Source organism: Pseudomonas sp. PS01300 (assembly GCF_029960155.1).
GTDB classification, from domain to species: domain Bacteria; phylum Pseudomonadota; class Gammaproteobacteria; order Pseudomonadales; family Pseudomonadaceae; genus Aquipseudomonas; species Aquipseudomonas palmensis.
The window spans coordinates 57,672-110,976 of record NZ_JASCPN010000010.1; the positions used below are offsets into that span (position 1 = coordinate 57,672).

A 53,305-nucleotide genomic window follows, 5' to 3' on the forward strand; every position below is an offset into this window, starting at 1 on the left:
CGATGCGCCAGTTCGCTCGACTGACACTCAGCGCCCCGATCCCCGAAGACACGACGATCATGAACTTCCGGCACCTGCTGGAGAAGCCCCAGTTGGCGGCAGGTATTCTGGAAACCATCAACGCGTACCTGCGAGACAAAGGCTTGTCGCTGCGCCAGGGCACGATCGTCGATGCCACAATCATCCACGCACCCAGTTCGACCAAGAACAAGGAAGGCAAACGCGATCCGGAAATGCACCAGACGAAGAAAGGCAACCAGTATTTCTTCGGCATGAAAGCGCATATCGGGGCCGACGCTGAATCGGGTCTGGTACATCATGTCCATGGCACCGCCGCCAACGTGGCTGACGTGACGGAAGTTGCCCATCTGTTGCACGGTGACGAGAATGTTGTCTGTGCTGACGCGGGTTACACCGGCGTAGAGAAACGGCCTGAGCACGACGGCCGGCAAGTGATCTGGCAGATCGCTGCGCGACGCGGCACCTACAAGCATTTGAGCAAACGCAGTGCGCTGTACAAGGCCAGGCGCAAGATCGAGAAGGCCAAAGCCCAGATACGTGCGAAGGTCGAGCATCCGTTTCGGGTGATCAAGCGTCAGTTCGGTTATGTGAAGACTCGCTTCCGTGGCCTGGCCAAGAATACGGCGCAATGGACCACCCTGTTCGCGCTGTCGAATCTGTGGATGGTGCGCCGGCAATTACTTACCACTGCAGGAGAGGTGCGTCTGTAGCGAGGGGAAAACCGAGCTGAAGCCCGGTTTCGACGCCATTGACAGCTGAAAACCTGACTCAGGTGAGTCAGCGCCTCGTTTATCGCGGATGGCTGAGCAACTTGTTCGGAGTTTCCTTAGCGTTAGGGACCCAATAGCGTTTGAACCGCGGTGCGTTGGGCCTGCGTCAAAGATACTCCGCATTGTTCCATTCTGGCTAACCATTGAATCCCAGACAACTGCTCGCCGCGCTTGATCAGCGCGCCCTGTCGCATAAGCAAGTCCCTCAAGATTTCAACCATCTCTGGGTAGTGTGGCCCGCCCTCGAATCTCATCAAAAGCCATCCCCAGCGCGAGCGTCGTATACAGTAATATTCGCGCTCTATAGGAGAGGAGATTGTGCCTCTCTCAATGTCGTGATACCTATACGCTGCCGTTTGCTTATTCATTGCCAGCCTCTCAAAGAAATCAAACTTGTGGCTATCTTCTCACACCTTCGAATTTGCAACAGCCCGCCCCAAAAAAATATATCATTTAGCCCTCTCGTAGCCTGCTCATGCTGCACCCGGTACGGCTTTTGCCCGTGACATATCATTGATGGACGCGTGTCCCGTCCAGGACGCCTCTGGACTCGCAGCACAGAAGCTAAGCGCGCCGTAGACTGGCATCCATTTAGTAGCTATGGCTGTCTTCCATGCCTGATGCCCTACCACTAATCCACTCGATCCCTGTTTGGCCCCGCTCACCTAAGGTGCTTCGGTACGGAGCACGTCGAAACATGTCGTCATTCGGATACAGGAGAGAACTAAAACAAGCAAACGCTGGTCTCCACAATTGGATCCTAAGATCTGGCTCGCTGGTAAAAGGCGTTGAGGGCCTTGCAGCGGTTGAAGGAATCGGTCAGCAGGAGGCTACCCATGGTCTCGTACAAAAGTTTTTACCATCCCATCGACGCGGCAATCCTTTGGAGCGGCCTCGCCGATCATGAAGCCGAGATTCTACAAGTCGACTATACCCAACCCGGCTGTCTCCTCAAGCATTTTCCACAATGGCCAACTCTCCATTTGTACGCAGAGCGCATCTACGACGCGATCATCAGTGGCGAGCTCGCTGCTACTTTTCTGGGAGGGCCGATCACATTGGGTAATCAGGTCGAGCGGGCCTATTGGTCCATTCGACATGATGACCTACGCTCGTGGTTCGCTCGCAATTACCCCCAAGAGCGCCCGACCTTTCTATTTGGCAAAGGGTATGATCATTCCGAATGCGTCTCCGTCACCGCGTATTTGGCGGTCGAAATAGAAAGAGATCGTGCTCTCCAAGAACTTGCCCGTATACGCGGAACGACGTCCTTCGCCTCCGCGCAGGCAGATGCCGCTGCGCATGACCTTGGCGAAGGGTCCACGCCGCGACGCAACAAAGACGCCCTCACAGAAGCGTCTATGGCATTGCAGAGAATGATCCTCGGTTCAGTTCTCACCGTAACGGTGGGTAAAACATCTAACGGTCAAATCCAGTCAATTTATGAAACACAGTCAGCGCTCGTCGATACAATCCTGACGCAATTCCCTACCATCCCAGGACTGAGCAAAACCACCCTTGATCGGAAGTTTGCCGAAGCTCGCCGGGTTTTCGCCCAGTCACTGCGGAGTTAAAAGGCAATTGTCAGGCAATTAGGGAAATTGCCTGACAATGACTTTCAGCGATTTCAGTTGTTCACTGAATGTCACATCCCACCACGCGCCACCCGGTGCTTAGGAGTGACATCATGCAACCGACAGCCCCTAACTCCGCCTCCGCTGACCGTCACATCATGCGGCGAGATGAGGTTGAACAGAAAACCGGCTTCAAACGCTCCCACATCTACAACCTGATGAAAGCCGGCCTGTTTCCGCAGTGCCGGCGTATTGGCACGCGCGCTGTCGGGTGGGATTCGCTCGAGATCGAGCAGTGGGTGCAAGACCGCCTCTCCACCAGGGAGTGAGATCATGAAAGTCTTCTCGTTGATCTCGACCAAAGGCGGGGCTGGCAAGACCACGGTCGCCGCCAATCTCAGTGGCCTTTTAGCCGACGCGGGACTTCGGGTGCTGATGTTGGACCTGGACAGTCAGCCAACCCTGTCCAGCTACTACGCCCTGAGTGCACCGTGTGAGGTCGGGTGCTACGAGCTGATCGCCGAAGGGCTCACTGGTGCAGAGCAGGTCATCACGGCTACGGTCATTCCGCGACTGTCGCTGATCGTGTCCAACGACCGGGCGGGCCATTTGAGCACGCTGTTGCTACACGCCGCCGATGGCCGGCTGCGCCTGCGCAATCTGCTGCCGGCGTTCGCCGATCAGTTCGATGTGATGATCGTGGACACCCAAGGTGCCCGCAGTGTGGTGGTGGAGATGACCGTGCTGGCCTCCGATTGCGCCCTGTGCCCCCTCCCCCCGGAAATGCTCGCCGCGCGCGAGCTTCGTCGCGGCACGCTGGGATTGTTTCAAGAGCTGGAGCCGTACCGGTATTTAGGTGTGGCACTACCGTCGGTGAAGCTGCTGCTCAACCAGGTCAATGCCAACCGCCGCGACACCCGTTTGATCATGCAAAGCCTGCAGGCCACCTTTGAGGGTGATCCGCACGTGAGCGTGTGCGAAACGGTCATTCCGGACCGCGTCGCATATCTCAACGCAGCGTCGCTGGGCTTGCCTGTGCACCGTGTAGAAGCCACGCCGCCAGCCGGTAGCCGAAGCCGTTGCGCAGCGGCCGTCATGACCAGCTTGGCGGTCGAGCTGTTTCCCGAGTGGGCGGACAAGCTCTGCCTGGCGACCATGAGCGGCCGCCGGCTAGCACATGCCAACAGCAGTCGACTGACTGGGCATCGTTGATCGGAGGATGCGAGATGAAACCGCCAACCCCCGAAGACGTCACCCGGCAACTGCAGCAGGCGCACTTCCCGCAAAAGAGCCGAGAACAGCCCGCCAACCCGGTCGGTGAAACGGCAATGGTCGTGACGCTGGAGCAATTGCGGCCCTACGAACTGAATCCTCGTGTCGTGCGCAACCCGCTGTACGACGAGCTCAAAGCCTCCATCCGTGAACGTGGCCTTGACCATCCGCCATCCATCACCCGTCGGCCCAACGAACAGCACTTCATCATTCGCAATGGTGGCAACACTCGCCTGAGCATCCTCGGCGAGCTGTGGCAGGAAACCCGTGAGGAGCGTTTCTTTCGTCTCAACTGCCTGTTTCGCCCCTGGCAGTCCGAATCGCATGCCTTGCTCGGGCACTTGGCCGAAAGTGATCTGCATGGACAACTGACATTCATCGAGCGGGCCCTGGCGGTCGCAAAGCTGTTGGACATGCTCCAGGAGCCCGGCGAGGCGCTCAGTCAGCGTGAGCTAGCAACCCGCTTGAGCAAGGGCGGATACCCCATTTCCCAGTCGCACATCAGCCGCATGTTCGATGCGCTCGAGTTTCTCCTACCCTCCATTCCCCAAGTGCTCTATGCAGGCCTCGGCAAACCCAACATCGAACGCGCTATTACCCTGCGCCGTCGAGCGGAGTCGACCTGGAATCAGTATCTCGGTGATCCCCAACAGTTCGCGCTGCTCTGGATGGAGGTGCTGTCCGCCTTCGATGACGAGAAACCCGAGCTGGATGCCAGCGAGCTGCAGGATGAGCTGATCGCCAAGATGGCTGTTTACCTGAACCAATCGCCGCGCGTCCTGGCGCTGGACATCCACCAGGACAGCCGTGCGCTGCCGAACCCGACACCGCCAATGCCGAGCCGATCGCAACTCGATGTAAACCCCAGCCCAGCACCATCAGCGAACCAGGTTATCGAGTCAGCGCAGATTTCTAAGTTGCCGCACGATGATCCAGGCGTGGCCTGTGTTGAAGACATTCCCAACCCGGAACCCCGGCTGCCGCATATCTTGCAAGCGCTTGGTAACGAATCGTCCGGGACCGAGCAATCTGGGATTGCTGATTCAGACCGAACTACCCCGATTCCTGCGAACACTCAATCTGGAGCCCCAGATGACATCAGCGAGCTGCGTGAACGCTGTGCCGAGCTGGCGCAAGCCCTCGCGGTTTACGCCGATGCCGACGACTTGGTGCTGCTGCAATCAGAGGGCCTCGGTTTCATCCTCACTCTGGACCAAGACGCCCAGCTCACCCCTCGACACACGGGCATCCAGCTGCTGCTCTCGGCGCTGTTGCGCCTGCAGGATGACGTGGCCTGGGCGCAACGCCAACAACTCCCTGCCGCCCTGTTTGGGCAATTGCTGATTGGCGCCTATGACCTGCCGTTTGCCGAGCGCCCTGCCCTGACCATCGGCCTTGAGCGCTTACCAGACGAGCAACTGGAGCAACTGTTTGCCCTGATTCGCCATGCACGACAGCTAATCGATACCACGCTGTCGACCCTCCGCTAACGTGAGGAGCCACCTCATGACCACGACTTTCAACCTGTTGAACCATGCCATGTTGAACCAGGTGCTGCATGAGCTGCGCCACGGGCGTTTGCAGCGCTGCAAAGCGCTCGGGCTGGCGGATGAGGACATTGAGGTGCTGCAGTCGCTGCCGCCGACCACCTTGTCGCAACTGGCCCATTCGACAATCAGCTGGGTAGAGATCAAGGTCGACACCACCGTGTTGCGACGGCTCATCGCCCAGGCCGAGCGCGACGAACTGAACGAACGCCTGATCAACCGGGCACTGAAGCTCGGCGCCAGCTCCAGCATCATGTACCGCTGCTTCGGCCTGGACCATTCGGAAACCGCCCTGCGCCGCCGGGTACTGAAGATCGAAACCTACCGCGGCCGGCCGGTACAGCTTACCGAAGCGCAGGAGCATGCGGTGTGGAACCGCTGGAGCCAGTTGCGCGAGGAAGACCCGGACAATGATCCGCTCGACGCGATGATGATGCTCGCTGAAGAGCAGCACATCAGCCTGACGCTGATCTGGCAACAGATCGAACTGTACGGAGGTGCCCCATGCTGAGCTTTTACGAGGTCGACTGGCAGGACGTCGTGCGCCAGTGCTACGACGCACTCCGGCGGCGCTTGGAATGGCAGGCCGAGCAGGCAAAATTGGCAGAAGCCGCTGCTGCGGAGGCTCCGGTACGTACCATCTACTATGGCGACAATGATCCACTGCCACTGAAGCTGTTGCTCGACCGCCGCCTTACGCCGCTGGAGCGCAACACCTGGCAGGTCCTGCGCTGGCTGATCACCGAGCGCAAGGTGCAGACACCCCGCTATCAAGACCTTCAGCCCTACCTGGCCACCAGCCCCTGCGGTACCCAGGCCTCTCGTGAAACGATCGCCCGGGCGCTCAATGTCCTGCGCACCACCCGCTGGCTCAGTCTGGTCGAGCGCTCGCGGGATGCCCAGGGCTGTCTGCGCGGCTGCGTCTATGTGCTGCACGGAGATCCGTTGACGGCGGCCGAGCAGCTGGAGCTCGACAGCGGCTACCGATCACTGCTGCTGCAGAATCTGACACATGCCACCAAGGGCGTCAGGGATGTCGCCGAGCATGTGATCGCGGATATCCAGGCCGACTCCAAGGTCGCGACCGCTGACAAAGCCTTCCTTGCTACGCCCCCGGCCGCGGTGGAGCAGCACTCGCTGCCGCTGACAAACCACGAGGCGGCAGATTCCGAACGCGGCGAAAGCCACCGGGTTCGGAATCTCACGACCCCGCGGCCGGATTCCGAATCATGCGGGAAAACCCCAGTTTCCGCTGCCGTTCGGAATGCCAACGACGGCCGTACAGTACAGAAAGACAAAAGCAAAAAAAGTACAGTACTGGGGCAAGTGGAGTTCGGACGAGCGAGCTGGCCAGAGGATCTAAAACTGAGTCCTGCCGAGCGGCGCATGGCCTCCCAGGCGATGCGCCCGCTCGAGCCGGAACAGCAACAAGCGGTAATCAACGAGGCGGCGGTGCGGTGCGCCCGCGGTGAGATCCGAAAGCCGGTCGCCTATCTGATGGGGTTGATCAAGCGCGCGTGCCAAGGCGAGTTCAACCTCTGGGCCGCACGCACCGATACGACTGCCCCTGAGCACACACCTCGGCGCCCGCCGACTGCGGTGCCGGAACCTGAACCACCTCGCGAGCGTCGGCAGCCCGGCGAGCAGCGCACCGCCTCGCCACTTGCCCTCGCCTGCCTGGAAGAACTCAAACTGCGTTGCCGCGTCCCCGCTGCATCGACCTAGCGCCGGAACACAGTGGATTTGATGCCTAGTGTGATCAAATCCACGGACGTCCACTGTTTGAAAATGCGAGCCCAGCACCTTCGCTTTGATCCACGCCGAGGGCGATGACACAGCTCATCGTCTGCCTCACTTCAACGGCGAGGATCCGGCGATGGTCGACCACTACCAGCTCAACCTGGGCTCATTGCGCAGCAGCATCACGCTCACCCTGCACACCCACCATGCCGCGCGACTGTGGCAGGGACGAGCTGCCCGCGAGGGCGTTCATGGCATCCTCGGTATGGCCGGCTACATCAGCGTGACCAACCTGCTCAAGCAGGCCAGCAGCCAGGACGATCCCTTCGCCGACTGGTTCATGCTGCAACTCGAAGACAAGCTGCTGCAGGCGAAGGCTGATCTGCAGACGTTGACCGAACAAGTCAGTCTGGTGGAACGCGACCTCCCCACTCAGGTCGATGTCGGCGACAACCTCAATATCCATCCGGTGACCCTGCCGCTGTTCATAGGCAGCCAACTGGGCTTTCTCGCCGTGTACCTGCTGACCGATTACGACACATTGGTGCGGCGGGTACTGCTGGCGCACCACACCGCGTTGATCGGCCGTGGCGACATGGAGATCTGGATCGACCGCGGCGCGCACTTGCTGCGCAGCGTGTTCGGCCTGGCCCAGCGCTACCGCCTGGCCGGCGTCAGCCGCGACGACGTGGCGGCCAACAACGCCCGGGCGCGTGAGGCCGTGGACAGGTTCGGTTTACCCCCGCAAGACGTGCTCGAGGGCACGCGCCGCTCCCGTTTTGCTCCACCTATTCTGCGCCAAGCGATGGACCCCAGTCTGGCCACAGCGCCGGCTGAGATCGCCGACGAGCCCCTGATCCCGCCGCCCGCGCCGGAAGGCGGTGACGCATGACCCTGGCCGAAGCCATCGCACGGCGCCTTTCAACGGATGCTTATCGTCAGCTCGAACAAGGTGCCTCCCTAAAAGGCCTTTTAAAACCTTTTAAGGGTAAGGGGGAGCTGCAGCAATTCGCCGAATCGATCCTGCGCCTGCGTACCCAGGTCGCGGGGCTGATGGCTGGCATGCTGGCGATCGTGGCGCAGCCGCCCTTCTCGCTGCTGGACCTGCGGTTGGTGGTGCAGCACAGCACAGCCGGGACGGATTTTCTGCGCTGGCGCAGCCGGGACTTCAGCCGCATGGGCGCCGCGGTGTGGAAGCAGGCGATGGAGCAGCCGCACCTGGCACCTGCCGTGCGCGAGGCGCTGCACCAACTGGAGGTCAACCGCGTGGTGCTGAACCTGCAAATGAGCAGCCTGCACTCACTGCACCGCCAGGCGAGCGCGTCCGCCCGCCAGCTACTCGACGCCGAGGCCGCCCTCGGAAGCACCGTTTACCCACACCCGGAGTAAATCCCATGAGCACGTTATTTGTTGGCGAAGGCAACATCGGCAGCGTCCCCGAGTTTCAGGAATTCAACACCAATCCCGAAGAGCCGCGTCGCCTGCTGCGGCTCAATGTGTATTTCGACAACCCGGTACCGCGTGACGGCAACTACGAGGACCGCGGCGGCTACTGGGCCCCGGTCGAACTCTGGCACCGCGATGCCGAGCACTGGAGCACCCTGTTCCAGAAGGGCATGCGCATCCTGGTCGAGGGCCGTACGGTCAAGGAGGAGTGGGAGGACAGCGAGGACAACGCGCGTGTGACGTTCAAGGTGGAGGCCCGGCGCATTGGTATCCTGCCCCACCGTCTGGCTTCGGTGACTATGCGCGAGAAGAACCAGGACGGCGGCAAAGGCGATGGCGCCAGCACTAACCGAAAACCCACGAGCAAGAAGAGCCCGCGCAAATAGGGTGATGTTCTGGTACTCGGTGGACTGGTCGAGCCAGCGTGCAGCTGGTTCAGCACGGCCACCCACCGAGCGCGGTAAATGCCTCAGGGTGTCGCTCAATGGCGCGATGACGACGCCAGTCTGCTATGGGCCAGCAGTAACGAGGCCTGCTCCAGGTGTCCATCCAAAGCGCGGAACGCGCGCCAGTGTTCGGGGCTTTCGCGCAGCCACACCTCAAGCCGGCTGCGAGCGTCAGGGTTGTCCGGTTCCAGGTGCGTAGCCAGCAACAACTCGTATGCCTTCAACTGCAGAGCCTCGGCCCCACCGTCCTTGCTTTCGTTCATGTCCCTACCCTCCACGAGAGTTGGCAACTGCACTTTACTGGTGTGATACGCCTCAAAAGGTTGATAGTCAACCCTCTAAGGCGTTCATATGCGCGGGTTGATGGTCAACCATATGGGTCGAATTGGAGAGCGCCCCATTGCCCGCGAAGAAGCCTAGCCTACGCCATCATATTGGCCGCCAATTGGCCAAGGTCCGCACTGCCTGCAATCTGACGCAGGAAGAAGTGGGCGTGCGGCTGCACGTAACCAGCGAGGCCATTTCTCGCATGGAGCGGGGGCAGGTCGACCTGTCAGTGAGCAAGCTGCTACGGTTGGCGGACATCTACCAATGCACGGCAGACGAACTGTTGCTGACCGCGAGCAGCCGGCCTCTCGATCAAGGGCTGGTGATCGCTGAGCTGCTGCAAGACTTGAATGAAGCCGATCGGCTGTATGCCGTGGAGAATTTGCGCCAACTGGCCACCCACCTCGCCCGCCGCTGATCCGCGCCCCCCTCCCTTTCCCCTCGGGCCGATCGCTGAAATGACTGGTGCCCATTCGGCTTTCCGCTGGCCTCGCCTTCCCACCCCGGCACGCTGTTGTGAACCGACTGGGAGTGCCTGCTCATGCGTCTGTTCATCTGTGAAAAGCCTTCGCAAGCGCGCGATATCGCCCGTGTCCTCCAAGCCACGCGGCGCAGCGACGGCTGCCTGGCGGGATCGGGAGTGACGGTGACCTGGTGCGTGGGCCATCTGTTGGAGACCGCACCACCGGAGGCCTATGGTGATCGCTACAAGCGCTGGACCCTGGAGGATCTACCCATCATCCCCGGGCAGTGGCAAGTCATCGTCAAACCGACGGTGGCCAAGCAGCTAAAGGTTATCCAGGGCCTGCTGCAGTCATGCTCCGAGGTGGTAATCGCCACCGACGCCGATCGCGAAGGCGAGATGATCGCTCGCGAAATCATTGAGCGTTGCGGGTACCGCGGGCCGATCCTGCGTTTGTGGCTGTCCGCCCTGGATGAGTCATCAATCCGCCGGGCTTTGGCCGCCCTGCGTCCGGGTGAGCAGACCCTGCCGCTGTATCACTGCGCCCTGGCGCGCTCGCGCGCCGACTGGCTGATCGGCATCAACCTCAGCCGTCTGTTCACCCTGCTTGGCCGGCGGGCCGGTTTTGACGGGACACTGCCGGTGGGACGGGTGCAGACGCCGACGTTGCGCTTGGTGGTCGAGCGCGATCGCGCCATCGCCAGCTTTGTCGCCAAACCGTTCTGGACCGTTGAAACAACGTTGGAGGCCGACGGCACGCGCTTTCGCGCACGTTGGCAGCCCCCAGCGAACGTGTGCGATGACAGCGGTCGTTGCCTCACTGAGACCGTGGCGCAGGAGGCTGCGGCACGACTGGAGCACCGAGCCTCGGCGCAGGTCAGCAGCGTCGAGGTCGAGGCCGTTCGCGAAGGTCCGCCCCTTCCCTTCGACTTGGGCACCCTGCAGGAAGTCTGTTCCGCAAAGCTGGGCCTGGGTGTTCAAAAAACGCTGGCCGCTGCGCAGTCGTTGTACGAGCACCATAAGGCCACGACCTACCCACGAACTGACTGCGGCTTCCTGCCCGAGAGCATGCTGGATGACGTGCCCAAGGTACTCCGGGCCCTCGCCGCCGCGTCGCCGGCCTTGGCGCAGTGGTTGAAATCGGCCGACCCCACGCGACGGTCGCGCGCCTGGAACACGACCAAGATCACTGCCCACCACGGCATCATCCCCACCGCCGTGGTCATCGACCTGGCGCAGTTGTCCGAGCAGGAGCTCGGCGTATACTCGCTGATCCGCGCCCGCTACCTGGCCCAATTCCTCCCCGACCATGAATACCTGAAGAGCCAGGTGCTGCTGCAGGCGGGTCAGGACCGCCTGCTCGCCCGTGGCAAACAGATCCAGGTGCGCGGTTGGAAAGCGGTGATCGACGAGCTCGGTGACAGTGAACGGCCAGAACCCAGCCAACCGCTGCCCACGTTGCGCGAAAGCGCAGACATCACGCTGGTGGAGACCACGGTTTCGGCTCAGCGGACCCAACCGCCGAAAGCCTTTACCGAAGGTACCCTGGTCAAAGCGATGAAGACCATTGCCAACCAAGTGGACGATCCGCGTCTCAAGCAGAAGCTCAAGGACAGTATCGGCATCGGTACGGAGGCCACCCGCGCGGCGATCATCCAGGGCTTGATTGATCACGGCTATTTGCAGAAGAAAAGGCGCAGCCTGGCAGCATCGGCCGCCGCGCACACGCTGATTGAGGCCGTACCGCGGGAGGTCGCCGATCCTGTGCTGACCGCCCTCTGGGAGCAGGCGCTGGACCGAATCGAGTCGGGCCAGTTCAGTGTCGATACCTTCCTGGTCAAGCAGGCGGCGTGGCTGACTCAACTGGTGCAAAACCATCGCTCGCTTACGCTACCGCTACCAGCGGCCAAAGGCCCAAGTTGCCCGGTGTGTCGCAGTGCCATGCGCCAGCGCAAGGGCCGCACCGGAGACTTCTGGTCGTGCATGCGCTACCCGGAATGCAAGGGCACCAAACCCATTAAGACGAGCAAGCGCCCAGTCAAACCCAGATAGGTGATTGCCTGGATGCTTGACGTCGGCCGACAGCACTGCTGTAGTGGGACTGCCCATCGCCCCAGGCGATTCCAGACCGATTCGCTCCGGGCAGCTCGGTCAGACTCAAAGAGTTCGGAGCCCTCTTCTCCAGAGTTCCCTGCGCCCACTTCACGTAATCAGCGTCTGACTGAAGCGGATGACCCGCGCGGCTTGCTCCCAGGCCGCAGGGGTCATCCGCTTCGGCGGCCATGCTCAGCCCCGGTGCCCGCCGGCGAAAGACTGGGCACCTTTTGTGCGCGGATGCGTGCCAGTTGGTTCCGACCCAGGCCACGACAAGGGTCGGTTGATTGCGCGAAACGGCAGCTCTAGATTTGCGATGACTCGGCTGTCCGGTAACGAATCAAAGGTGGTCCTTCTGATCCTAGCCCGATGACCGTCGGGCTATTTTTTCCCCGCTAACAATCCACCGAGCGCCACCCACTGCCGGACTTCCGCAGCGCCATGGATCACCGGTTGACGAAGCGGTTGACGCGTCCTATAGATGGGGTGCGTACCGCTGTCGTTGACAGCGCCCAGGTAGCCGGAACCTTGAAGGCTACGCCCATCCGGGTGGTTCCTCCCCAGTGCGATCAGCGCTCGGCAGCTCGCACGGTCATCGAAGCTTCTTTCGATGATGAGCGCCCTTCCACTGATCGTTAGCTCGACCTTCCCTTTGCGGACTCACCCCCCGCCAGGGCTGGTGAATTCCCGCGTTTGTGACAGAACAGGAGATTCATCATGACTACTTCGAGCGGTAACGCCCCCACCACCTACTTCAACCTGCATACCCAAGGCATTGGTTACCTGAACCGCGTGCGCGAAGTGCCGGTACGGCGTGGGCAGGCATTCATGGCCTGTGACATCGCCGCCTTGCACGGCGCCTCCGACGACGTTGAATACACCCGCTTCGACTGCAAGGTCGCCAGCGGTGAAGCCGACCGGCTGATCCGTGAGCACCTGGACGACGTCCGCGCAGAACGCAAAGTACTGATCGCGTTTCGCATCGGCGACATCTGGGTCGATCCTTTCCTCTACGAGAAAGGCGAACGCAAGGGGCAACCTGGCGCCAGCCTCAAAGGCCGACTGATCTTCATCGAGTGGATCAAAGTCGATGGACAGTTCAGCTACCGCGCGCCAGCCCGTGCCGAGTCCTCTGCAGCCGCTGACACGCCGGCAGAAGAGCACGAAGCTGACGCTGTTGCCGGCAGCGATGACGAGCAACTTCACCCAGCGCCTGCCGCTGCATCGAGTAAAACCAGCGCAGCACGTCAGCCGGCCTAAACCGTGTCGACCACCCACACCAGGTGCTCCCTCGAGCACCTGGTGTGCTCTCACCGGAGGTCGTCATGGAGAGTTTCTGGCTGTGCGAGGACTGCCTACAGGCGGTTGCCTACGAAGACTTCAGCGCCTTGTCGTTGTACTACAGCGAAGCGGAGGTCGAGCAGCGTCATGCATTCATGCGCACTGCCTTGCAAAACCTGCTGCCGTTGAGCGCCGATTTCGATCCCAACACGGGCCTCGGCATTGAAGCATTTTCCACCCAACCCTGCGAAGGCTGCAACAGCCCGCTGCACGGCCGCCGTCATCGTTTCACGCAGCTTTGAACAATCCATTCACCCACCTGGGGCCGCCCCCCCGGGGGCGCTCCATCGTCTACGAGGGATTCGCCATGAACACTGCCTTGAATCTGGTCAGCGCCCCTGATCCTGTACTGGCTCACCGCGCTCAAGAGGACGCGCTGATCAGCCAAGCGTTGGATCTGCTCGATCAGCGCTACTTCCAGCGCGGCGAAGTGCTGATCACACCCGCTGACGCGGGGGCCTATCTGAAGCTGCGGCTCGCCCCCTACCAGCACGAAGTTTTCGCCCTGCTCTGCCTGGACTCGCAGCATCGGGTGCTGAGCTTTGACGAGCTGTTCTGCGGCAGCATCGACGGCGCCTCCGTGTATCCCCGCGAGGTGGTCGTCAAGGCGCTGGAGCACAACGCCGCGGCCGTGATCTTCAGTCATAACCACCCTTCTGGCTGCTCGGAACCGAGCCAGGCCGACCGTGTGCTGACCACCCGCCTGACCGAGGTCCTGGCCCTGGTTGAGGTGCGTGTCCTGGACCACATCATCGTGGGCGCTGGCACACCGCTCTCGCTGGCCGAATACGGCTGGATCTGAGCATCCCCTGCTTGGAGGGTCACCGCCTGTACGGAGTGGCCTTCTCATTTTTTCGGAGCGCCATCATGAACCCTTCTGCTTGCAATCCCTTCCTCCGCGGTTTTCAGGACCTGAGCTACGAACGCGTGGTACAAATCAGCTACGCCGACGATTGCCCGCCTTGCTACCGCTCGCTTCACCCCGCACTTTACGACTTGCCCGATGACGGCATCAACTTTCAGCCGTGCGTGTTCGACGACGACTTCGCAGTGATCACCGATGGCGAGAGCGTGCCGGAGTTCGTGCGTATGGTGTGTCCTGCCGATGGCACTGTCAGCCAGGTGCTCTACCAGGTCACCGGGCTGCATCATGGCCGTCGGCAGCACGTCAGCGACCTCCCTTCTAAGGACGCCGCACGCCGCTTGATTGAACAGCTTTCCTTTGCCACCGGGCAGTACAGCCGCAGTTGGGAAATTAGCACCGGCCATCTCCCTGCAGAGGAGTTCGAGTTTCTGCAGGTGTTCGCCTGGTGTCGCTCACCGTCGGGCTTCTTTGAGTGCTTTTCGATGAGCAGCAACAATGCCGTGGGCTGCAAGCTGTATTCGACGCCCTGGATCAGGGATATCGCCTCGGGTGGCAGCTACTGCACAGCCGAAGAGGTCTGTGCACGGCTACGCGCGGATCACGTGCCGCCGGTACTGCTGCGTTTGCTGTTGCTGGCGGGTGAAGCTGACACCCGCATCCTGATCTTTGACCCCGATGCAGCGCCATTACCCGAGCTGCCCCTGTTCCCCGAAGAATGACCCAAGGCGCCCTACCGGGCGCCTTTTTTTGGGCAGCTCAGCTAATTCTGGAAGGCCATGTTCGGTTTTTCGGTAGGGCCGGCTCTGCCGTTTCGCCAAGGTGTCGGCAAGATTTTGTCGAGACCCCGCCATGCACATTCCCTCACTCTTCACGTTTGGGCTGATCGCCGCGCTGCTGGGCTGCAGCACGCCGCCTAATGCGCCGCCACCTGCTGCTCCAGCACCAGCACCGGTCGCACAGCCGAAGCCTAAGCCTCAGGTACACGCCTGGGTGCGTCAGGACCGCTACACCTTGGCCAGCACCCGGCCAACGTTGGAGCAGCGCCAGCCGCTGTATCAATTGATCAACGTGCACATCGCCCCCGCCCTGCACGCCAACGTCGGCGAGGCGCTGCGTCACGTGCTGCAGCACTCAGGCTACTCACTGTGCCCGGACAGTGCTGCCTTGGCGCGGTTGTTCCACCGCCCCTTGCCAGTCGTGCACCACGACCTCGGCCCGATATCACTACTGGATGCATTGACGATCATTGGTGGCCCAGCCTGGCAGCTCGACATTGATCCGGTCGACCGGACGGTGTGCTACGTCCTGCGCTTGCCCGCGCCCGAACCACCCTTCTCGACTCTGGAGATCGCACCATGAAGGTCCATCACTTCCAGGCTTTGGTGCTAGGGGCTCTCTGCCTGGGCGCCGCCGTGCTGGCCGCCGAAACCTACAACCATCACCAGCAGCTGGCCGGGATTGAGGCCGCCGCAAGAGAGGCCCCGGCCGACCCAGCTCCCGCCCTGCGCCGCGATATCGATGCATTGAACGCCAAGGTCGTTACGCTGCAGCCGCAGATCGCGGCACTGGGCGCCGCGCAAAACCAACATGCCACCGCCCAAACAGCGCTTGATCAGCAGCTCGATGAGCTGGCTGCCTCAGTCAGCGTGCTGCAAGCGGCACCGCCAGGTCCAAGTAGTGCTCAGTTGAACAGCCTCGAGCAGCGGGTTGGCACGGCTGAGGCGACTCTCACCAAACTAACAACCCGCCCCGACGGGCCGGCGCCCGCTACTGCGCCCACGCCAACCACCGATGGCAAGACCAAGGCCAAAGCGCCGGAGCCGCCTTTCACCCTCCAGGGTGTGGAGACACGCGGCGCAGTTCGGTTTGTGGCCGCCCTGCCCGCCGGCGCACATGCGCTGACGACCGTGCACCTGCTGCAACCCGGCGACAGCTTGAACGGGTGGCAACTGCGGGCGATTGGCGATGACCGGGCCGTGTTCCACGTCCCCGGCCATGGCAAGCGCACACTGTCCTTGCCGTGAGGAGGTCGATATGGCTCGCCACGCCGCGATCACACTTATTCTTCTGCCGGTATGCCTGCTCTCCGGACTGGCATCGAGCGCCCCAAACCAAGTGGACGCTAACGCCCAGTACAGCGAGCAGACGCCGCTGGAACGGCAGAAAACCGCAACGAACCAGGCCAAAGCCTGGGGGCTGACGGATGACGAGTGGGCCACGTTCGAACGCTTGCAAGCGGGTCCGCGTCACTACTGGTCACCGCAGCTTGACCCATTGACCACCTTGGGCGTCGAGGCGGACTCGGATCAACAACGCCAGCACTACGCCGAGCTGCAAGTCCGCCTGGAGGCCAGGCGTGCCCAGCGAGAATTGGCCTACCAGAAAGCCTACACCGCTGCCTGGGCGCGACTGTTTCCGGGCCTGCAGCCCGTACAGGGCATGAGCGACGATGCGAGCCCCTCGAGTAACAGCCGCACGGCGCTTTTCGTGGAAGAACACTGCGCGGCCTGCGTGACCGGCCTCCAGCAGTGGCTACAGGGTGGTGCGCGCCTGGATGTGTACCTGGTCGGCAGCCAAGGCAACGATGCACGCCTGCGCCAATGGGCCAAGGACGCAGGCATCACCGCCGCCCAGGTCTCCGGCGGACAGGTCACGTTGAACCATGACCGCGGCCGCTGGTTTGCCCTGGGTGCCAGCCGGCCCCTACCAGCCCGCTATCAGCAGGTGGATGGAAAATGGCAGCGCATCGACTGATTCTCGTTCTGGCGATGGTCGGCGTCACCGTCGCTCACGCGGGTGTTTTGCCGCCGCCGGCGTATCAATTGGCGGCCGCGCGCGCCGGTATCCCCGTCTCGGTATTGTTCGCCATTGCCCTACAGGAAAGTGGCACGCCGCTGCGTGGGCAGCTCATGCCCTGGCCCTGGACCCTGAATGTCGCCGGGTCACCACTGCGCTTTGCTCGACGCGACGAGGCGTGTGTGGCGCTGAGAGATGCACTCAGCCATCACGACCCCAAGCGCATTGATGTCGGCCTCGGACAAACGAACCTGGGCTATCACTCGGACCGCTATGCCAGCGCCTGCGATGCCCTCGATCCCCGCGCCAACCTCGCAGTCACCGCCGAGCTGCTGCGCGCGCACTTCGCTGACACGGGTGACTGGGTTGAGGCCGCTGGCCGCTATCACCGGCCTGCTGGTGGCCCCCCAGCGACGCGTTATCGCCGGCAATTCAGCCGTCACTGGCAACGCGTCCAACCCGTCGCCACGCCACCAGGGCGTTCACTGCCATGAACCGTTTGCGCTTGGTAGCCCTGACCCTCTGCCCGTGGCTGTCGCTTGCAGCGATCGCTGACCCCAGCAGCTTACCCGACCCCACCACGCTGAACTGGGTGTTGCCGGTCCGCAGCGCACGGCTCTCGCCAGGCGCCGTGCCACTCAGAGCGTTGAGCCTGCCCGGCATGACACCGCTGTTCCTGGTTGGGCAGGACGCCGCCTCTCTGCAATGGCTGTCGCGTCACACCAAGGCGCTGCAAGACCTAGGGGCCAACGGGTTGGCGGTCGAGGTCGACGACGCGCGGGCACTGCGCCGCATCCGGATGACAGCACCCAAGCTCAATATCTGGCCGGTCAGTGGTGACGACATCGCCGAGCGGTTGGCGCTGGAGCACTACCCGGTGCTGATCACGCCCACCGGCCTGGAACAGTGAGGGTATTCCATGGGCGAACATGCGATGGAGTCCCTGCTGCGCCCAGCGGTAGAACTGTACACCGTGGGCATCTGCGCCGGCGCCGGCGCTCTGTGCCTGCACTCGCCCTGGGCCGTGGCCCTGTCGCCTGAGGTAGGAACGGGCATGGCCCTGGCCTACACCGCGTTCGGCCTGAAGCGGCTCAATGAGGCGCGGATCGTTCTGCGCTATCGGCGCAATATCCGCCGACTGCCGCGCTACTCGCTGACCAGCCGGCAGATTCCGGTCAGCAGCAAGCGCCTGTTCATGGGGCGGGGCTTTCGTTGGACCCGCCTGCACACCCAGCGCTTGCTTGAAGCTCAGGACCCCGCGCTGGCCCACTATGTCAACCAGTCGCCCGCCCATCAGTGGGCACGGCGGATGGAGCACCTGCTGGAGAAGGCCCCGCCGGGGCTGTCGCTGTTGCCCCGACTGACCGCTTGGGATAGCCCGTTCAATCCCCTGCGTCCATTGCCGCCGGTGGGCGGCTCGCCGTTGCTGCATGGAGTCGAGCCGAAGGAACAGGAAGCCAGCCTGCCGCTCGGAGAACGTGTGGGACATACCTTGGTGCTGGGCACCACGCGGGTCGGCAAGACTCGCCTGGCCGAGGTCTATATCACCCAGGACATACATCGACCGAGCCGGGAAGTGGTCATCGTCTTCGACCCCAAAGGCGATGCCGATCTGCTCAAGCGCATGTATGTGGAGGCGCGGCGCGCCGGCCGTGAGCACGAGTTCTACATGTTCCACCTAGGCTGGCCGGAAATCTCCGCCCGCTACAACGCCATCGGCCGCTTCGGCCGCATCTCGGAAGTCGCCACCCGGATCGCCGGCCAGTTGAGCGGCGAAGGAAATTCCGCCGCTTTTCGCGAGTTCGCCTGGCGCTTTGTCAACATCATCGCCCGGGCGCTGATTGAGCTCGGCCGGCGCCCAGACTACCTGCAGATCCAGCGCCACGTGGTAAACATTGATGCGCTGTTCATCGAATATGCCCAGCACTTCTTCGCTAGGCATGATCCACAGGCCTGGGAAGCGATCGTGCAGATCGAAGGCCGCTTGAACGAGAAGAACATTCCGCGGCACATGGTTGGCCGGGAAAAGCGCGTCGTTGCCATCGAACAGTACCTGACCGCCAAGCGCATTTTCGACCCCGTCATGGACGGCCTACGTTCGGCCGTGCGCTACGACCGCACCTACTTCGACAAGATCGTGGCCTCGTTGCTGCCACTGCTGGAAAAGCTCACCAGCGGCAAGACGGCGCAGCTGCTGGCTCCGAACTATTCCGACCTCGACGACCCACGGCCGATCTTCGACTGGCTGCAGGTCATCCGCAAACGCGGCATTGTGTACGTCGGCCTGGATGCGTTGTCGGATGCCGAAGTGGCGGCCGCCGTCGGTAACTCGATGTTCGCCGACCTGGTCTCCGTCGCCGGCCACATCTACAAACACGGCATCGATCACGGCATGCCAGGCTCCTCTAGCTCGGCGGACAAGGTGCCGATCAACCTGCACGCCGACGAGTTCAACGAGCTGATGGGCGATGAGTTCATCCCGCTGATCAACAAGGGCGGCGGTGCCGGCATCCAGGTCACGGCCTACACCCAGACCTTGAGCGATATCGAGGCGCGCATCGGCAACCGGGCCAAGGCCGGGCAGGTCATCGGCAACTTCAACACTTTGCAGATGCTCCGCGTTCGGGAAACCGCTACGGCAGAGCTGCTGACCAACCAGTTGCCTAAGGTCAATGTACAGACCCGCACCCTCGTCTCGGGCGCGACAGATACCGCCGATCCTGATGCCCATACTGACTTCACCTCCTCCTCGCAGGACCGTGTCACCACCACCGCCGTGCCGCTCATCGAACCGGCGCACATCATCGCCCTCCCCAAGGGCCAGATGTTCTCGTTCCAGGAGGGCGGGCAACTGTGGAAGATCCGCATGCCACTGCCCAAACCGGCAAGCGATGATGCGATGCCAGCAGATCTGCAGACCTTAGCCGCCCGCATGCGTGAGTCCTACAACGCCAACGCGGGGAGTTGGTGGAGTAGCGCGGGAGGTGCACCCACGGCCGATTTCGATCCCGAGATGTCTCCACCAGGGCGCAGGCACGCGCCGTAAGCGAGCGAGTACCGCGGAGCCCCCTATGCCGACCACTCCAGTGAGCCAACCTACTGCGCAGAAACGTCCGGGGCTGATCTTCGGCACGCTTGAGCTTTGTCTGCGGCTGCTCGGTTTACTGTTCGCTTCGCTGATCTTCTCCATCGTCTTGGAGTTCGTAGGCATGCTGTGGTTCTGGCCCGAACAGGGCTGGCATCATAGCCATGCTATGTGGCTGAGCGAAATGGGTTGGCTCAGTGGCCATTTCAAGAACTCGCTGCTAGTGCAGGAACCAGCACAGGCGACGGCGAAGGTACTCGAACACCTGAATGACTGGGTCGTGGTGCGCTCAGGATGGGCGCAATCCGACACCCAGCTGAAATTGCTCAGTCGAGAACCCTCATTGCAAGGGCAGTTTGCCCAGGTCTACGTTGTGATGAAGGCCTACCTACTGGCAGCGCTGTTTACGGTCTTTACTTTCGGGGTGCGACTGGCCGTACTCATTTTGGCCACCCCACTATTCCTGCTCTCAGTGCTCACCGGCGCGGTCGATGGCTTGATGCGGCGCGACCTGCGCAAGTTCGGGGCGGACCGGGAGAGCAGTTTTGTATACCATCGAGCGAAGCGGACGTTGCTCCCACTGATGATAAGCCCCTGGGTTATCTATCTTTCTCTGCCTTGGACATTCAATCCCGCCTTTGTCTTGATACCTTGTGCTCTCCTCTTAGGTTGCATGGTATCGCTCACCGCTGCCACATTCAAAAAGTATCTTTGAGGTCAGGTCAGCCATGCGCTCTAGCCAACGCCCCAATCGGCGCCTAATCAAAAAACAACCAAGTACGGCACCTCAACCAAAAATATTCTTTCAGAAATAATTGTCTCGAGCCCGAGCCTGACGAATATATTTCTCGCGATCCTCCTTCACTTCCGCCAAACTCTTAACCGTACAGCTCCGCTTTTCGTAAATATAACCTTATTTAGCTGGCTGGGCGACAACCACCTCTTTAGCACTGATCACAGCCAGTTGAGTTCCTCGCGGTAGATCATTCATTGCGCAGTCCTCTGGCTGCAAAGGAAAAGCAGCATAAATCAATAATTCATGCTGCACCTCGCGCAGCCTGGGACCCGCACTTTCCAACAACAACGATGTTACGGAAATAGCCGTATAAATTAAGCCAACCAACAGCGTCATACCCACCCAGCTTTCTTCAAGGTATCGCTTATTAGGGCGAAACCGTACTGAGACATCTATGGCTTCAGGATGCCGATAAGGATTGCTATTGATACCTAGGGCGAACATTCCGAGTACGGCACCGAGCAGAATAGCTACAGATATCAACAGACTTACTCCCCAGTACCAAATATAGGCGAGCCAAGCCAAAGTCAAAATTTTCTGGCCTACTGGGAAATTGCTAGGACTTACACGAGTGTGGTGAAGAATGAAACCATCTGCTTCCGCGCTGGCCATAATACCTAACCCGAGCGTAATCACCGCTGCCAAAGCCGCTAGCCATCCCTTGTGCAGCCTATAGACCTCTACCAGTTTCAGTCGAACAACAGCCAAGCATAAAGAACTTAGGCTAAGCACTAACAAAAACCAACGCCCCACTACCTTTATGTCAAATCCTCGGTAGTGCAAAACTAGTAATCCGAGCACACTCAGTAGACATAAAGAAATGATCAGCGCCAGCCATTGCTGCACACCCCAGTAGCGCACACTGTAGTTAAGCTTCCACGGAAAGTGATGATTTTTTGTACGTACGAACAGAGGTCTATTGACAAGCCTCTGAAGAATATAGAAAAAAGCAGCAAACGACACATATATCAATAACCAGAACACCTTGACCTCTCTTACTGATTTGCTCATAGAGTCGCAAATCATGGGCTGTCCGTTCAGCCCCGATAGAGCTGCCCAAGCAGATGAATAACCTAAAACGACCGATCGACGATCATTTTAAGGGGTGCGGGAGGCTGATTCGGCTAGCACCGTGGCACCAGGTATCGAACTGGACTCAGCCATGAAATCCAATCCCTATCTTCCGATAATTGCTGTTTTTTTGACGTTCAACGCCAGTGCACAAGCCTTGCGTGAGCATTCGGACCTACAACTACTTCAGCAGCAGGTAATTGTCACACAGAAATTAGCCGAGCGCGCAGCCAGAGCTCAAAGTCATATCGACGAAAATAGATACCGCTTCAACTATCTGAGGTTCGATGCTGACCTCAAGCGTGTGCGCCAAGGCATCCACAACTACCTGGCGCCTTCCCGCGCGCAGCCAGCTGATCTGGTCGAGCTGAGCGGCGACTACCGTACCGAAGCGCTTCACTCGAGTCCCTCCAATGAGCATGACTGACGCCCAACTTAGCGCGTTCTCTGCCGTGGCCGGGTTTAACCCGCAGCTCAGTTCAGTGATGTGGCGCTCATCGGTGTTGGTGCTCGCGTTGCTCTGGTGCGCCTGGGCCCTGTGGACCGGCTACCGCGGCTGGGCGGCCGGCAACATCAACTTTGGGGCGCTCGGCGGCAGCACGCTGCGCCTAGCGCTCGCCCTTATCGTGCTGATGTTTTTCATGCTGTCGTAAATTGGAGGCCTTGCCATGAACCTCTCCCATCGTTACCAATGCCCGCTCACTCTGCTGCGGGGCACCTGCTTGCGAGCCCTGTTCAGCGGCTTGGTGCTGCTCAGTTCGGCGTTCGCCAGGGCCGACCTGCCGACCATGGAAGCCCCCTCCCGCGGCGAGGGTTCGGGGCTGATCGACACGATCAAGAACTACGCCTACGACGGCGGCATCCTGCTCGGCCTGCTGATCGCCACCCTCGCCTTCCTCGGCGTGGCCTGGCATTCGCTCACGGTCTATGCCGACGTGCAGAACCAGCGCAAGACCTGGAAGGACCTCGGCGCCGTGGTCGGCGTCGGCACGCTGCTGGTGGTGGTGATCCTGTGGTTCCTCACCAAAGCCGCGACGATTCTGTGAGGTCATCATGTCCCACATTCCAGCCACCCTGCCTGACGGCACGCTGACCTTCCTGCCGGAGCGCCTTAACCGTGACCCGGCCGTCCTGCGCGGCCTCACCAACGACGAGATGTGGGTCGCCCTGATCGTCGGTGCCGCGCTGGGCGTGATCCTCGGTGCACCGCTGGCGGTGGCCACCGTCTCCATCGCGACTCTCCCCACCTGCATGTTCGTGTGCATGGCGTTGGTGTTGCTCGGTGGCGGCAAGCTGCTCCGCCGGGCCAAGCGTGCCCGCCCCGAAACCTGGTTGTACCGGCGCCTGCAGTGGCACCTGGCGGTGCACTGGGACATCGGTACCCAGCAAATGATCCTGCATTCGGGGCCGTGGACCGTGCGCCGGACTCGCCGGACTCGCCGGCATAAGAGGGCCAACCCATGAGCCGCTTCCGCAACAAGGTGGACGCGCAGCAGGCGCATATTTTCAGTCTGCGCCTTGCCGTGGCAATTCTGGCGCTGCTGTGCTGCGGGCTGTGGTACGGCTGGCAGGCCGCGCCCTCCGAGCTCACCATTCACGTACCGCCTGATCTGCGGTCAGGCAGCACGCGCAAGTGGTGGGATGTACCGCCGGAAAACATCTACGCCTTCGCCCTGTACATCTTTGGCCAGCTCAACCGCTGGCCCACCGACGGTGAGGTCGATTACCACCGTGCCATCTTTGCTCTGCAGCCCTACCTGACGCCCGCGTGCAAGACATTTTTCGACGGTGACTTCGAATATCGCAAGGCCGCCGGCGAACTGCGTGGCCGGGTGCGCGGGGTGTATGAGGTACTGGGGCGTGGCTACAGCGACGACCCCGACCTCCGCGTAAAGCAGCTGGATAAGCACAGCTGGCTGGTCAAGCTCGACCTCAACGCCGACGAGTACTACGCCGCGGAGCCGGTGAAACGCGTGGTGGTGCGCTACCCGCTGCGGGTGGTGCGCTTCGACGTCGATCCCGAGCGCAACAAATGGGGCCTGGCCCTGGACTGCTACGAAGGCACACCCCAGAAGCTGACGCTGCCGGGAGGTGCGTGATGATGCGTGTCTTGATCCTGATTCTGGTGATGGCCACCGGCTGGTGCTCAGTCGCCAGTGCCGTCGAGGTCAAATACTGGGACCGCCTGCCGTTGGCCGTTCCGCTCACGGTGGGCCAAGAGCGGGTCCTGATGCTCGATGAAGACGTTCGCGTTGGACTGCCCAGTGCGATCGCCGGCAAACTGCGCGTGCAGTCGGTCGGCGGTACGATCTACCTGCGCGCCGCCGAAGCACTCCCCCCTACCCGGCTGCAACTGCAGTCGGTGAAGACGGGCGACATCATCCTGATCGATATCGAAGCGCTCGAGGGCAGCGAGTCACTGGAGCCGGTCAAGATCGTGGCCCAGGCCCAGGCACTGGACGCGGACACCGAAAAAGATGCAGCACCTGCGGCGACGCCGGTACCGGTGGTGCTCACCCGTTATGCCGCGCAGAACCTCTATGCGCCTCTGCGTACGGTGGCGCCATTGCCCGGTGTGCGGCGTGTGCCACTGAGCGACTCCGCCGCGCTCAGGACCTTGCTGCCGACCGAACGGGTTTCGATCCTGGCGCTTGCAGCGTGGCGGCTGGGCGATTACTGGGTAACGGCAGTAAAGATCGTGAATCGCGGGCCCGGCAAGGTCGCGCTGGACCCGCGTCACCTGCAGGCGACGCTGTACGCCGCGACGTTCCAGCATGCAGACCTTGGCCTCGCTGGCACACCTGAAGACACCACCGTTGCCTACCTCGTCACCCGCGGAAGCGACCTGAAGCACGCCATGCTGCTGCCCCCGCCAAAACCGGAGGCTGCCGATCATGAAAGCTAACAGCCTGCTGAAATGGTTGGTGCCCGGGGTCTTGTTGGGCATCGTGCTGATCATCGGCAAATCCTGGATGGCCTCGCCGGAACGCCAGACTCCGCACGATCCGGACAAGACCACACTCAGTGCGGAACAAGCCAAGGCCCTGGGCATCGCGGGCGACACCCCGCGCGACACCGTGGCCACTTTGATCGGCCAGGTCAAAGCGATGCGCAGTGAGATGCAGACGCTGAAGAAAGGCAACGATTCGCTACAAACCGAGAACAACCGGCTGCGCTCGCGCGAAGGCAATATCGACACGCGCATCCAGAGCACCTTGAGCAGCGTCACTCAACAGGTCACCGAGCAGCGCCAGCAGGCCAACGATGCCCGACAGAAGGCTGAGCAGCAGCACCGCGAAACCCAGGGCCTGCTGTCAAGGCTCAAGGACCAGCTCACCAGCAAGCCGGCCGCGAAGTCGGATGTCCCCGCAGGCTTTGGCCTTGAGCCAGGCGACGAGCAACAGTTTGCGGGAGCTCAGCAGCCGGCTGACGCGATGCAGTGGATCGAACCTTCGAATGCGCGCGCCGGCCAGGACGACGCCAGCAAAGCTGACGGTCCGCTGTCATCGCTGACGTCGACGTTCAAGGACCTGCACGGCCTGGACAACAACGCCATTGATCGTGGCCAGGACCGCTTGCGTGCCGTCGCCAAAGGCGAGCGTGACTTGGAGAATGCCCAGGACCGCGCCGAGGGCGCCAAGCCCGTTTACACCCTCCCTGAAAACTCGACACTGATTGGCTCGATCGCCATGACCGCACTGATTGGCCGGGTCCCGGTGGACGGCATGGTGAACGACCCGTATCCGTTCAAGGTGCTGGTGGGCCCGGACAACCTCACCGCCAACGGCATCGACTTGCCGGACGTGGTCGGCGCGGTCATGAGCGGCACCGCCGCCGGCGACTGGACGTTGTCCTGCGTGCGCGGCCAGGTCGAGTCGATCACCTTTGTCTTCAGCGACGGGACCGTCCGCACGGTGCCACAGCCGCAGAAGGTCGTCAGCCGCAATCGCAGCAGCGCCCAGACCTCGGACACCGAGAAGATCCGCGGCGGGCTGGGCTACATCTCCGATCCCTACGGCATTCCCTGCATCTCCGGGGAGCGCCGCTCCAACGCCCAGCAATACCTGGGCAGCCAGAGCCTGATCACGGCGGCCGGCGCCGGCTTCGCCGCGGCCCTGGGCAGCGAGCAGACCAACACCTCGTTCATCAACTCGGCCGGTGGCAGCCTGGGCTTAACCCAGAACAGCGGCAACAGTGCGCTGAACTCAGTTATCAGCGGTGGCATTGGCGATATCCGTGAGTGGATCAACAAGCTCTATGGCGAAGCCTTTGCCGCCATCTACGTGCCGCCCGGGGCCAAGGTGGCCCTGCACCTGGACCACGAGATCAGCATCGACTACGAGCCGAAAGGCCGGAGAGTGAACCATGAAAGCCCATCCGTTTCGGTACTGGATCTGGATTAGCCTGCTGCTCGCCCTGCACCTGAGCGGCTGCTCCACCAGCAAGGAGGAAATGCTGCCCCACGGCGATCAAACCATGCTGGACATCTGGAACGGCGGTGGCGCCGTCGGTTCCCAGCAGCAGTTGCAGGAAGCGCGTGGCGAATTGCGCCGTCCAGTACTCGACCCTGAGCGCCTGATAAGCGACCAAAGCGCTTACACGCGCACTGCCGCCAACGAGATCCGCGCCCAGTTTCCGCGCCTGCCCAACCCGGACCTGGTCATGTACGTGTACCCGCACCTGGCCGGTACCCAGCAGACCCCGGTGCCAGGCTACTCGACTGTGTTTCCGCTGTACGAGAAGGTCCAGTACGCGCTGCCCGGCGAACGCCTGGACGATCTGTGATGGCCGATGACGCACGTCGCGACCCGCCACGCTGGAAGCCCTGGCGCGCGGCACAGCGCCGGCGCGCGACGCTTGCCGACGAGGCCGCCCAGTATGCGCACAATCCCAGCTTTACCGATCACCTGCCTTGGGTCGAATACCTCGAGGATGAGCAGTGCTTTCTGCTCGATGACAACCGCTCAGTGGGCGCGGTGTTCGAACTGCAGCCAATCGGTACCGAGGGTCGTGAGCCCGAATGGTTGATGGCGGCCCGCGACGCCCTGGAAGATGCGCTGCAGGACAGCTTCGACGAACTGGACCAGGCGCCCTGGGTGATGCAGTTCTTCTGCCAGGACGACAGTGACTTTGCCCCCTACCTCGAACGCCTGGAGCGCTATATAGCGCCGAGGGCCCGCGGCACACCATTCACCCAAGCCTTCTTCACATCGATGCAGCGTCACCTCGACGCCATTGCTAAACCGGGTGGGCTGTTCGATGACCATGTCGTGTCCCACCTGCCGTGGCGCGGCAGCAATCGACGGATTCGCCTGGTGGTCTACCGCTGGCTCGGGGAGCAGGCCGATGATGATGGGCAGAGCCCGACTCAGCTGCTGAGCCGCACCTGCGACCGCCTGGTGGCCTCGCTGCAGGCCTGCGGGGTCAACCCTCGACGATTGACCGGCCGCGACTTCTACACCTGGATGCTGCCCTGGTTCAACCCGTCTCCAGCCCTCACCGGCGAATCCCCCGCAGCGTTCTATCGACGCGTGCCCTATCCGGAGACCGAAGACGGCGAGGATCTACCGCTGCCGTTCGACCACGATTTCGCGGAGCGACTGTTTTTCCAGGAGCCGCGCTCCGATAGCGAACAGGGCCTCTGGTACTTCGATCAACAGCCTCATGCGGTGATGGTGGTCGACAAGCTGCGTAGGCCGCCGCATATCGGCCAGCTGACCGGCGAAACGCGTAAAGGCGAGGCGTTGAACGCCTTGTTCGATCAATTACCCGAGCAGGCGGTGATGAGCCTGACCCTGGTGATCACGCCCCAGGATGTGCTCGAGGAGCAGCTCAACCGCCTGGCACGTAAAGCCATCGGCGAGAATCTCGCCTCCACCCAAACCCGCCAAGACGTGGAAGAAGCGCGCGCGTTGATTGGGCGCCAGCACAAGCTATACCGCGGTACCTTGGCGTTGTACCTCCGCGGTGCGGATGAACAACAGCTGCGCCAGCGCTCAATTCAGGCCGCCAACGTACTGCTCGGCGCCGGCCTGCAGCCGGTGCGCGAGGGCGACGAAGTGGCCGCCTGCAACAGCTACCTGCGCTGGCTGCCGATGGTCTACAATCCGGCACGAGACACGCGCAACTGGTACACCCGCCTGTTGTTCGCACAGCACATCGCCAACCTTCTGCCCCTCTGGGGCCGCAGCATCGGTACCGGCAATCCAGGCATCACCTTCTTCAACCGTGGGGGTGCACCCCTGTCGTTTGACCCGTTGTCACGTTTCGATCGTTCCATGAATGGCCACCTGCTGCTGTTCGGCCCGACCGGCGCTGGCAAGTCGGCCACCCTGGGGTCGATTCTGATGCAGGTCATGGCCGTGTACCGGCCGCGGCTGTTCATCGTCGAAGCGGGCAACTCCTTTGGCCTACAGGGTGACTACTTCGCCACGCTCGGCTTGTCCGTCAACAAGGTGCAACTTAAACCCGGCAGTGGCTTGAGCCTGGCACCGTTCGCCGATGCTCGACGCCTAATTGAGCACCCCGATCAGGTCGCCAGCCTGTCGACCGAAGACCTGGAGGAAACAGCGCCGGACAGTGATGAGCAGCGCGATGTGCTGGGCGAACTGGAGATCACCGCGCGGTTGATGATCACCGGTGGTGAAGCCAAGGAAGAGGCACGCCTGACCCGCGCGGACCGCAGCCTGATCCGCGAGTGCATCCTTGATGCCGCCCAGCACTGCGCAGCGACCGAACAACAGGTGCTGACGCGGCATGTCCGCGATGCCCTGCGCCAAGTCGCCAGCGACGCCCATTTGCCTGACAAACGCCGAGAGCGCGCCCAAGAGATGGGCGAGTCCATCGACCTGTTTTGCCAAGGGTTCGAGGGCGCCCTGTTTGACCGGCCCGGCACGCCCTGGCCAGAGAGCGATGTGACGATCGTCGACCTCGCCACGTACGCCCGTGAGGGTTACGAGGCGCAGATGTCGATCAGCTATATCAGCCTGATGAACACGGTAAACAACATCGCCGAGCGCGATCAGTACCTGGGGCGACCGATCATCATGGTCACCGACGAAGGCCACATCATCACCAAGAATCCGCTACTCGCCCCCTTTGTAGTCAAGGGCACGAAAATGTGGCGCAAGCTGGGTGCCTGGTTCTGGCTGGCCACACAGAACCTGGCCGACTTCCCCGACGCGGCACAGACCATGCTCAACATGATCGAATGGTGGATCTGCCTGAACATGCCGCCGGCGGAAATCGAGGAAATCGCCCGCTTCAAGAAACTCACGCCGGCGCAGAAGGCGCTGCTGCTCTCCGCGAGCAAGGCCTCGGGCAAGTACACCGAAGGCGTGGTCCTGTCGAAGAACCTGGAAACACTGTTCCGCGCAGTGCCGCCGAGCCTGTACCTCGCACTGGCCATGACCGAGCCCGAGGAAAAAGCCCAGCGCTGGCGATTGATGGAAGAACACCAGCAGTCCGAGCTGGAGGCCGCCCTGCAGGTCGCGGCGGAGATCGATCGCCTGCGCGGCATGTTGTGAGCGATACCGCCAGGACTGTTCGTAATCCCTAAGTCCAGCAAAAAAATCGACAAGAGTACATTTGTACTCTTTCGGTATTTTGCCTGACACGCTCTGCTAAATCAGCCCGCCAGACGAAATCGATAAACCCGGGCTCAGTTTGTCTTCCCTCCTCCAGTGCCGGATCCGGGATGCTGAAACTTGGCGCATGGATGCACACCGCTGCCACCTGCCGAGCGCTGCCCATGAACGTGACCGCCTCTACCGCCTGCAAATCACCGAAGCCTAGGAAGACCGGCCGAAGTCGTGCGCTCACTGCGGCGGTTCTGCTCATCGCCACCGAGCAGTGCCTGGCACTGACTACCCCGACCATCATCGCCTCCGTCACTTCTCTGCAGTGCCTGGAGTACCGGGTCGTCGGCATCTGCTACTGGCTGCTGTGCACGCCGTTCGGCTGCACGGTGCGCACCTCGCCGAAGATCCGGCATTTCATTCCCGAGCTGGTGGTGTCGAGTTACGCCGACACCGGCGCCAACCCCTGGAGCGAGATGTCGGCACTTTCGACACCGACACCAGCGTCACAAGGAGGTGGCAACCTGATCACGCCTTCGCTGCAGCGCGATAACCTGCCTCGGTTCAAGAATGTCGACGGCATCGGGCACCCCGGCGGGGCTGCCCTGACGGCCTTGGCGCAAACGTTCGGCTATGCGTGCCCAAGCGGTGCCGTGCCGTTTGCGCCCTACTACCTCAGTACCCTCGACCCGCTGGCGTGGCGCCAGGCCATTCCCGAATCCTTCTACCCGCAGGCACTGGTGCCGGGAATGCGCGAGATCGGCAACCAGGCACTCGGCGACAGGTGGGGTAGCGTCTACCCACGCCACGGATTTCTGGTGCAGCCCGACGACTTCAAGGCGGGTGCCGTAATGGCGCAGCGCGCCGGTGATTTCATCACGCGGGCTGGCCAGCCGCATGTCTACCTGCCGCTGCAGCCGATGCCCGCTCCCGGCTACTGGCCGCCGCAGCCGGTGATTGAGAACAACGTCAACAACCACCGCTGGCAATTGCTCACGCCGGTGATCCAAAGCACCTGCGCCATCTTCCCCAGCCCAACGATCCAGAGCGCCGACGGCGCCTATGCCTGGTCGCTGTGGCGGCCCTACCGCTGCTGCCAGCGCATGGGCCAGACCTTCCTGTTCAGCATCGATTTTGACGGAGGCCAATGATGAAGACCCTCTCGCTCGGTCTGCTGTGCTTCTTCGTCTATGCCGTGGGCCACGCCGCCGAGAACGGCTACCACCTTGGTGACCAGGCTCAGGTGCTGGACGACCGGGTGATGTACACCATCGGCGGCGGTTCAGCGGCAGGAGCGCCCTCCTCGCTCTACCGACCCAATGGCCTTGGCGTGGGCATGTCTTGGCGCGCCAACATGATGTGCGGAAACATGAACCTCTCGAACACCCTGCAGAACCAGCTCAATGGCGCCACCCAGGGCTTCCAGCAGATCATGGGCAACGTCATTCAGAACGCCACACAGGCGGTGATGTCGCTGCCGGCGATGATCATCCAGCGGGCCAATCCCGGACTGTATGAGCTGCTGAGCAATGGTGTTCTGCAGGGACGGATCGACTTCGACCGATCCAAGCTCACCTGCCAGGCAATGGCGGCGAAGATGGCCGACAAGGTCGACCAAGCCGGCTGGGGCTCGCTGGCGCAGAACCAGGAGATGCAGCACAACCTCGAGCAGTCCGGCGGTGATGCCGTGACGGCAGTGAAGGACACCGAATCCAATAACGGCAACAACGGCGTCAGTTGGGTCGGTGGGCAAAAAGCCGGTGGCAACGGCCAGCAACCCATCCGGGTAACGTCGGACGTGGTCAAGGCCGGCTACAACCTGCTGCACAACCGGGCGGTCGAGGATACCTCAGCACTGGGTTCGAGTTGCCAGAATGGCGCCATCTGCCAAGCCTGGTCGAGTCCCGAGGAGGCCTCCGAGTGGGCGACGCGTGTGCTCGGGGAAACCGAGGTGGAGACCTGCGACGACTGCGAGACGCTGCGGGTAACTGCCGGTACCGGCCTGTCGCCGCTGATCCAGGAAACCTACACGGAAAACCTGGAAGGTTTGCAACGTATGGTCTCAGGCGCCGACCAGCCTACACCGGAAAACCTGGGCAAGGTCTCTAGCCCGCTGTTGCAGGTCTCCCGCGGCGTCATTGAGGGGCTACGCGACGACCCCGACCAGAACTTGCTAGCACGACGCCTCGCCAGCGAGACCGCGCTCTCCAGTGTGATCTACAAAGCGATGCTGTTACAGCGCACGCTCTTCGCCGGCAGCCATGAACCCAACGTGGCTTCGGCGCAGCCCGCCACCAGCGCCCTCACCGGCAACGTGGAAACGCTGGAGCGCGAGATCCGCCTGCTGCAAACCGAGCTGCAGGTACGTCAGGCGCTGGCCACCAACACCGCCAGCCTGGTCCTCGATCGCCACGCCGGCGGTGCCGACGCCTCGCGTAGCATCGATCAGCGTGATCCGGAGCCGGACCGTTTGCGCCGGGCCGAACAGGAGAGGAGCACGCCATGATCTTGTTTTCGATGAGGTCCACGCTCGCACGTGTGCTGCTGATCCTCGGCGCCATGCTGGGCATGTTGCTGACTGCCTGGATGGCGCTGCATCTGTCCGTAACCCAGTTGAATTGGCTCGAGCCAGCGCGAGCGACAGCGCCGTACTTCGCATGCTGGCGCGCGCTCTTGTACACCCTGATGTTCGCCGGTTGGGCCGCAGCGTTGCGCAGACGACCCACGCCTGCAGATCAACAACGGCTGAAGTGCCTGGGATTGATCGGCTTCAGCTCGATCATCCTGGTCGAACTGTCTCGCGTGTGAGGTGCAGACATGAACATGAGCACCAACAGCTATCTCGAGTACTACCTGTCGCTGCTGGCCTGGATCATCAACAACGGCATCTGGAATACGCTGGCAGACACCGGGCTGTTCGCCGCGCCCTTCGGTGCAATCATCCTGCAGGAATGGCTGTCGGCCCGCCAACAGGGTGCCGACGAAGGCAACAAGGGGCTGTTGTCGATCCCTCGCGTCGAGAACCGGCTGTGGATGAGCTACGTGGTCATATTGTTTGGCTGCATGCCGTTCTTTCCGCTCAACCTCTCCTCCGTGAGCTTTGACGATGCGGCGAGCCAGCGCTGCGGGATTTCCATAACCAAACCTGCGGATACGGCCTGGGGCGCAACCTTCAACACCATCGGCGAGAAGTCAGCGAACGTCCCGGTGTGGTGGTTCCTGGTGCATGCCATGAGCAAGGGCATCACCGCCGCCGCAACCGCATCAATCCCCTGCGCACCCGATATCCGCGCAATGCGCATGGAGATCGACAGCTCTCGGATCAACGACCAAGTACTGCTGCAGGAGGTCGCCGACTTCACACGAGACTGCTACGGCTTTTCGCGCTCACGGCTCTTTACCAATCGGCCCGATTTGGACGAATCCCAGAGCTACGACGCGTCCTGGATTGGCTCGACCTTCCTGCTCAACACACCGGGTTACTACGATACCGATCGCTCGCGAATGCCCAGGGTCGATTGGCCGTACGACGAGACGAGAGACACCTCTCTGCCCCAGCTCGACAACGGTGCTGGTTATCCCACCTGCAAGCAGTGGTGGAGTGATGGCACCATCGGATTACGTGATCGCTTGGTGGCCGAGGTCGATCCATCGCTGATGTCGCAGTTGCGAGGCTGGCTGACCGGGCGCACTTCTACTGAGATTGAAGACGCCACCCTGCGCGCATTGGTGAGCCCACGGCAGCAATCTTTAAGCATGGCACCTGGACAGGTATTCCAAGACTACGGCAGCAGCGCACGGGGCGGCTCGCTGACACAAGGGCTCAACAATTTGGCCACCAACACCGGTCTGGCCCTGGGCTCGTTCAGCAATTTCCCGGCCATGAATGCGCTGCGAACTGCCTTGCCGATGGTTCAGGCCTTCCTGATCATGGGCACGATCATCAGCTTGCCACTGGTGCTACTGATCAGCACCTACCAGTTGAAAGCGCTCATGACGATCACGTTTGCGCTGTTCACCCTACATATGCTCACGTTCTGGTGGGAGCTTGCGCGCTGGATAGATTCGAGCATGCTGGAAACGCTATACAACCAGGTCTCGGCCACAGACCAGGCACTGTTGTCGTTGCCGACAGCAGGATTCATGGACGGGACGGTTACCGCACAGGTGATCGAGTACGTAATGGGCGCTATGTTCGTGGTGCTGCCGATGTTTTTCCTGGGCGCGATGAGCTGGGCTGGTTACAACGTCGGCAGCAACGTTCAAAGCTTGCTTACTCAGGGCGCGGAAAGCGCCAAACTTCAAGCTGGGAAAGGATCATCTCAAGTTGTCGGGGGTATTCAAAAGCTCAAGTAAAAATCAGCGTAGTGATCCGTGATCGTCATACATCTCAGGATACTTGAAACGATGGCGAGGGTGACTCACTTCGAAAATATCAGGCTCATTATCTGGTGCAGTTATTGGCAATGATGCGATTGTCCAAAGCGCAAGCATCCCAAGCGCTAAGAAAAGCGCAACTGACGCAACCGCAAGCAAGATGAGCAATTTGAAAATCTGCAAGCCAAATTGCCGATACTTGAAGGGCACTGAAGCTAATGCACAGGAGTTCAGCACCGTCGTTTCGAATCGCTTGACCATCCGGCCAGCACCAACCGCAGCGTGTATGCAATGCTTGCCGATGCTGGTCCGACTGGAGGTTGAAGAAGCCGTGGTCGACATTTGATTGGCTCCTTTCCCGTCATTTCGCTCGCGACCATTTGGTTACAGCCAACTTGGATCCAAGCTTTAGCTTACTCTTCTGCCGCTGATTTCCATGACCGTTGATCACCTGGGCGTCGCGAATTATCACCGGTGGCGCTCAGCGGACTGGTTCGCTCGACCCGTGCGAAAAACACCATTGACGCTATGTCGGTTGGCTTGTTAAACCAATTGTGCAATCGCTGGTTTTCCAGCATCCCAGGTAGCCATAACCTTTGAGGCTACGTCACACACGTGATGGTTATCCCCAAATGCGATTCGCGTTCGGCAGCTCGCATGGTCACCGTTCCCCGGTGATGAACGCCTTCCAATCCCCGTAGCTCTCTGAGCCCGCGTCTTCGACGCATCTAACCCAATCCATTCCAGTGCTGGGAATTCTCCCGCTTGGGTGGCATTCCTCCGCACCTTCTGGAGGATCTCATCATGCTGCGTTTCACAGGCACTGAACTACACGCCGTGTTAGCAGAGGCCGGTATCAACGGTTGCAGAGTGATATTGGTCAAAGACCACGGCGTCTACCTCATGTCAGAGGTTGGCGAAAGCAAGTCGGATGGAGGTGGGCGCAAACGCGTGGCCTACGCCACCGGTTGCAACCCTACCGTCGACGACTTCGACACCTGGTGGAATCGCGCCCGCGATGAATTTGGTGGCGATGATTTTGCCGAGTACTTTGACATCAATGATCCCGTTCTCGCCAGCCTTCGCGGCACTGCAGGATCGCTGGTGGTGGAGGCCACCTCCACCCACCTTTACCTGGCCGCCGAAGTTGATCCTGCGGGAAAAGCTTGAACGTAAAAGCGAGCACTTCGCGCTTCCCGAGGGGCACCTAGCGGGCCTTTCGGGAGGCACTACACACTACGTTCAAACTGAGTGGAGATCGCCGCTGGTCAGGAATCCGAGACCGATAGTCTTCCTTGGAACGCCCTGGATAGACTCGTTCAAACGAGGTCAGGATCGGAGATTGACCCAACGTTTAGGTGCGTTTTAATGGACGGACGCGCCCTGCTCAGCGGGTTGATCAGATCGGGCAAATCCACACCAAACCTCAGAAAGGTGACGCGGAATCTGCTAACCGGAGGCCACCATGTCCAGGATGAACCACCTCTCCACTGCCATTGTGCTGAGCCCAGGTGTCTGGCGGCAGTTCATTGAACCTGCCACAGGCGAGGAACCGGTTGGACAGGCCGCACTGCGCCTGGCTGGCCTACTCAATAGCGCGCTGACCTCTGCACCGCTCGCCTTGCACCGTCCCGTAGCAATGCGGCTCGACCTGCAGAGCAACGGCACTTCATTAGCTGCCCATTTGCCGCAGCTTCAACTGGCTCACGTCATACCACACAGCGGCCCGGCTTTTTTGCTCGTCCGACTGCCTGATGAGAGCGCGGTAGACATCGCCGCCCTCTGACCCATTCAGCACCGTCGCAGCCTCCTCTACCCCCACCGGGAACCCTTCCCGGCCGGGCAGCGTTCACCCCTTCACGACCGGAGAACGCCATGTCCGATATCTACCTGGACGTCACCAACAAGATCGTCAGTGCCCTGAGCCAAGGCGTGATCCCTTGGATCAAACCCTGGACCACCGCAGGTTCGAGCGCTGACTCTCCATTTCCCATCAACGCCATTACCCGGCGCCCCTACGCCGGCATCAACGTTCCACTCTTGTGGGCTGAGGCCCGGCTGCGAGGGTTCACCCAGGATCGCTGGCTGACCTTCAATCAAGCACGCAGGGCTGGCGGCCATGTGCGCAAGGGCGAGCAATCCACCCTCGCAGTGCTATACAAACCGATGAGCAAGGAGGCGCATGACGAGGACGGCCAGGTCGTTCGCGATGAACAGGGCAACATCAAAATGGTGCAGTTCGCGATCCTGCGCACGCATTGCCTGTTCAACATTGAGCAGACCGAAGGCTTGCCTGACGAGGAGCCAGCCTTCGACGAGCACACTGAACCCGCGACCTTCATCAATCATGAACCGGCCGAGCAACTGCTGGTCGCCAGCGGTGCGCGCATCGAGCATCGCTATAGCGATGACGCGTTCTACCAGCCGATTCGTGATCTGATCCAACTACCTACAAAGGCGCAGTTCGAGGACGTCGGCAGCTACTACGCAACGGCTCTGCATGAGCTGACACACTGGTCGGGCCACCGGTCGCGTCTGAACCGTGAAGGTATCACCGGCGGGCATGCATTCGGCTCTACGGCGTATGCCTTCGAGGAACTGGTCGCAGAAATGGGCGCCGCGTTTCTCTGCGCACTCACCGGTACCACGGGTGAGTTGCGTCACGAGGAGTACCTGGCGTCCTGGCTGAAGATCCTCAAGGAGGACAAACGCGCCATTTTCCGCGCCAGTGGTCAGGCCCGGGAAGCCTCTGAGTACCTGTTGGCCTTGCAGTCTGATCAAGCCACGGAGACGCCAGCTCGTCTCACCGCCTGATTCCACACACCCAGCAAAAAGGCCCCGATCCGGGGCCTTTATTTTGTCTGCAGCGCGACTTTTACCGCTCTCAGTAAGTCAGTGATTACTGCACCCAGCTCTCAACGGTGTCCGAGCCGTGCTCCTGCTTCCACTGCTTGAGGATCTTATGGTTGCCGCCCTTGGTTTCCACAACCTCACCGCTCTGCGGATGCTTGTAGCGTTTCACCTCGCGAGGCTTGCGCTGGCTGCTGCTGGACGCACTCACGGTCGGTACGCTGGGCCCCTTGGCCGGATCCAGAATGCTAATCACCTGGCGCAGGCCCATGCCGTACTGTTCCAGCAACGCTTTGAGTTTCTGTTCAAACTCGATTTCCTGCTTCAAACCGGAGTCGTTTTTCATGGCATCCAGCTGTTGCAGCTGCGCGGCCAGTTGCGCTTCCAGTGCTTTGAACTCGGCAAGTTTGGACATGAATGATGTACCTAGGTGTGGGACAAGTGCTGGGATAATAACTGAGACTGCGGATTTAGCCGAGGGTTTACTTAAAGCGCACGCGCTCTTGCGAGGTGCCGGTTAAAATGACCTCGCTTGGTCGCTCAATCAGACAAGTGCTGACACAGGTGCGCCACAAGTTGCTGCGGATTTGCGCTGTTTCCAATCTTGAACACGATATCGCGCTGGCTGCGCGGCAGCTTTTTCGCACAGCGCTTGGCTGCAGATCGGATGGCCGCATCAGTGCCATGAATCCGATCGGCCAATAACACGACCAATACCGCATCACTCAACGTCATCCGCGCCCCTGCTCTAGCAATCATGCCGGGCAGTCTACCCCCTGAACAAAGGGTCCGCTATTCCGATAGGCTGCCGATCCCGATGTGCCTGGCTTCGAATTATCACACGCGTGAAAAGGGCCAAGGCGGTAAAGGGTAACGGCGGCAATGGAAGGGGCGCAAGGGTAAGAGCTCTATCCGAAAAGGCAAAAGGACCTCCCGAACGAACAGCAGGTCATACGATGAAACGCTGGTGGTTAACATTTAAAAAAGGTGAGACGGCAGAGCCCACCCCCACGCCCATCGCCGAGGGCTTCCTGCTTCCCCAGTCGGCCGAATCTCTACTCGCCGCCGATCACCGGAGAAAGCTGCTCGAACGCATCTGGCAGTACACGGCCCTCTCCGAAGCGCAGTTTGATCGGCTCTACCTCGAGCCCATCCGTCGCTACGCCCGCTACGTACAGCAACTCCCGGCGAGTGAAAGCCATCATCACGCTTATCCTGGGGGGATGCTCGATCACGGGTTGGAGCTGGTGGCCTGCAGCTTGAAGCTACGCCAGTCCTACCTACTCCCCAGCGGCGCTGCACCGGAAGACCAGGCGGCACAAGCCGATGCCTGGAGCGCCGCGATTGCCTACGGTGCCCTGCTCCATGACATCGGCAAAATCGCCGTCGATTTGCAGGTGGAGTACCAGAACGCAGCGCGCTGGCACCCCTGGCACGGTCCCATAAACCAGCCCTACCGTTTCCGCTACAACCCCGACCGCGATTACAAGCTGCACGGTGCCGCGGCCGGGCTGCTCTATACGCAGCTCTTGCCGCCAGCCCTGCTCGACTGGCTCAGCAGCTTTTCCGAATTGTGGAGCCAATTGCTGTTCCTGCTAGCCGACCACTACGAGCACGCTGGGACCCTCGGGGAATTGGTGCTGCAGGCGGACCGAGTGTCCACCGCGCAAAACATCGGTGGCAATCCCGCAAAGGCTTTGCAGGCGCCCAAGCACTCGCTGCAGCATCATCTGCTCACGGGCCTGCGCCATCTGGTCAGAAACGAATTCAAGCTCAACCAGCCCGGCGCGGCCGGCTGGCTGACCGAAGACCACCTATGGCTGGTCAGCAAGACCACAACTGACAAGTTGCGTGCGCATCTACTGCCTCAATCGGTGGACGGTATTCCCTCCTCCAACATCGCTTTGTTCGATGAACTGCAGTCTCATGGCCTGGTCGACGCTACGCCAGAAGGCAAAGCAGTATGGAGTGCTACCGTCGCATGCGAAGGATGGCGGCACCGCTTTACTTTGCTCCGCGTCCAACCGCCCCTGATCTGGGCCGAGGGAGAGCGGCCTCGATGCTTCGCAGGAACAGTCGAGTTCAGCGCTGACGTTCCAGTAAAGGCGCTGGGTGACAGCGAATCGACCTCGTCCACGCCCCCATCTGCTTCGGCTAACGAAACGCCTGGAACTCTGCTAGCCAAGCAGGGCTCAATGTATCTCAATGACTTAGATACGTGGCGAGCCCAAGCCAGGCTGCAAGATGAATCGTATGATCGCGGCCGGAGTAAAGGACCTGCCCCTGCCAGCCACGCAGCGGGGCAGACCTTTATCAAATGGCTGCGCGAGGAAATCCATAGCCACCGTCTACTGATCAACGACAACAACGCAAAGGTTCATACGGTTAAGGGCACCTTTTTTTTAGTCACACCCAGCATTTTCCAGTACTACGCTGCGGAGCACTTAAGGGCCGAGAATGGCGTCAACGCGACGGGTGCATGGCGGCGCGCTCAACGCGATTTCGAACAGATGCGCGTTCATCTGAAGCAGCCGAACGGTCGCAACATCTGGACGTGCAGAGTGCAAGGCCCACGGAAAGCCAGCCGACTGAATGGCTACCTACTCAGCGAAGCTCAGACGCTTTCGAGCGAGCCACCGGCCGACAACAAGTTTCTAATATTGGACACAGATGGGTCGGGGCAGTCACGACGATGCTAATAAATTACTTCGCCTGTTAGACGGCCGCCTAGCCAGTGACTGCGTGAGCATGGCCCTCATGTGACGTGGCGGTATACCGTCTCCCTTAGCTACTAACAGCGTCACCGTCTTTGATCCTCGCCCCTTCGCCAGTTAGCTGCTGCCACACCTTGTCAATCGGTACATCATGCTGCTGCACTCTGACCCGCACATCCCACCCCTTTGTGACGTTTTGGTAGGTACATGAACCAGTTACGTAACCGACTGACCAACACATGACATCGCCCTGCTCGACGCGCGCCGAAGAGTCCAATTCGATAATTGTATAGCCGCCCTGGCTTTCAACCCAAATCGCAATTCGATCGACGACAATCCTGTCAACAACTCCCACAGTCAGCACTCGGATGTCCTCCATAGATCGCAACTGGGGATAGAACACGATTTGTCATCAAATTGCCACCCCTGGCGTACAGTATGCGAGCCTGCGTGTAGGTCTGTGCGATACCGAACAAGGATAATGATGCCGTACTCACAGGCCGTATGCACCAGGGAAAGGCACTCGACGCAACCGGCCGCTCTGCTTCGGTGCAGGTTTTGTGGGTCAGGTAGCTGATAATTTTTGGTCTACGCTCGATTGGCCTCGGCCAGGAGGCTCCCTCACAGAGCTCGTTCAACGCCTTACGCTGCCTTGAATCTGTGGCAATGGGTAATCAGCGGCCGCTTTCTATCTAACCTTTTTTTCAGCATCCTTGCAGTCTCCACCAACATTGGACACGAAATCAATAGTCTAATATAAGGCCATCATATCCTAAACCTAGCGGAAATTCCGGACAAGGATCATTAGGCTCAACTCCAAAGCGGCCTGCGCCTTTATTGCTACTCGTTCGTGCCTTAGTGGGAAGTTCCCATCACGTCAGAGACAACCCGGCGAACGATAGCGACATCAACATGATAATTAGCAAAATCGCTTGCACGAATATCAGTACGCAGAGATGCACTTAGCACTACATCCTGGGTTTTTTTCAATTCGGCAAGAACATTTGAAAATTGATATTCATGAACCAATAATAACATAACACACTCCACCCCTTGGACGAATTGCATTTTCATCTCAGGTAGCGTGAAAGCAAGCGCTACCCCACGTCGATACGAGGCAACCAGGTCTCGGGTAGCAGTGACTTCAAGGTTCAAAGACCGGTCAGCACAATTAAGCGTCGAAACTCGCGACTGACTGATCACATGTCCACACATCTGCAAAAACAACGACTCGTACCACTCCACAAGGCTCTCCTCTGCGACAGCGCGTTGCCAATATGTTGAATAAACCATCCATACCACTCTAACGGTGCCCGCAAGCGACTGCCTCATTTCACGACTTGCTTTTCAGCCGAGACGGTGCTAGCGGGTTACTCGCCGCCTCTACTATTAGCATGCCCATGCAGAAAAAACGCGTCGGGTAACGCTAAAGTCATCCGCCCCATGAACATCACAGTCTGCTCGAAGACGCGATTGGAATAATTCTGAACACATTCATGAGGATCTGAAGGAAAGGTACGCCGCACCAAGGCCATCAGAGTGGTGCGCGGCCAAACCATTCATGCCTCTTCCGGGGCTTTTGTGGCTGACCGAGCAACCATCCTGAGAGGATTGGCCGCGCCCCTACACAGAAATGACGAAGCCATAGCCCAGCTAATCGCATCAAATCGTAGACAACCCACGCTCACTCCATTGACAGCCCCCAGGCTTTTATCCTGCGCCCGCAATGGCGTGACCTTCGGATGATATCCGACGTAACCGAACGCCGTATCTTTATTTACGATGGATGGCGCGAAAAGCTGGCGTCGTCCGAATCCCGTCACAGAAGCCATAGGGAAGAATGGTCCCCTGAACAAGCGGCCGCCGCGCGGACGGGTTGATCGGAACATCCCTCGATTAAGAGCATGACGAGACACGTCGCGATCAACTAGCTCATGACTACCCACGACGAGCATTCTGACCGCGGCGAACGAATGAATCACGGCCAATGAAGCAAACCCATCCAAAAGCCTGCAGTAGCTGGCATAGTCAAAAATGACGATAGCTATCATGGTGGCACTATGGCATCACTCGCGCAAAGCTGATTGCCCAGACCTCGATAGGCGGGTTCAGCCCATCGCTGCGCGCTGGCGCGCCTGAAATTCTCTCAAGACGAACCAAGATGACGAGGATCACCCAAAAAAGAGAAATGTTGAGGCTCGCGATCATCAAATACCGCCAGCACCAATTAGAATAACTGACCAGCCCTGAGCACTGGCCTGCTCAGAGCCTTGTAAGCACCAGGTGAAATGGTTGTTCACGCGTCGAGCGAGCGCAGCCCGAGCTTGGCGCGAATTCATCCGAGTCAATGCTCGCTCGCAGCTTAGCTACAAGGCCCCTGATATGGAGATCCAACAATGGATAAACCTGACCCTCTGTTCACCGCTGTATGTTGCGTCTTTATTTCCCTAGCCATATTTTGGATCCCGCTCAGTTTCGTTATTAGTAAAATGCTGAACGACTAACTGCGGGGCATCCTCCGGATACATACCCCGGCCAGTCGTAGTCGATATGCATTTCACGTTGATCTTGAGCCCACCCACTTCGCAAGCTCAGGAACGACCCCGAACGCTCAGCTCGGCCGCATCAACCATTTTATCGCGCGCGGACGTGTGATACCACCCAGCGTGACTGATTCACGACTCCAGGAGGCGTTCTCACCAAATTCTCACACACCGGGCCTCGCAACTTCCTTATGCATCTATCCGCGTTTTCTGGCACTAGGCGTTGACAAGCGCCATCGTTCCATCGAAAAATTCGAACGACGGTAGCACAACATTCTCCAGACTCGTGCAATCGTCCTTGGAGAGCTATAATAATCAGCGCAGGGCAGACGAGGCGGACGGATTGTTGTTGCAATCACCGTGATTCAGCGTCATAAGGTCTTCACGTAGAGGATGCCAGAGGCCGGTTGCACCTGCAACTGCAGGTATACCCTTTTCCTTGGGAACTTTAATATGAGTTGTAATGTGAGCGAAGAAGAAATGCGCCAAGCGCTTTTCGGATCCTCGAACTCTGCTCCAACTAAAAGCAGAGAAAAACCTTCAGCCAGCACCCAACAGGCGGTCGCTTCCCACCGCGTTCGGCAGAAATCGTCGGCGCCGCGCCTTCAAGTGAAGCTGCGAGTCGCGAAAGTATTCGAGGGGGAGGAAGAAATCTTCACCTATGAGGCGAGCACCTTGAGTACCTTGGTCGCCGAGCAAGAGGCCCGGAAAGCGGCAAAGAGAAAACACTTCAAATACTTTGAACTCATCTCAATCCTTGCGGTGTAAGCAGTGAAAAGGGCAGTTCGCGCTTGTATCTCAGGATGGCTAGGCCGAAAAGTCTGGAGCATGGGGACCAGATGAGTGGGACTCCAGGATTTACACCTCCCACAGCGCCAGCAAATATTTAAGGACGTATAGACAAAATAAAGTACTTCATTTGCCCTGCCTACAAAGCATCGCATCTTGTAGGACTGGAGCAAATTGAGGCGCCCCGACGTCAGCCGGGTCAGCTCTACCCGAGCTTCCTGACGGACGCTGATCGCAGATGTGTTTGACGCTTGTGAGTCCAGGCTTGCCGCCTCGTCACTCCCCACGGATGCCTGTAGAAGCTTGCCGTTGTGTCGTGCGCCTGTGATGCTCATGACGAATGATGCCCCGCGGATTTCCGCATTGGGAAAACTTCTATACAACCTTCCGAAGTGGAGCGCTCAGGGCACGGTTGAGCAGATAGACGACCGATTTTGTGCCCAATAACGAAAGCGGACGGAGCGTGATGAGAAGCCGTCAGGTGCTGGTCTCGATTCCCAGCCAACTCGTAGCTCTTCTCACGGCGGCGAAAGTGCATATTACGCCGACAAGTTAAAAGAGCGCGATAGAGGCCTGACCGTTGATACCTTGAGCCTGCTTAGTACAGTCTGCATCAATGGCGCCAGGTGGCAGGATCGAGATTCTGTGGACGAGCCTATGACATCCTCAATGGGCGAGCCCCCGTCAGTGAATACTCTGGTCGTTGAGAGGGCATAAGCTGGAGAACCCGTTCAGAGGATCAACACCGTGGACAACGACCTGGAAGCGGACGGAGGGCGAGCATGCAAGCGAGCCTATGCATTCGGACCGTATGCGCCAGCTGTTTGACAACATAGTCCTCACCCTGCGGATTCGCGCTGATCGCTGTAGCCGCTACGCAAGATACCGGCGCCATGCTGGAGGAACCTATACAATTTTGGTCCAAGCAATTCGATCGCGTAAGCAGCAGCCTTAATCACGTCAGCCTTGACTTCCTCCGCCTCGGCTGAATCAAAGGCGCTCTACGGCAATACCAGCAATCACAACGGCGGCAATGCGCCCATCCGTTGGCTGGACTGTTAAAAAACCCAATGGTTGCGGGCCAACGAGATTTTGCTTTTTGGCCGTGACTGCTAAAATGTTCAATTTTGTCCCAACCATAGAAACTAGAGGTTTTGGCGATCACGACTCACCGGGGCTTTTTCGTTTCAGGAAGTGGACGAAGAAGAACCCGGGGCTATCGGGGTTTTGGCGTCATTCGCTGATGCGGAGCTCCGCTTTATGCCCAGCACTCTTTTGAGCGTCTGTCGCTTGGGTACCTGAGCTAAATCCGGCGCCGGGCGCCATCGCCTGCATTGAGCTGTCCAAGCTCGAGGCATGATGCTTCCAGTTCGACGCCATCGCGGCGGCGCATAGCAATACAAACAAAATCATCATCTGTATTGCTAATCTCGAAATTGTCAACATGCTACCTCCGGTGCTCGGTCTCATTTTATAGAAGCATACACCCATTTCATTTCGATTACTGGGGCGACGGCAAGACCGAGCTTTACGGAACTGAAGGCAACGTCGTCCTTCTGCAGGTCGTTGCCGTACATCCTGGGGAGGTGAAGGTGAATGCCAGCTGTGAACATCGTGCGCTCAAGACAGCCGCCTTTCACTGCGGGAACGAAGGCTATACGGCGAGCTTAGCGGGCATCCTCCGGAAAGCAAGGCAGTCCCGTTGTCAGCGCTCTTTACGAGCTTGCCAAGCGAAGTGGAGCGCCGGAAGTTTTGAGTAAGGCGCCTCCATAGCCACTCTCAGGAGCGCCATCTCAACGGCGGTCGCTTTGTTGATCTGTCACCATGAGTTGTGCAGCGTCACCCTCTTCGTAGACGTGGCCGCCGAGCACCTTGAGCTGATAGTGCATAATCCCCTGGATCAGCGACTCAGTCAGGATTTTCATGGCTCAATCTCCTCTGCGGCGCGTCAAGAGCCTTCGCTTCGTGGTAAAGCCTCATGTCCTCGACTGCCTAGAACATCTGAGCGGCGTCAGGCATGCATTTTTTAAGGCTTCGCCTGACTGCTCAGCTCCAGTCATTTGACTGGGGCATTATAGGATGCCTCACAGGCCCGGTCAGCTCTTCGGGCTCGGTCATACGCTTTCGCTAACTCTGAGGCTTCAGCCGGTGCGAGCAGGCCAGAGAACACCGGCCGCACGGGTCGCTGCTTCGCGATCAACCGATCAATAATAGAGAAAGGATGAAGGGAAAGCGCCTAATGATAGCCACTTGCTTTTATAGGTGGATCCGAGTATCTAGGCAGTGAAGTCTTTAGTTCAGCTCACCCTCTTGATGCTCGCTGAGCTTTCTATTGATACAGGTGGGGAGGCAGGGTTGAACTCCACTTTTTAAGACGCAGGTCTCCCCCTTGCCATCCAACACCGCACCCAAATTCGCAGCTGTAAAAACCATTACCCAGGTTTCCGTTTTCAGCCAACCGGACCTAAATGGTTCAGATGCTAACCCTGGTAACGGAACCGAAAACGCCAACTTGGCGAGCATCATCAAATCGGTCATCAACAACGGCGGCAACTACAGTCTGGATACCTCGATCCGGAGCTTCACCGATCCTGACTTCGCGACCAAACTGGCAGGCAGCGGCTTTTTCTTCATGACCGACATGGAGAGCGGGAATCCGAGCTCGGCTGCGTTCCTGCCAAACTCTGCCCAAGATGCACTTGAGAGCTGGGTGGGCAGCGGCGGCGTGATCATGATGACCGGTACGGCTGGTGCGTCTGACGCTCAATTCCTAAATACGGTGTTCGGGTGGGATCTTACGGCCCAAGGCGGAGTAAGCTGGAACCTCAACAGCGAGAATGCAGCTGGGACACCTTTTGAAGGTGGTCCGACAACCTTAAACAACCTGTCTGCGACTGACTCAATTGGCAGGGGCACGGTAGCCAATTTTAAGGCGATCTATGGCACGGATGATAACGCAACTGTCGCGGTGATTTCGTATGGCGCCGGCACCGTCATTTTCCTTGGCTTTGATTACTACAACGCCGGTATCGCCGGAACGGGCTTCCAGGCCGACGCGCCTCAGTATCTGCAGGATGTGACTACCGGGACCGCCAGCACGGATGCTTGGGTCACCGAAATGATTCCTCGTGCAATGCAATACTCTGCTAAGCTGTCCTCCGCCTACACCCTCAAGCAAAGCGGAGCCGGCCTTACGTCAAGCAACACTCTGGTGGTCTCAGACGAAGACAGCAACATCGTCACCGTTACCGCGGCGGCGCTCACGGCCGTGCAGAAAGACAGTACCGGAGCGGTCATGGCATCCAACAGCCTTCAGCCTCCTGACAGCCACCTGCTGGAGATGATTACCTTTTTCGCCGACGCCAGTGCTTGATGGTACGAAGGTAGAAGGCAGCCTAATCTGGACATTCGACTCTGGCAATGAAGCCTTCCGCTACCTTAAAGCGGGGGAACAGCTGCTCTTGGAGTACGCGCTTGTTGCCGACGACGGCAATGGCGGAACCGAGCAAACTACGCTGCAGCTGGTGATCTCGGGCACAAACGACCTCCCGACAATCCAGGGCGTACCTGTGTCGCGCGAGGCGGTCACCGTTGGGATTCCAGCCACCTTAGCCCACATCAACGTGCAGGATGTAGATGCTACCGAGCTGACGGTCAGCCTGACTGCCGAGAACGGGCAGATCGGTGGCCTCAGCGGTTGGACCAAGGCCGATAGTGTCTGGTCCAAGACCGCTACGGCTGATGTGCTCAACGCAGCCTTGGCCAATGCGACCTTCATCGCAACGCGAAAAGGCGATGCCAGCATCGAGGTGAGCGTCACTGATGAAACCGGCACCGCTGTCAAAACGGTTTACGACCTGAAGGCCAAGTCGCCTGTTGTTAACCCGACCGTTGAAGTGGACGGTGTTGGCGTTACCTATTCGGATGCATGGCTGCCGACTGGCGATCTTGGGCGGCAGGTCGATATTCCTGTTATCACTGCCGGTCGTACCGAGCAAACCGGCGCCGCCAACGTTGCGGATATTCCGCTGGTGAAGACCGGAAACGCGCTACTGCTTTCAGCACAGTTGCCGATCGGCTTCGGCCTGAAAGCCCTAGGCGGCAATGTAAGCACCGCCGCGAATTCGCTGGCGAATCTGATTGAGTCGATCAAGGCGGTCAGCGCCGTCAACAGCCACGACCTGGAGCACCTGACCAGTAATGGTTCTGCCTTCCTCGCTGGCCTGTCAGGTGACTCAGCGCTGCTGGTGCAAACCCTGACGCCGGTAGCCACCGGCAATGCCGCGCCTTCGGCACCGCTGGTCATCAATGGCTCGATCCACGCCAATCAGCACACTGCACTGGTCATCGATGCATCTTCCTTGCCGGCCGGTAGCACCCTTCAGCTGAACAATGTCGACTTCGCCTCGGTGGTTGGTGCGGTTACGGTGATCGGCTCCAAGACGGGACAGATGTTCAGCGGGGATGGAGAGAGCCAGACCTTCGTGCTAGCTGGTAACAGCGGCAGCCAAGCTTACGCCGGTGGCGGCAATGACACCATCGCGGTCAATGCTGCGGCGCCGGGGGGCTCGGCCAGCTCCAGCCTGGTACACGGTGGTTCGGGTGCCGATACGCTGGCCTTTAGTGGCGCACGCTCGGACTATGTGATTGAGCAGCGCGACGGCAGCGTGGTAGTCAGCCGTGTCGATGCCCCCTCGCAACAGACCATGCTCATCAACGTAGAAAGCCTGCAATTTAGCGACGGCAACATTGGCGTCGAGTCGCGCTCAGAACTGGGTTTGATCGCCGGCCTGTACCATAACATTCTTAGTCGCCAGGCCGACCTCGACGGTTTCGAGTACTGGGGCCTGCAGCAGAGCAGTGGCAGCCAGAGCCTAGGACAGATTGCCCTTAGCATGATTGCTTCATCTGAAAATTTCGCCGCGGGCCATGGCTTCACCAACGATATAGGTATCGATCTTGAAGTGTTGTACCGCAGCCTGTTCAACCGGGACGCTGATGCTGACGGCAAAGCTTACTGGACCGGGCAAATGCAGGGCGGGATGAGTCTGCAAGACGTTGCCAACTCGATGGTGGGGTCGATCGAGATGAGCGCCAACACGCAGCGGGTAGGAGAGTGGGACTTTACTATCTAATTTGAAATGAAATCCAGGAAAAGCCTTTTCGGAGGCTTTTCTTCAGACATCAAACCGGCGCGTGTACCAGCCCCAGCTTCGTGCCCGACCCGACAGGTATAGCCAAGAAATACGCGGTCTGCACTATGGCTTATGACGATTCCGCTCCCCCAAAGGGGCCGTCGCCTAGCCAGCCTTTTCGCTCACCCTCGCCCGTCAGCCCCCACGCCATATCCTCATCCTTCACCCCACCCTTCCACGTCACATAGCGCGAGCCACCACCAATCCGTAGCGTGGCAAGCTCCAGGCCCGCCCGCCGCTTATCCGCATCCAGGGCGAGCAGCCTCTCGTAGAACAGCGCATCACAGACGGCGCGGGGGCAGCTGGTTCTGTCAGTAAAGTCCGTCATGGATCACCCCGGCCTCGCCGCGCTCGATGTGGTGGAACAGCGGCTTGACGATCTAGGACCCTGACGCCAGGTCGGTATTGAAGTACAGTGGAGCTGTGTAGATCGGACGGTTGAGCACCTGATAGCGAAGGTCGTCGGCCAGCACCCACTCGCCCTGATATAGGCCCGCAGCTGCAGCGGGTCGAGGAAACGGCCAGTCATGGCGCACCACCGATGGTGACTGCAGCTCAAGTTTGCGCGATAGAGGCGTTGACCAGAATCCGGTTGGGGGCGCACGTAAGTTGGCGCAGCGCAGTAAGCATTGGCGGCGTAGATCAGGGCCTGGAGGGCACAACTCTGGAGCACAAGCAGGCCGGCCAGCAGAATGACGTTTTCATGCCACCCTCCTCCATTGCCTGCTGAGCATCGGACCGCAGGAAAGTTGGTGATCCATCGTCGGCAGGTCGGCGGCCCGTTCCGAGGCCTCTGGCAGCTCGATGGGCTGGCGGCGTCCGTGGCCTGCTCGAGTAATCCAGTACCCGTCCCTAGCGCGAACGTTGTGCTAGGCCAGGTGTGCCGGCGACGCGCACGGCTGTGTACGCAGCCCTGGAGCATAACGATGTGCCCACGGCCGCGTTCGTCCGGCTGTTGCTGTGGACCAATCGGCGTCACTGCCCGCCTAGGGCGAGGCTCAGTAGACCTCGGCCTTGTCCCTTGTCCCTTGTCCCTTGTCCCTTGTCCCTTGGCACTTGACACCCCGGCAAGCCGCACCGGCAGACCTGGGACATCGACTCAGCGCGTGAGCCTGACATTTTCGCGGGCAGAGTTTGAGCGTCGGGGGCGATGGCTGAGGCGCGGATTTGTTGCAGCATGAGCTCTGCAGACGAGAAAGCCCCGATTGGTGGGCCATGAAATAGGTGCGCTATGATCTGTCCATCACAGAGAGAGGGGACTGATGAAAAATCTATGGATGGGTGTAGCGCTTACGGTAGCGGTGAGCGGGTGCGGGACTGTCCGAACTATATCGAGCGAGTCAAAGTCCGCGAACGACCTGGCGAAATGGCAGACCTATTGCCACACCATTCCCCGGGTGTACAGCGGCATTGCGTATCAGTTTTGCAATTTGAATGGGCCGCAAAGAACGCGGGCTCACTGGGCGCCATTCCCGATCCTGATCGACATGGCGGCGTCGGGTATTGCCGATACAGTCATTCTTCCGTACACCGGCTACCAGCAATACAAACGCGGCAATATACTCATCCGGAGGTTTGAGTATTGATCCGCAGGTGCTGATATAGGTCTGAACGGCTGGGGATGTTTGCATCAGGTTGAAGCTGTTACGGCCACTCCTGCTCATTCATCTCGGCACTGATCGAGTCATTGGCACGGCACCAGCAGCTCAGCCTCACAATCAAGGCAGGTCTGTACATGATCACACACCGCCGCTGAGGCCAGCGCGATTACCTGATCGCCCGTCAGCTCGACGAAGCCTGACACCGTCTACCACTTGATGCGCTACTCCGGATCAAGCGAGGCAGCGACGCAGCACCCGTCAGCAGCGACTGGCTGTCGCGCTCGGTGTTGACTGCCAGGCTCTCGACGACTGCATCAACGGCTTCAGCCCGGATTTGGCGATCTGCGATGCGCTGTGCCCACGTCTCGGTGAGAGCTGCCTTTTTTCTTCTTCGCTCAGCGACACCGGATCATGGGTAACAGCTAGGCAGAATTGCAGGCCAGATCAAGCGGAAAGCTAGAGCTCTAGAACTGTACCGCGGCAAGTCGATTCTCGATGCGACCCTCTTCAAGCAGGAGCCCGAGGTCTCTCAAGCCACAACTGGATTCGGTCTGGCGAGAGGTGTGATGACGGATGCTATATCCTGTGAAGCTAGCCGACTGCAAGTGGGTTGGGGCTCAAGCACGTGAGGGTCTGGGAGCAAGCCAATCCCCCCTACTAAACGATTGCGTGTTAGTCGCGATGGACGGCAAAATCAAAACACCGCCAGAGACAACCTGATGTTGCTGACCGAGGACATTCTGCCACTTCAACCAGATACGCAAGTACCCCGCTGAGCTACAGCGAGTAATTCTCTTCCAGCACAAACTCAAAAGAGCGACACGGAAGAAGACCGATGAAAAATAAGCTCAGCGACCTGCGTGACCACCTGTTCGTCCAACTGTAGGCCATCCGCCCGGCCAGCGAGGAAAAACTGGCGAAGGAAGTCAAGCGTGCCCAGTCCGTCTCTGATATCGGTCGGGTATTGATCGATAGCGCCAAGACCGAGATCGAGTACTTCCGTCGTATCGGCGGGGAGCATAGCTCAAGCTCCTCATCAAATCCAAAGCAGCCCTGCCTCGCGCGAAAAGAGCTCGCTCATGGAGCCCTGAGTACGGGGGAACGAATGCGTCAGCTGCTGAGTTCTCCCGATCTAACCTTTCCGACCAAGCTGATAGTCGTAAAGCGCTATGCTAGCCACCTTCGAGCGCTGCTTGAGGGGAAATGATTGGTATATTGTGAGCCAGCTGGACAAGACACCTTCGGCTTAAACGCCGTTCCTCGGTAAAAGATGTGTTCGGGGGCCAAGAGGGTTAGCCAGATCTCGCGCCGTCATTGGAAAAAAGTGGTTGCTCTCAGGTAGTCACTGGTCGATATCGGCAAGTGGCTTCACTAAACGATGTTGAGTTGAAGACTCAATGGAGTTGAGGGGATCTGCGACCTTTAGGAGGTGCATCGTGGGGCAGTGAAGGCGAATGCCAGCTGCGAGACAGTGCAATTCAAGCAGTCCGTTTCACTCCGGGAGCTTAGGTAGCGCGGCGAGTCTGTCAACAATTGGGGTCGAACCGCTGCAGCTGGTTCAGCAGTATGCGATCGGCCTGTTCCTTGGTGATCGTCATGCCAGTCTTTACCCCCCGTAGGGCCATAGCCGATAGTCCAGACGTCTACAGAATCTTGGTACGCCTGCAGGCGTAGGCCTTCGGACGACTTGCTCAGGCTCAAGCCGCGTTGCGAGGTTCGCGTCGGTTTTCTCCAGGATCAAGTAGGGTAAGGAATTATTTCCTCAGCCCTCTCACCCCTGGCGGTTTCGCATACGGCTGTGCAATTAATACGCTGGAACCCCTGCACAGTGCCGCGCAGTGTGACCAGCCGCATTTTGGAGGAATACAGCGGTGGCACGGGCTGGTTCATGTGGGGATCTTGAGTTCAACATACGGCTATGCCCAAGTCACCTTGCGTAAGGTATCACTCAGAGCACCGGCTTAGGAGATATACCCCGCCGCAAATCGAGACCCTATGACCTGACTGCCTTTTAAGAGACTCTGTATCTAATCCATTCCATCGTACGAACGATCACAGGGAAAGATAAAAAATGCAACTCAACGATCCAACCAGCACTTCGAGGTGGAAATCCCATAACGAGCACCACAGAGGCCGTCCAGCATCATCGCTTCTTTCCAAAGCACTCGAACTTGCTAGCACTCAAAAAAACTCTAAAAAAGCTGTGGATCTGGGCTGCGGCTCTGGCAACGATACTCGCGCTTTTCTTCAAGCTAGCTGGGGCGTTCTAGCTATTGACCGAGAGCAGGCCGCAATCGAAATGGTGCACGTTACGGGTCGGGATCACCGTGTTGCAAAGCTAGAAACAGCTACCAACTGTTTGAAAGCATCGAGCTCTTGTCAGCTGCGTCATTGATCCATGCAGGAATGGCCTTACCAGCCTGCCATCCCGATCAGTTTGCAAAATTCTGATCAGTTGTGATATCTGCGCTTCTGCCGGCAGGCGTTTTCGTGGGCCAACTCTGCAGCGACAAAGATGATGAGACATCCGATACGGCGAGAACTTTTTCATCCTGAGCTAGAGGATCAAACCCATGTTCGCAGCGGCGCGTTTGCCGCTGGGTGGTGACCTAGCAAAGACCCAGTTCTTGCGCCCCAGCCTAAGGCCGGATCTGGTTTTCACACCAATTGTCTCAATGGCTACAGGCCCGTCATCGAGGTAGCACGAGAATGTCGGCCAGCGTTTCAAGCTGTAATTCAAGACTTTGCCGGTGGCTGAACCGTTGTGCACGATATCGCGTTGGGCAACCCTCCAGGCAGTCAAAACATCCATCACCAGTACCGCTTTCTCTTGCCGTATTCGGCGACGTATGTCCGGCTCCCGATCCTTGATTTCCCCATTGATCTTGTACCAGGGCTGCAGGTAACGCAAGACAATGCGTCCTGCGCCGTGCATGGCTGGCTTTACGATCAGAGCCAGCTCACCCGACGGCAGTGTGAAGACGCGCTGTCGCGCCCTGCGCGCCGAAGGCGTTGCACACTGGCGCACCTGGCTGATGTGGGCCGGGTGATGCTCGGCGGCGCCGAACACTACAACTCAGGCACGTTGGGTTTTCCCCGCATGGACCCTGAGAAGACGAAGCCCCGGCGAACTGTGATCACCAGGGCTTCTACTTTCTCTGATGGGGACAAAAGAGAACGCTGCGCGGATAGTAGCAGTTGCGCGCCCGAAAGCGAAACCCCGGTGGTTCGCAATCACCGAGGTATCTATTTTTGCTCCAGCGCCCTTGTTTTCGAATTGAGAATGTAGGGCGAATCCTGGCTGAAACAAGATCGAGGATCTAATCAGACGACCATAGTATTAGGCGATGAGTAGGCTGGACCCTAGTGCTATATTGGCCGCCGCTTGGAACCCTCGCTCAAGGAATGAGAATGTCTCGACTTATTGTGTTCGCACTCGCAGCGCTTCTAATAGCAGGTTGCTACATCGCTTGGTCACTAGACCCATCATGGGTCGCCCCGGGGTGGCGCCCCCTTTAGATTCATACCTCAATCGCCCAAAGGCCCGCCATGTAGCGTTTCAGCTGGAGAAGATGATGCCGATCACCGGTCAGCAGCTGCTGCGGATCGTCCCCAAAGCTCGCCTAGCCGCGGGCATCTTTTTGGTGCGCCCGGCAAGCCCCGGGATGCCAATGGAAGCGGTAGAGATTTCGAACGTCGCCCCGTGCGGGTTCATCTATCGGACGCCTGGGCCGGCCGAAACGGGTTGTGGCTCAAGGTAAAAGGCGCCTCAATGACCTCGCCTAACGGAATGTCTTTTCCAGAAGGGTGAATCGCCCCGGATTCTCTAGACACCTTGCAAGCTCATTGCGTAACGCTTTTCAAACTCTACCGGTGATAGCTGATTGTTGAAACCATGGCGGCGTTTTACGTTGTAGAACATCTCGATGTAATCGAACACATCACTCCGAGCATCTTCCCGCGTGGTATAGATTTTTCGCTTGATCCGTTCCCGTTTCAGAAGCT

Annotated in this window: 55 protein-coding genes (1 of these 55 running past the window's edge); 44 read left to right on the forward strand and 11 right to left on the reverse strand. The window is 59.6% G+C overall.

What is annotated here, in order from left to right:
- The 10 genes from QMX96_RS08185 to QMX96_RS08230 form a co-directional block, all read left to right on the forward strand.
- Positions 1–731 carry the 3' portion of an IS5 family transposase gene (locus QMX96_RS08185; RefSeq protein ID WP_282361564.1) on the forward strand. 253 nt of this gene lie to the left of the window's left edge, so the window shows 731 of its 984 coding nt (coding positions 254–984); its start codon lies off the left edge, out of view; it ends in the stop codon at positions 729–731.
- Positions 732–1,627: 896 nt separating this feature from the next.
- Entirely contained in the window at positions 1,628–2,365 is a 738-nt protein-coding gene (locus tag QMX96_RS08190) for a hypothetical protein (protein ID WP_282361565.1), read from the forward strand.
- A gap of 113 nt (positions 2,366–2,478) precedes the next feature.
- Positions 2,479–2,694, forward strand: coding sequence for an AlpA family transcriptional regulator (locus QMX96_RS08195; RefSeq protein ID WP_282361567.1), 216 nt, complete (start codon positions 2,479–2,481; stop codon positions 2,692–2,694).
- Between the two features lie 4 nt (positions 2,695–2,698).
- Positions 2,699–3,577 carry a ParA family protein gene (locus QMX96_RS08200; protein ID WP_282361568.1) on the forward strand — a complete coding sequence of 293 codons (879 nt, stop codon included), beginning with the start codon at positions 2,699–2,701 and terminating at the stop codon, positions 3,575–3,577.
- Positions 3,578–3,591: 14 nt separating this feature from the next.
- A complete protein-coding gene (locus tag QMX96_RS08205) occupies positions 3,592–5,127 on the forward strand; it encodes a ParB family protein (protein ID WP_282361569.1) in 1,536 nt (511 codons plus the stop codon).
- 16 nt (positions 5,128–5,143) lie between these two features.
- Positions 5,144–5,695 (forward strand): DUF2857 domain-containing protein, encoded by a 552-nt coding sequence (locus QMX96_RS08210; RefSeq protein ID WP_282361570.1) that lies wholly within the window; start codon positions 5,144–5,146, stop codon positions 5,693–5,695.
- Positions 5,689–6,909, forward strand: coding sequence for an STY4528 family pathogenicity island replication protein (locus QMX96_RS08215; RefSeq protein ID WP_282361571.1), 1,221 nt, complete (start codon positions 5,689–5,691; stop codon positions 6,907–6,909). Before QMX96_RS08210 ends, QMX96_RS08215 begins: the two co-directional genes overlap by 7 nt.
- A gap of 151 nt (positions 6,910–7,060) precedes the next feature.
- A complete protein-coding gene (locus tag QMX96_RS08220) occupies positions 7,061–7,816 on the forward strand; it encodes a PFL_4669 family integrating conjugative element protein (RefSeq protein ID WP_282361572.1) in 756 nt (251 codons plus the stop codon).
- Positions 7,813–8,313, forward strand: a complete 501-nt coding sequence (locus QMX96_RS08225) for a DUF3158 family protein (RefSeq protein WP_282361573.1) — start codon at positions 7,813–7,815, stop codon at positions 8,311–8,313. Before QMX96_RS08220 ends, QMX96_RS08225 begins: the two co-directional genes overlap by 4 nt.
- A gap of 5 nt (positions 8,314–8,318) precedes the next feature.
- On the forward strand, positions 8,319–8,756 hold the full coding sequence (locus tag QMX96_RS08230) for a single-stranded DNA-binding protein (RefSeq protein WP_282361574.1): 438 nt from the start codon (positions 8,319–8,321) through the stop codon (positions 8,754–8,756).
- A 95-nt stretch (positions 8,757–8,851) separates the two neighbouring features.
- On the opposite strand, the gene QMX96_RS08235 is transcribed toward QMX96_RS08230, so the two are convergent.
- Positions 8,852–9,079, reverse strand: coding sequence for a hypothetical protein (locus tag QMX96_RS08235; protein ID WP_282361575.1), 228 nt, complete (start codon positions 9,077–9,079; stop codon positions 8,852–8,854).
- A 137-nt stretch (positions 9,080–9,216) separates the two neighbouring features.
- On the opposite strand from QMX96_RS08235, the gene QMX96_RS08240 reads away from it, so the two are divergent.
- The 13 genes from QMX96_RS08240 to QMX96_RS08300 all read left to right on the forward strand — a co-directional run bounded on the left by QMX96_RS08240 (position 9,217) and on the right by QMX96_RS08300 (position 20,502).
- Entirely contained in the window at positions 9,217–9,561 is a 345-nt protein-coding gene (locus QMX96_RS08240; protein WP_282361576.1) for a helix-turn-helix transcriptional regulator, read from the forward strand.
- A gap of 123 nt (positions 9,562–9,684) precedes the next feature.
- Complete coding sequence (locus tag QMX96_RS08245; RefSeq protein ID WP_282361577.1) at positions 9,685–11,658, forward strand: DNA topoisomerase III; 1,974 nt, start codon at positions 9,685–9,687, stop codon at positions 11,656–11,658.
- Between the two features lie 759 nt (positions 11,659–12,417).
- On the forward strand, positions 12,418–12,960 hold the full coding sequence (locus QMX96_RS08250) for an STY4534 family ICE replication protein (RefSeq protein WP_282361578.1): 543 nt from the start codon (positions 12,418–12,420) through the stop codon (positions 12,958–12,960).
- A 65-nt stretch (positions 12,961–13,025) separates the two neighbouring features.
- A complete protein-coding gene (locus tag QMX96_RS08255) occupies positions 13,026–13,283 on the forward strand; it encodes a hypothetical protein (RefSeq protein WP_282361579.1) in 258 nt (85 codons plus the stop codon).
- A gap of 65 nt (positions 13,284–13,348) precedes the next feature.
- Positions 13,349–13,843: a JAB domain-containing protein gene (locus tag QMX96_RS08260; protein WP_282361580.1), complete on the forward strand. Its 495-nt coding sequence runs from the start codon at positions 13,349–13,351 to the stop codon at positions 13,841–13,843.
- 65 nt (positions 13,844–13,908) lie between these two features.
- The gene (locus QMX96_RS08265; RefSeq protein ID WP_282361581.1) at positions 13,909–14,625 is read left to right on the forward strand and encodes a hypothetical protein; all 717 of its coding nucleotides are present in this window, start codon (positions 13,909–13,911) and stop codon (positions 14,623–14,625) included.
- A 130-nt stretch (positions 14,626–14,755) separates the two neighbouring features.
- Positions 14,756–15,265 (forward strand): PilL N-terminal domain-containing protein, encoded by a 510-nt coding sequence (locus QMX96_RS08270; RefSeq protein ID WP_282361582.1) that lies wholly within the window; start codon positions 14,756–14,758, stop codon positions 15,263–15,265.
- Positions 15,262–15,930, forward strand: coding sequence for a hypothetical protein (locus tag QMX96_RS08275; protein WP_282361583.1), 669 nt, complete (start codon positions 15,262–15,264; stop codon positions 15,928–15,930). Before QMX96_RS08270 ends, QMX96_RS08275 begins: the two co-directional genes overlap by 4 nt.
- A gap of 10 nt (positions 15,931–15,940) precedes the next feature.
- Positions 15,941–16,660 (forward strand): TIGR03759 family integrating conjugative element protein, encoded by a 720-nt coding sequence (locus tag QMX96_RS08280; protein WP_282361584.1) that lies wholly within the window; start codon positions 15,941–15,943, stop codon positions 16,658–16,660.
- On the forward strand, positions 16,642–17,196 hold the full coding sequence (locus tag QMX96_RS08285; RefSeq protein WP_282361585.1) for a transglycosylase: 555 nt from the start codon (positions 16,642–16,644) through the stop codon (positions 17,194–17,196). The genes QMX96_RS08280 and QMX96_RS08285 overlap by 19 nt, the downstream gene beginning before the upstream one ends.
- Positions 17,193–17,612 carry an integrating conjugative element protein gene (locus QMX96_RS08290; RefSeq protein ID WP_282361586.1) on the forward strand — a complete coding sequence of 140 codons (420 nt, stop codon included), beginning with the start codon at positions 17,193–17,195 and terminating at the stop codon, positions 17,610–17,612. Before QMX96_RS08285 ends, QMX96_RS08290 begins: the two co-directional genes overlap by 4 nt.
- A 9-nt stretch (positions 17,613–17,621) precedes the next feature.
- Positions 17,622–19,748: a type IV conjugative transfer system coupling protein TraD gene (gene traD / locus QMX96_RS08295; protein WP_282361587.1), complete on the forward strand. Its 2,127-nt coding sequence runs from the start codon at positions 17,622–17,624 to the stop codon at positions 19,746–19,748.
- 25 nt (positions 19,749–19,773) lie between these two features.
- On the forward strand, positions 19,774–20,502 hold the full coding sequence (locus QMX96_RS08300; RefSeq protein WP_282361588.1) for a TIGR03747 family integrating conjugative element membrane protein: 729 nt from the start codon (positions 19,774–19,776) through the stop codon (positions 20,500–20,502).
- Positions 20,503–20,700: 198 nt separating this feature from the next.
- Here QMX96_RS08300 and QMX96_RS08305 read toward each other — a convergent pair whose 3' ends face one another.
- Positions 20,701–21,594 (reverse strand): hypothetical protein, encoded by an 894-nt coding sequence (locus QMX96_RS08305; protein ID WP_282361589.1) that lies wholly within the window; start codon positions 21,592–21,594, stop codon positions 20,701–20,703.
- 151 nt (positions 21,595–21,745) lie between these two features.
- On the opposite strand from QMX96_RS08305, the gene QMX96_RS08310 reads away from it, so the two are divergent.
- The 13 genes from QMX96_RS08310 to QMX96_RS08370 all read left to right on the forward strand — a co-directional run bounded on the left by QMX96_RS08310 (position 21,746) and on the right by QMX96_RS08370 (position 33,587).
- Entirely contained in the window at positions 21,746–22,081 is a 336-nt protein-coding gene (locus QMX96_RS08310) for an RAQPRD family integrative conjugative element protein (protein ID WP_282361590.1), read from the forward strand.
- Positions 22,068–22,307 carry a TIGR03758 family integrating conjugative element protein gene (locus tag QMX96_RS08315; RefSeq protein WP_282361591.1) on the forward strand — a complete coding sequence of 80 codons (240 nt, stop codon included), beginning with the start codon at positions 22,068–22,070 and terminating at the stop codon, positions 22,305–22,307. Before QMX96_RS08310 ends, QMX96_RS08315 begins: the two co-directional genes overlap by 14 nt.
- A 15-nt stretch (positions 22,308–22,322) precedes the next feature.
- Positions 22,323–22,700, forward strand: a complete 378-nt coding sequence (locus QMX96_RS08320; protein WP_282361592.1) for a TIGR03745 family integrating conjugative element membrane protein — start codon at positions 22,323–22,325, stop codon at positions 22,698–22,700.
- Between the two features lie 7 nt (positions 22,701–22,707).
- Entirely contained in the window at positions 22,708–23,118 is a 411-nt protein-coding gene (locus QMX96_RS08325; RefSeq protein WP_282361593.1) for a TIGR03750 family conjugal transfer protein, read from the forward strand.
- Positions 23,115–23,753: a PFL_4703 family integrating conjugative element protein gene (locus QMX96_RS08330; RefSeq protein WP_186556101.1), complete on the forward strand. Its 639-nt coding sequence runs from the start codon at positions 23,115–23,117 to the stop codon at positions 23,751–23,753. The genes QMX96_RS08325 and QMX96_RS08330 overlap by 4 nt, the downstream gene beginning before the upstream one ends.
- Complete coding sequence (locus QMX96_RS08335; protein ID WP_282361594.1) at positions 23,753–24,559, forward strand: TIGR03749 family integrating conjugative element protein; 807 nt, start codon at positions 23,753–23,755, stop codon at positions 24,557–24,559. The genes QMX96_RS08330 and QMX96_RS08335 overlap by 1 nt, the downstream gene beginning before the upstream one ends.
- The gene (locus tag QMX96_RS08340; RefSeq protein WP_282361595.1) at positions 24,549–26,057 is read left to right on the forward strand and encodes a TIGR03752 family integrating conjugative element protein; all 1,509 of its coding nucleotides are present in this window, start codon (positions 24,549–24,551) and stop codon (positions 26,055–26,057) included. The genes QMX96_RS08335 and QMX96_RS08340 overlap by 11 nt, the downstream gene beginning before the upstream one ends.
- Positions 26,020–26,439 carry a TIGR03751 family conjugal transfer lipoprotein gene (locus QMX96_RS08345; protein ID WP_279854366.1) on the forward strand — a complete coding sequence of 140 codons (420 nt, stop codon included), beginning with the start codon at positions 26,020–26,022 and terminating at the stop codon, positions 26,437–26,439. Before QMX96_RS08340 ends, QMX96_RS08345 begins: the two co-directional genes overlap by 38 nt.
- Complete coding sequence (locus QMX96_RS08350; RefSeq protein WP_282361596.1) at positions 26,439–29,180, forward strand: conjugative transfer ATPase; 2,742 nt, start codon at positions 26,439–26,441, stop codon at positions 29,178–29,180. The genes QMX96_RS08345 and QMX96_RS08350 overlap by 1 nt, the downstream gene beginning before the upstream one ends.
- Before the next feature lie 224 nt (positions 29,181–29,404).
- Entirely contained in the window at positions 29,405–30,382 is a 978-nt protein-coding gene (locus QMX96_RS08355) for a TIGR03756 family integrating conjugative element protein (protein WP_282361597.1), read from the forward strand.
- Complete coding sequence (locus QMX96_RS08360; RefSeq protein WP_282361598.1) at positions 30,382–31,737, forward strand: integrating conjugative element protein; 1,356 nt, start codon at positions 30,382–30,384, stop codon at positions 31,735–31,737. Before QMX96_RS08355 ends, QMX96_RS08360 begins: the two co-directional genes overlap by 1 nt.
- Positions 31,734–32,039 (forward strand): hypothetical protein, encoded by a 306-nt coding sequence (locus tag QMX96_RS08365; RefSeq protein ID WP_282361599.1) that lies wholly within the window; start codon positions 31,734–31,736, stop codon positions 32,037–32,039. Before QMX96_RS08360 ends, QMX96_RS08365 begins: the two co-directional genes overlap by 4 nt.
- A 9-nt stretch (positions 32,040–32,048) precedes the next feature.
- Positions 32,049–33,587: a conjugal transfer protein TraG N-terminal domain-containing protein gene (locus QMX96_RS08370; RefSeq protein ID WP_282361600.1), complete on the forward strand. Its 1,539-nt coding sequence runs from the start codon at positions 32,049–32,051 to the stop codon at positions 33,585–33,587.
- A 3-nt stretch (positions 33,588–33,590) separates the two neighbouring features.
- Here the strand turns inward: QMX96_RS08370 and QMX96_RS08375 are convergent, their stop codons facing one another.
- Positions 33,591–33,950, reverse strand: coding sequence for a hypothetical protein (locus QMX96_RS08375; protein WP_282361601.1), 360 nt, complete (start codon positions 33,948–33,950; stop codon positions 33,591–33,593).
- Between the two features lie 462 nt (positions 33,951–34,412).
- Here QMX96_RS08375 and QMX96_RS08380 point away from each other — a divergent pair, with 462 nt between their 5' ends.
- The 3 genes from QMX96_RS08380 (at position 34,413) to QMX96_RS08390 (ending at position 36,422) form a co-directional block, all read left to right on the forward strand.
- Entirely contained in the window at positions 34,413–34,778 is a 366-nt protein-coding gene (locus tag QMX96_RS08380) for a DUF3085 domain-containing protein (protein WP_282361602.1), read from the forward strand.
- 295 nt (positions 34,779–35,073) lie between these two features.
- Positions 35,074–35,394, forward strand: a complete 321-nt coding sequence (locus tag QMX96_RS08385) for a hypothetical protein (RefSeq protein ID WP_282361603.1) — start codon at positions 35,074–35,076, stop codon at positions 35,392–35,394.
- 89 nt (positions 35,395–35,483) lie between these two features.
- Positions 35,484–36,422, forward strand: a complete 939-nt coding sequence (locus tag QMX96_RS08390) for a zincin-like metallopeptidase domain-containing protein (protein WP_282361604.1) — start codon at positions 35,484–35,486, stop codon at positions 36,420–36,422.
- A gap of 85 nt (positions 36,423–36,507) precedes the next feature.
- Here QMX96_RS08390 and QMX96_RS08395 read toward each other — a convergent pair whose 3' ends face one another.
- Together QMX96_RS08395 and QMX96_RS08400 are read right to left on the reverse strand one after the other, a co-directional pair.
- Positions 36,508–36,873 (reverse strand): histone-like nucleoid-structuring protein, MvaT/MvaU family, encoded by a 366-nt coding sequence (locus QMX96_RS08395; protein ID WP_282361605.1) that lies wholly within the window; start codon positions 36,871–36,873, stop codon positions 36,508–36,510.
- A gap of 125 nt (positions 36,874–36,998) precedes the next feature.
- A complete protein-coding gene (locus QMX96_RS08400; RefSeq protein ID WP_282361606.1) occupies positions 36,999–37,193 on the reverse strand; it encodes a hypothetical protein in 195 nt (64 codons plus the stop codon).
- A gap of 221 nt (positions 37,194–37,414) precedes the next feature.
- Here QMX96_RS08400 and mobH point away from each other — a divergent pair, with 221 nt between their 5' ends.
- Positions 37,415–39,157: a MobH family relaxase gene (mobH, locus tag QMX96_RS08405; RefSeq protein ID WP_282361607.1), complete on the forward strand. Its 1,743-nt coding sequence runs from the start codon at positions 37,415–37,417 to the stop codon at positions 39,155–39,157.
- Between the two features lie 870 nt (positions 39,158–40,027).
- Here the strand turns inward: mobH and QMX96_RS08410 are convergent.
- Positions 40,028–40,417 carry a hypothetical protein gene (locus QMX96_RS08410; RefSeq protein ID WP_282361608.1) on the reverse strand — a complete coding sequence of 130 codons (390 nt, stop codon included), beginning with the start codon at positions 40,415–40,417 and terminating at the stop codon, positions 40,028–40,030.
- 1,763 nt (positions 40,418–42,180) lie between these two features.
- Here QMX96_RS08410 and QMX96_RS08415 point away from each other — a divergent pair.
- Positions 42,181–42,483, forward strand: coding sequence for a hypothetical protein (locus QMX96_RS08415; protein ID WP_282361609.1), 303 nt, complete (start codon positions 42,181–42,183; stop codon positions 42,481–42,483).
- Between the two features lie 1,254 nt (positions 42,484–43,737).
- On the opposite strand, the gene QMX96_RS08420 is transcribed toward QMX96_RS08415, so the two are convergent.
- A complete protein-coding gene (locus QMX96_RS08420; RefSeq protein ID WP_282361610.1) occupies positions 43,738–43,950 on the reverse strand; it encodes a hypothetical protein in 213 nt (70 codons plus the stop codon).
- Positions 43,951–44,297: 347 nt separating this feature from the next.
- On the reverse strand, positions 44,298–44,429 hold the full coding sequence (locus QMX96_RS08425) for a hypothetical protein (protein WP_282361611.1): 132 nt from the start codon (positions 44,427–44,429) through the stop codon (positions 44,298–44,300).
- A gap of 464 nt (positions 44,430–44,893) precedes the next feature.
- Between QMX96_RS08425 and QMX96_RS08430 the strand changes: the two genes are divergently transcribed.
- From QMX96_RS08430 to QMX96_RS08440, 3 genes are all read left to right on the forward strand, one after another.
- On the forward strand, positions 44,894–45,877 hold the full coding sequence (locus QMX96_RS08430) for a hypothetical protein (protein ID WP_282361612.1): 984 nt from the start codon (positions 44,894–44,896) through the stop codon (positions 45,875–45,877).
- Complete coding sequence (locus tag QMX96_RS08435) at positions 45,870–47,639, forward strand: DUF4214 domain-containing protein (protein ID WP_282361613.1); 1,770 nt, start codon at positions 45,870–45,872, stop codon at positions 47,637–47,639. Before QMX96_RS08430 ends, QMX96_RS08435 begins: the two co-directional genes overlap by 8 nt.
- 1,337 nt (positions 47,640–48,976) lie before the next feature.
- Complete coding sequence (locus tag QMX96_RS08440; RefSeq protein WP_282361618.1) at positions 48,977–49,285, forward strand: YceK/YidQ family lipoprotein; 309 nt, start codon at positions 48,977–48,979, stop codon at positions 49,283–49,285.
- A gap of 823 nt (positions 49,286–50,108) precedes the next feature.
- Here the strand turns inward: QMX96_RS08440 and QMX96_RS08445 are convergent.
- The 3 genes from QMX96_RS08445 to QMX96_RS08455 all read right to left on the reverse strand — a co-directional run.
- Complete coding sequence (locus QMX96_RS08445; protein ID WP_282361614.1) at positions 50,109–50,321, reverse strand: hypothetical protein; 213 nt, start codon at positions 50,319–50,321, stop codon at positions 50,109–50,111.
- A 1,536-nt stretch (positions 50,322–51,857) separates the two neighbouring features.
- Complete coding sequence (locus QMX96_RS08450; RefSeq protein ID WP_282361615.1) at positions 51,858–52,370, reverse strand: transposase; 513 nt, start codon at positions 52,368–52,370, stop codon at positions 51,858–51,860.
- 756 nt (positions 52,371–53,126) lie between these two features.
- On the reverse strand, positions 53,127–53,305 hold a 179-nt coding region (locus QMX96_RS08455), incomplete at its 5' end, for an IS3 family transposase (protein ID WP_282361619.1).

What these genes read in the sequence shown, in the direction of transcription:
- QMX96_RS08190 (WP_282361565.1), top strand. Translation starts at nt 1,628, where the DNA reads ATGGTCTCGTACAAAAGTTTTTACCATCCCATCGACGCGGCAATCCTT.
- QMX96_RS08195 (WP_282361567.1), top strand. Translation starts at nt 2,479, where the DNA reads ATGCAACCGACAGCCCCTAACTCCGCCTCCGCTGACCGTCACATCATG.
- QMX96_RS08200 (WP_282361568.1), top strand. Translation starts at nt 2,699, where the DNA reads ATGAAAGTCTTCTCGTTGATCTCGACCAAAGGCGGGGCTGGCAAGACC.
- QMX96_RS08205 (WP_282361569.1), top strand. Translation starts at nt 3,592, where the DNA reads ATGAAACCGCCAACCCCCGAAGACGTCACCCGGCAACTGCAGCAGGCG.
- QMX96_RS08210 (WP_282361570.1), top strand. Translation starts at nt 5,144, where the DNA reads ATGACCACGACTTTCAACCTGTTGAACCATGCCATGTTGAACCAGGTG.
- QMX96_RS08215 (WP_282361571.1), top strand. Translation starts at nt 5,689, where the DNA reads ATGCTGAGCTTTTACGAGGTCGACTGGCAGGACGTCGTGCGCCAGTGC.
- QMX96_RS08220 (WP_282361572.1), top strand. Translation starts at nt 7,061, where the DNA reads ATGGTCGACCACTACCAGCTCAACCTGGGCTCATTGCGCAGCAGCATC.
- QMX96_RS08225 (WP_282361573.1), top strand. Translation starts at nt 7,813, where the DNA reads ATGACCCTGGCCGAAGCCATCGCACGGCGCCTTTCAACGGATGCTTAT.
- QMX96_RS08230 (WP_282361574.1), top strand. Translation starts at nt 8,319, where the DNA reads ATGAGCACGTTATTTGTTGGCGAAGGCAACATCGGCAGCGTCCCCGAG.
- QMX96_RS08235 (WP_282361575.1), bottom strand. Translation starts at nt 9,079, where the DNA reads ATGAACGAAAGCAAGGACGGTGGGGCCGAGGCTCTGCAGTTGAAGGCA.
- QMX96_RS08245 (WP_282361577.1), top strand. Translation starts at nt 9,685, where the DNA reads ATGCGTCTGTTCATCTGTGAAAAGCCTTCGCAAGCGCGCGATATCGCC.
- QMX96_RS08250 (WP_282361578.1), top strand. Translation starts at nt 12,418, where the DNA reads ATGACTACTTCGAGCGGTAACGCCCCCACCACCTACTTCAACCTGCAT.
- QMX96_RS08255 (WP_282361579.1), top strand. Translation starts at nt 13,026, where the DNA reads ATGGAGAGTTTCTGGCTGTGCGAGGACTGCCTACAGGCGGTTGCCTAC.
- QMX96_RS08260 (WP_282361580.1), top strand. Translation starts at nt 13,349, where the DNA reads ATGAACACTGCCTTGAATCTGGTCAGCGCCCCTGATCCTGTACTGGCT.
- QMX96_RS08265 (WP_282361581.1), top strand. Translation starts at nt 13,909, where the DNA reads ATGAACCCTTCTGCTTGCAATCCCTTCCTCCGCGGTTTTCAGGACCTG.
- QMX96_RS08270 (WP_282361582.1), top strand. Translation starts at nt 14,756, where the DNA reads ATGCACATTCCCTCACTCTTCACGTTTGGGCTGATCGCCGCGCTGCTG.
- QMX96_RS08275 (WP_282361583.1), top strand. Translation starts at nt 15,262, where the DNA reads ATGAAGGTCCATCACTTCCAGGCTTTGGTGCTAGGGGCTCTCTGCCTG.
- QMX96_RS08280 (WP_282361584.1), top strand. Translation starts at nt 15,941, where the DNA reads ATGGCTCGCCACGCCGCGATCACACTTATTCTTCTGCCGGTATGCCTG.
- QMX96_RS08285 (WP_282361585.1), top strand. Translation starts at nt 16,642, where the DNA reads ATGGCAGCGCATCGACTGATTCTCGTTCTGGCGATGGTCGGCGTCACC.
- QMX96_RS08290 (WP_282361586.1), top strand. Translation starts at nt 17,193, where the DNA reads ATGAACCGTTTGCGCTTGGTAGCCCTGACCCTCTGCCCGTGGCTGTCG.
- traD (WP_282361587.1), top strand. Translation starts at nt 17,622, where the DNA reads ATGGGCGAACATGCGATGGAGTCCCTGCTGCGCCCAGCGGTAGAACTG.
- QMX96_RS08300 (WP_282361588.1), top strand. Translation starts at nt 19,774, where the DNA reads ATGCCGACCACTCCAGTGAGCCAACCTACTGCGCAGAAACGTCCGGGG.
- QMX96_RS08305 (WP_282361589.1), bottom strand. Translation starts at nt 21,594, where the DNA reads ATGAGCAAATCAGTAAGAGAGGTCAAGGTGTTCTGGTTATTGATATAT.
- QMX96_RS08310 (WP_282361590.1), top strand. Translation starts at nt 21,746, where the DNA reads ATGAAATCCAATCCCTATCTTCCGATAATTGCTGTTTTTTTGACGTTC.
- QMX96_RS08315 (WP_282361591.1), top strand. Translation starts at nt 22,068, where the DNA reads ATGAGCATGACTGACGCCCAACTTAGCGCGTTCTCTGCCGTGGCCGGG.
- QMX96_RS08320 (WP_282361592.1), top strand. Translation starts at nt 22,323, where the DNA reads ATGAACCTCTCCCATCGTTACCAATGCCCGCTCACTCTGCTGCGGGGC.
- QMX96_RS08325 (WP_282361593.1), top strand. Translation starts at nt 22,708, where the DNA reads ATGTCCCACATTCCAGCCACCCTGCCTGACGGCACGCTGACCTTCCTG.
- QMX96_RS08330 (WP_186556101.1), top strand. Translation starts at nt 23,115, where the DNA reads ATGAGCCGCTTCCGCAACAAGGTGGACGCGCAGCAGGCGCATATTTTC.
- QMX96_RS08335 (WP_282361594.1), top strand. Translation starts at nt 23,753, where the DNA reads ATGATGCGTGTCTTGATCCTGATTCTGGTGATGGCCACCGGCTGGTGC.
- QMX96_RS08340 (WP_282361595.1), top strand. Translation starts at nt 24,549, where the DNA reads ATGAAAGCTAACAGCCTGCTGAAATGGTTGGTGCCCGGGGTCTTGTTG.
- QMX96_RS08345 (WP_279854366.1), top strand. Translation starts at nt 26,020, where the DNA reads ATGAAAGCCCATCCGTTTCGGTACTGGATCTGGATTAGCCTGCTGCTC.
- QMX96_RS08350 (WP_282361596.1), top strand. Translation starts at nt 26,439, where the DNA reads ATGGCCGATGACGCACGTCGCGACCCGCCACGCTGGAAGCCCTGGCGC.
- QMX96_RS08355 (WP_282361597.1), top strand. Translation starts at nt 29,405, where the DNA reads ATGAACGTGACCGCCTCTACCGCCTGCAAATCACCGAAGCCTAGGAAG.
- QMX96_RS08360 (WP_282361598.1), top strand. Translation starts at nt 30,382, where the DNA reads ATGAAGACCCTCTCGCTCGGTCTGCTGTGCTTCTTCGTCTATGCCGTG.
- QMX96_RS08365 (WP_282361599.1), top strand. Translation starts at nt 31,734, where the DNA reads ATGATCTTGTTTTCGATGAGGTCCACGCTCGCACGTGTGCTGCTGATC.
- QMX96_RS08370 (WP_282361600.1), top strand. Translation starts at nt 32,049, where the DNA reads ATGAACATGAGCACCAACAGCTATCTCGAGTACTACCTGTCGCTGCTG.
- QMX96_RS08375 (WP_282361601.1), bottom strand. Translation starts at nt 33,950, where the DNA reads ATGTCGACCACGGCTTCTTCAACCTCCAGTCGGACCAGCATCGGCAAG.
- QMX96_RS08380 (WP_282361602.1), top strand. Translation starts at nt 34,413, where the DNA reads ATGCTGCGTTTCACAGGCACTGAACTACACGCCGTGTTAGCAGAGGCC.
- QMX96_RS08385 (WP_282361603.1), top strand. Translation starts at nt 35,074, where the DNA reads ATGTCCAGGATGAACCACCTCTCCACTGCCATTGTGCTGAGCCCAGGT.
- QMX96_RS08390 (WP_282361604.1), top strand. Translation starts at nt 35,484, where the DNA reads ATGTCCGATATCTACCTGGACGTCACCAACAAGATCGTCAGTGCCCTG.
- QMX96_RS08395 (WP_282361605.1), bottom strand. Translation starts at nt 36,873, where the DNA reads ATGTCCAAACTTGCCGAGTTCAAAGCACTGGAAGCGCAACTGGCCGCG.
- QMX96_RS08400 (WP_282361606.1), bottom strand. Translation starts at nt 37,193, where the DNA reads ATGACGTTGAGTGATGCGGTATTGGTCGTGTTATTGGCCGATCGGATT.
- mobH (WP_282361607.1), top strand. Translation starts at nt 37,415, where the DNA reads ATGAAACGCTGGTGGTTAACATTTAAAAAAGGTGAGACGGCAGAGCCC.
- QMX96_RS08420 (WP_282361610.1), bottom strand. Translation starts at nt 43,950, where the DNA reads ATGTTGACAATTTCGAGATTAGCAATACAGATGATGATTTTGTTTGTA.
- QMX96_RS08425 (WP_282361611.1), bottom strand. Translation starts at nt 44,429, where the DNA reads ATGAAAATCCTGACTGAGTCGCTGATCCAGGGGATTATGCACTATCAG.
- QMX96_RS08440 (WP_282361618.1), top strand. Translation starts at nt 48,977, where the DNA reads ATGGGTGTAGCGCTTACGGTAGCGGTGAGCGGGTGCGGGACTGTCCGA.
- QMX96_RS08445 (WP_282361614.1), bottom strand. Translation starts at nt 50,321, where the DNA reads ATGCTCCCCGCCGATACGACGGAAGTACTCGATCTCGGTCTTGGCGCT.